Source organism: Stenotrophomonas sp. STEN013 (genome assembly GCF_056760355.1).
This window is the reverse complement of sequence record NZ_JBRREO010000002.1, coordinates 1-56,755: the sequence shown is the minus strand read 5'-3', so window position 1 is coordinate 56,755 and position 56,755 is coordinate 1. Positions and strand designations below refer to the sequence as shown.

Here is a 56,755-nt window from a genome sequence, read left to right as displayed (position 1 = left end):
CGCACTGGTGCAGCTTCAGGTACGGACCGACGGTGATCACCGAACGGCCCGAGTAGTCCACGCGCTTGCCGAGCAGGTTCTGGCGGAACCGACCCTGCTTGCCCTTGATCATGTCGGCCAGCGACTTGAGCGGGCGCTTGTTGGTGCCGGTGATGGCGCGGCCGCGGCGGCCGTTGTCCAGCAGGGCGTCAACCGATTCCTGCAGCATGCGCTTTTCGTTGCGCACGATGATGTCCGGCGCATTGAGCTCCAGCAGGCGACGCAGACGGTTGTTGCGGTTGATGACGCGGCGGTACAGATCGTTCAGATCCGAGGTCGCGAAGCGGCCACCGTCCAGCGGCACCAGCGGACGCAGATCCGGCGGCAGCACCGGCAGCACGGTCATCACCATCCACTCCGGACGGTTGCCCGACTCCAGGAAGGCTTCGACCAGCTTGATGCGCTTGGTCAGACGCTTGAGCTTGGTTTCCGAACCAGTGCTGGCGATTTCCTCGCGCAGGCGGACCATTTCGGCCTGCAGGTCGATGGTGCGCAGCAGTTCGAACACAGCCTCGGCGCCCATGGCGGCGTCGAAATCGTCACCGTGCTCCTGGCGGGCCTGCAGGTACTGCTCTTCGGTCAGCAGCTGACGGCGCTCCAGCGTGGTCAGACCCGGCTCGGTCACCACGTAGGCTTCGAAGTACAGCACGCGCTCGATGTCGCGCAGGGTCATGTCCAGCATCAGGCCGATGCGGCTGGGCAGCGACTTCAGGAACCAGATGTGGGCGACCGGCGAGGCCAGGTCGATGTGGCCCATGCGCTCGCGGCGCACCTTGGCCAGGGTCACCTCGGTGCCGCACTTCTCGCAGACCACGCCGCGGTGCTTCATGCGCTTGTACTTTCCGCACAGGCACTCGTAGTCCTTGACCGGGCCAAAGATGGCGGCACAGAACAGGCCGTCGCGTTCCGGCTTGAAGGTACGGTAGTTGATGGTTTCCGGCTTCTTCACTTCGCCGAAGGACCACGAACGGATCAGGTCCGGCGAGGCCAGCGCGATCTTGATCGCGTCGAAGTCCAGCGTCTGGCGCTGCTGGTTGAAGAGGTTGAGCAGGTCTTTCATGGTGTTCTCCGAAAGGAGGAAATCTTTGTCGATGGGCTGTCAGTTCACTGCGGGCGGCGCTGATGCATCAGATGCAGCAGCGCCTGCGCGATCAGTTGCCTTCCAGTTCCATGTTGATGGCCAGCGAACGGATTTCCTTCACCAAAACGTTGAAGGATTCCGGCATGCCCGCGACCATCTCGTGCTCACCGTCGACGATGTTCTTGTACATCTGGTTGCGGCCCTGCACGTCATCGGACTTCACCGTCAGCATCTCCTGCAGGGTGTAGGCCGCGCCGTAGGCTTCCAGCGCCCAGACTTCCATTTCACCGAAGCGCTGGCCACCGAACTGCGCCTTGCCGCCCAGCGGCTGCTGGGTGACGAGCGAGTACGGGCCGGTCGAACGGGCGTGCATCTTGTCGTCGACCAGGTGGTTCAGCTTCAAATAGTGCATGTAGCCCACCGTGGTCAGACGGTCGAACGCCTCACCGGTACGGCCGTCATGCAGCTGCATCTGCGTCTTGGTGGCGTTGAAGCCCAGACGTTCGGTTTCCGGAGCGCCATCCGGGTATGCCAGGTTCAGCATCTCGCGGATTTCGTCTTCGTGGGCGCCGTCGAACACCGGGGTAGCCATCGGCACACCGTCGGTCAGGTTCTTGGCCAAGCCGAGCAGCTCCTCGTCGCTGAACTGGCTCAGGTCCACGCGCTCGCCGGCAGTGCCGTTGTCGTGGTTGTAGATCTTGCCCAGGAACTCGCGCAGCTCGCTGACCGCACGCTGCTCTTCGAGCATCTTCTGGATGCGCTTGCCCAGACCCTTTGCGGCCCAGCCCAGGTGCACTTCCAGAATCTGGCCGATGTTCATACGCGACGGCACGCCCAGCGGGTTCAAGCAGATATCCACCGAGGTACCGTCAGCCATGTACGGCATGTCCTCGACCGGCACCACGTTGGAAACCACACCCTTGTTGCCGTGACGGCCTGCCATCTTGTCACCCGGCTGGATGCGACGCTTCACGGCCAGGAACACCTTGACCATCTTCAACACGCCCGGTGCCAGATCGTCACCCTGGGTGATCTTGCCGCGCTTGTCGGCGAAGCGACGCTCGAATTCCTTCTCGTGCGCCTGGATCTGCATCTGCGCGCGTTCGATGGCTTCGGCCGCGTCGTCATCCTTCATGCGCAGGGTGAACCAGTCGGACTTCTTCAGCCCGTCCAGCAGCGCGTCGGAGACGATGTCGCCCTTCTTCAGGCCGGCGCCGCCGTTGGCGACCTTGCCCACGATCTGCGAACGCAGACGGGCATAGATGGCCGCTTCCAGGATGCGGAACTGGTCGTCGAAGTCCTTCTTGACGCGCTTGATCTCGGATTCCTCGATCTGGCGCGCACGCTTGTCCTTCTCGATGCCGTCGCGGGTGAAGACCTGCACGTCGATGACGGTGCCGTCCATGCCCGGCGGCACGCGCAGCGAGCTGTCCTTAACGTCGGACGCCTTCTCACCGAAGATCGCACGCAGCAGCTTCTCTTCCGGGGTCAGCTGGCTCTCGCCCTTCGGCGTGACCTTGCCGACCAGGATGTCACCGGAGCGCACTTCGGCACCGATATACACCACGCCGGATTCGTCCAGACGGTTCAACGCCTGCTCGGACACGTTCGGGATGTCGGCGGAAATTTCCTCCGGCCCCAGCTTAGTGTCACGCGCAACGCAGGTCAGCTCTTCGATGTGGATCGTCGTGTAACGATCCTCTTCCACCACACGCTCGGACAGCAGGATGGAGTCTTCGAAGTTGTAGCCGTTCCACGGCATGAACGCGATCAGCATGTTCTGACCCAGCGCCAGCTCACCGATATCGGTGGACGGACCATCGGCCAGCACGTCGCCACGCGCGATCACATCACCCACGTTCACCAGCGGACGCTGGTTGATGCAGGTGTTCTGGTTCGAACGGGTGTACTTGATCAGGTTGTAGATGTCCACGCCGGCATCAGCGGCATCGGTGATCTCGTTCTCGTTGACCTTGACCACGATGCGGCCGGCGTCGATCTGCACGATCTCGCCACCACGACGGGCGTTCACGGTCACGCCGGAGTCACGCGCCACGGCACGCTCGATACCGGTACCGACCAGCGGCTTCTGCGCACGCAACGTCGGCACGGCCTGACGCTGCATGTTGGCGCCCATCAGTGCACGGTTGGCGTCATCGTGCTCCAGGAACGGCACCAGCGCCGCGGCGACCGACACGGTCTGCATCGGCGAGACGTCCATGAAGTGCACTTCGGCCGGCGGCTTGAGCAGCGATTCGCCCTGGTAACGGCACGGCACGAAGGTCTCGGTGAGCATGTTGTCGCCATCGGTCAGGGCATTGGCCTGGGCGATGACGTACTCGTTCTCTTCGATCGCCGACAGATACTCGATATCGTCGCTGACCTTGCCGTCGTGCACCTTGCGGTACGGGGTTTCCAGGAAACCGTACTCGTTGGTGCGCGCGTACACGGCCAGCGAGTTGATCAGGCCGATGTTCGGGCCTTCCGGGGTTTCGATGGTGCAGACGCGGCCGTAATGGGTCGGGTGCACGTCGCGCACTTCGAAGCCGGCACGTTCGCGGGTCAGACCGCCCGGGCCCAGCGCCGAGACACGCCGCTTGTGGGTCACTTCCGACAGCGGGTTGTTCTGGTCCATGAACTGCGACAGCTGCGACGAGCCGAAGAATTCCTTGATCGCGGCAGCCACCGGCTTGGCGTTGATCAGCTCCTGCGGCGTGAGGCCTTCGGACTCGGCCATCGACAGGCGTTCCTTGACCGCGCGCTCGACGCGGACCAGGCCCACGCGGAACACGTTCTCGGCCATTTCACCGACCGAACGCACGCGACGGTTGCCCAGGTGATCGATGTCATCGACCACGCCACGACCGTTGCGGATCTCGGTCAGCACCTTGATCACGTCCAGGATGTCCGAACCTTCGCCATGGGCGGCAACCAGACGCTTGGATTCCTCGTCGTTGCGCTCGCCGAAGTACTTGCGGTCGTACAGCACGGCTTCGCCGGTGACTTCCTTGCGGCCGACACGGCGGTTGAACTTCATGCGACCGACCGTGGACAGGTCGTAACGCTCGAAAGTGAAGAACAGGTTGTGGAACAGGTTCTGCGCGGCATCCTTGGTCGGCGGCTCCCCCGGACGCATCATGCGGTAGATCTCGACCAGCGCTTCCAGCTGCGTCTTGGTCGGATCGATACGCAGGGTGTTGGACAGGTACGGACCACGATCCAGATCGTTCACCCACAGGGTGCCGACCGCATCCACCCCCGCCTTGCGGAAGTTCTGCAGCTGCTCGTCGGTGATCTCGTCGTTGGCCTGGGCCAGCAGCTCACCGGTGTTCGCATCGACCACGTCGTGCGACAGGATGTGGCCGACCAGGTAGTCGTCCGGCACCGCCAGCGCGGCGATGCCCGAGGCCTGCAGCTGCTTGATGTGGCGGGCGGTGATGCGCTTGCCGGCTTCCACGATGACCTTGTCACCGTCAGCCAGGTCGAAGTTCAGCGTTTCACCACGCAGACGCTCCGGCACCAGCTCCAGCTGCACGCCTTCGTCCGGGTTGATGTGGAACGTGTTGATCTCGAAGAACTCGGCCAGCATCTCTTCGTTGCTGTAGCCGAGCGCGCGCAGCAGGATCGATACCGGCAGCTTGCGGCGACGGTCGATACGGGTGAACAGCGCATCCTTCGGGTCGAACTCGAAGTCCAGCCAGGAACCGCGGTAAGGAATGATGCGGGCGCTGTACAGCAGCTTGCCCGAGCTGTGGGTCTTGCCACGGTCGTGGTCGAAGAACACGCCCGGCGAACGGTGCAGCTGCGACACGATGACGCGCTCGGTACCGTTGACGATGAAGGTGCCGTTGTCGGTCATCAGCGGGATTTCGCCCAGATAGACCTCCTGCTCCTTCACGTACTTGATCGCCTTGGTGGACGATTCGCGGTCATAGATGACCAGGCGTACGGTCACGCGCAGCGGCGCGCCGTAGCTCATGCCACGCTGGCGACATTCGCGCTCGTCAAACACCGGGTCGCCCAGCTTGTAACCGACATATTCCAGCGCAGCGTTGCCGCTGTAGCTGGAGATCGGGAACACCGACTTCAGTGCGGCATGCAGGCCGTGCTCCGAGCGCTTGGCCGGATCAACGTTTTCCTGCAGGAATTCGCGGTACGAATCGACCTGGATGGCGAGCAGGAACGGCACTTCGAGGATCGAGCGCTGCTTGCCGAAGTCTTTGCGGATTCGCTTTTTTTCGGTGTACGAATAGGACGTCATGAGGTCTTCCACCTTGTTGTGCGAGCCGTGCGTCCACGACCCGTAAGGAAACTTGAATTGCCAGTTGGAAGTCGCTGGTATTGCCGGCACCAGCACGCCTTCTCCTGCTACTTCCAACTGCCAACTCGCTTGGAACACGGAGTTGGGCTTTACCAGCGCGTCAGATCGTCACCAACCGCGCGCCAGGTACCGCACCCGCAATCCACTTGCGGTTTGAAACGACCAAAGGCCGGGGACTTACGTCCCCAGCCTTGGCTGCATCGCCGTGAATCGATGACGATGCAAGAACTGATTACTTCAGCTCGACGGTAGCACCGGCGGCTTCCAGATCCTTCTTGAACTTCTCGGCGTCTTCCTTCGAAGCGCCTTCCTTCACGACGCCACCGGCTTCGGCCAGATCCTTCGCTTCCTTCAGGCCCAGGCCGGTGATGGCACGAACGGCCTTAATCACTTCGACCTTCTTGGCGCCGGCATCCTTCAGGATGACGTTGAATTCGGTCTGCTCTTCAACCACAGCAGCCGGGCCGGCAGCGGCAACGGCAACCGGAGCAGCGGCGGAAACGCCGAACTTCTCTTCGATGGCCTTGACCAGCTCCATCACTTCCATCAGGGACTTTTCGGCGATTGCGTCGACGATCTGATCGTTGGTAAGGGACATTTTGATTACCTTTTGAAAATATTCTGGATTGAGGTTCCGTACGGAACCACGGGGACGTCGAACTTAGGCGGTTTCAGCAGCCGGCTCGGCAGCTTCTGCAGCTGCGCCACCTTCCTGCTTTTCACCGACAGCCTTGACGGCGCGCGCGAACATGGTGACCGGCTCGGTCAGGACGCGGGCCAGCATGGCCAGGGCCTGATCACGGGTCGGCAGCGATGCCAGCACGTCAACGTGGCCAGCCGGGAACAGTTCCCCGCCGATTGCCACGACTTTCGCCTTCAGCTTGTCATTGCCCTTGGCGGCATCCTTGATCAGGCGACCGGCTGCGCCGGGCTCCTCGAGCGAAAACGCATACAGCAGCGGACCAACCAGCTGGTCCTGGGCGCATGCGAAATCGGTGCCTTCAACGGCACGTGCGGCCAGCGTGTTCTTGACAACTTTCAAGAAAACACCGGTTTCACGCGCCTGCTTGCGCATCGCGGTCATCTGGGCGACCGTGGTGCCAGCGTATTCGGCTGCGATCAAGGAGTGGGCCTTGGCGGCGACGTCTGCCAGCTCGGCGACTACTTCTTGCTTCTGGGACAGATTGAGAGCCATTGCACTCCTCCTATTGAACTCCGCTTACGGCTCCTGCCGTGTGCGGTCCTGGGCGGCTTCCATCCTGGACGCCGGGAGCATCGGGGTGACGCTCCGGTGGTGGCCGTTCTAGAGCTGGAGTGGGCGAACCTGGGTTACCCCAGACGTGCGTGAACCAGAAAAATTCCAGAAAGGCGGCACCATCTACGCAGGGTGATTCAGAACGAATCGATTAAGCGCTCCCGCTATGCCGGCGGCGACTCCTTGCCAGATCGAGCTTCCGTGCCCGTCGCCGGTATGCGCTGACCGCGCCTGCGGTCTTTGACGGCTATCACCCGGGCGGACCCGGGCAACGCCTTCAAAATGACGGATGCGGCACCCATAGGCACCGCACCCGCTTGAAACGATTACTTCAGGGTCAGCGAGGACTGATCAACCGTCACGCCCGGGCCCATCGTCGAGCTCACCGAAACCTTCTGCAGGTAGGTGCCCTTCGAGGTGGCCGGCTTGGCCTTGATCAGATCGACCAGCAGCGCCTGCAGGTTCGACTGCAGTGCGGCGTTGTCGAAGCTGGCCTTGCCGATGGTGCAGTGGATGATGCCGGCCTTGTCGGTGCGGTAACGCACCTGACCCGACTTGGCATTCTTCACCGCTTCGCCCGGGTTGGCCGACACAGTGCCGACCTTCGGGTTCGGCATCAGGCCGCGCGGGCCCAGCACGGTGCCCAGCTTACCCACGACGCGCATCGCGTCCGGGGTGGCGATGACCACGTCATAGTTCAGATCGCCGGCCTGCATCTTCTCGGCCAGATCGTCCATACCGACGGCTTCGGCGCCAGCGGCCAGGGCTTCATCCGCCTTGGCACCGGCCGGAGCGAACACGGCCACACGGACCGACTTGCCGGTACCGGCCGGCAGCACGGTCGAACCGCGCACCTGCTGGTCGGACTTCTTCGCATCCACGCCCAGGCGCACAGCAACGTCGATGGACTCGACGAACTTGGCCTTGGTGGCGGTCTTCAGGATGTTGATCGCTTCTTCGAAGGCGTATGCCTTGCCCGGAACGACGGCGGCCTTGATGGCCTTCTCACGCTTGGTCTGTGCCATCAGATTAACCCTCTACCACCAGGCCCATGGAACGGGCGGAGCCCGCGATCGTACGCACGGCGGCGTCCAGGTCAGCAGCCGTCAGATCCGGCTCCTTCGCCTTGCAGATTTCTTCCAGCTGCGCGCGCGTGACCTTGCCCACCTTGTCGGTGTTGGGCTTTTTCGAGCCCGAGGTGATGCCGGCAGCCTTCTTGAGCAGCACGGTGGCCGGGGTGCTCTTGGTGATGAAGGTGAAGGTACGGTCCGAATAGGCCGTGATGATCACCGGCACCGGCAGACCCGGCTCCAGCTTCTGCGTGGCGGCATTGAACGCCTTGCAGAATTCCATGATGTTCAGACCGCGCTGACCCAGCGCCGGGCCGACCGGCGGCGAGGGGTTGGCCTGACCGGCCTTCACCTGCAGCTTGATGTAGCCAATTACTTTCTTAGCCATGAGTTTTTCTCCGGGTGCTAGCGCCTTTCGACAACAGGCTCCCCATCGGACCGGGAATCACGCGTCCCGGCTTTCGCGTTTTGAAATCACACCAAAGGCCACCTCTCGGCAGCCCTTGATCGCACCTTTCCGAGGAAAGAGCCGAAAATTATAGCAACTTTTACGCCAATCGCCTGAATGGGCGAATGCCTATCGATCAAGAGGCCTTTTCGACCTGACCGAACTCCAGCTCCACCGGCGTGGAACGACCGAAAATGAGCACCGCAACACGCAGGCGACTCTTTTCGTAATTGACTTCCTCGACGACGCCATTGAAATCATTGAACGGCCCCTCGATGACACGGACCATCTGACCCGGCTCGAACAGCACCTTCGGACGCGGCTTCTCCACACCTTCCTGGACACGATCCAAGATGGCGGCCGCCTCCTCGTCGCGAATCGGCAACGGGCGATCGGCAGTACCACCGATAAAACCCATGACCTTCGGGGTTTCCTTCACCAGGTGCCAGCTTTCGTTGTCGATACGCGGAATACCGGCTTCTTCGTGGGTTTCGATCTGAACCAGCACGTACCCGGGGAAGAACTTGCGCTCGGAACGGCGCTTCTGACCGGAGCGCATCTCGACCACCTCTTCGGTGGGAACCAGCACATCACCGAAACGCTCCTGCATCTCGTCACGCACAATGCGATCACGCAACGCCTGCGCAACCGACTTCTCAAAACCTGAATAGGCGTGGACGACGTACCAACGTTTCACTGTTTTCTCCTCAACGCCCAAAGAACCACTGGGTCAGTTTCTGGATCACGAAATCAAAACCACCCAGCAGCAGGCTCAGCACGATCACCACCACAATTACCACCCACGTCATGCGGATGGCTTCCTGGCGGGTCGGCCACACAACCTTGCGCAGCTCGAAACGGGATTCGGAAAGAAATTCGCGAACCTGATGCCCCTTACCGGTCATCATGAACACGGCAACACCTGCCACCAGCCCGACGACGACTGCCAGAACACGCAACTGACCCGACCAGGCACCCAAGCGTGCCGCCTGCTCAGGTGAGGAAAACCAGAACCAGAAGAACAGACCCGCCAGAGCCAACAACGCAGCCCCGACGTACTTGGCGATATCAACACCCGATGCGGTGCTCTTGGAGTGCTCGATCTTGCTATTCATCCGACTCTTGCTGCTGGTGCGACCAAGGTCACTGGATAGAGTGTGGCAAGTGGCACGCCAGGAGGGACTCGAACCCCCAACCTGCGGTTTTGGAGACCGCTGCTCTGCCAATTGAGCTACTGGCGTATGACTTGGCTTGTTTACACGTCCCTTAGACGGCGAAGGCGGACCGGGGTTCCCGGCCCGCCATTCGCGTAACCAGCAGTTGTGCCGCTGGATACTGCAGAGGTATTACTTGGTGATCTTGGAGACCACGCCGGCGCCGACGGTACGGCCGCCTTCGCGAATCGCGAAGCGCAGACCTTCGTCCATGGCCACCGGGTTGATCAGGGTGACGGACATCTTCACGTTGTCACCCGGCATCACCATCTCGACGCCTTCCGGCAGCTCGCAAGCGCCGGTGATGTCGGTGGTACGGAAGTAAAACTGCGGACGGTAGCCCTTGAAGAACGGGGTATGACGGCCACCCTCGTCCTTCGACAGCACGTACACTTCGGCTTCGAACTGGGTGTGCGGGGTGATCGAGCCCGGCTTGGCCAGCACCTGGCCACGCTCGACGTCATCACGCTTGGTGCCACGCAGCAGCAGACCGGCGTTGTCACCTGCCTGACCCTGGTCCAGCAGCTTGCGGAACATTTCCACGCCGGTGACGGTGGTCTTGACGGTCGGACGGATACCGACGATCTCGATTTCCTCACCGACCTTGATCACGCCACGCTCGATACGACCGGTCACCACGGTGCCGCGGCCCGAGATCGAGAACACGTCTTCCACCGGCATCAGGAACGGCTTGTCGACGTCACGCTCCGGGGTCGGGATCCAGCTGTCCAGTGCATCGACCAGCTTCAGGATGGCCGGCACGCCGATCTCGGACTGGTCGCCTTCCAGCGCCAGACGAGCCGAACCGGACACGATCGGGGTGTCATCGCCCGGGAAGTCGTACTTGGACAGCAGCTCGCGCACTTCCATTTCGACCAGTTCCAGCAGCTCGGCGTCGTCCACCATGTCGGCCTTGTTCAGGAACACGACGATGTACGGCACGCCGACCTGACGCGACAGCAGGATGTGCTCGCGGGTCTGCGGCATCGGGCCGTCAGCGGCCGAGCACACCAGGATCGCGCCGTCCATCTGGGCGGCACCGGTGATCATGTTCTTGACGTAGTCGGCGTGACCCGGGCAATCCACGTGGGCGTAGTGACGGGTGGCGGATTCGTATTCGACGTGCGAGGTCGAAATCGTGATACCGCGGGCCTTCTCTTCCGGCGCCTTGTCGATCGCGTCGTACGCGTGGAATTCGCCACCGAAGCGCTCAGCGCCAATCTTGGTCAGCGCAGCGGTCAGCGTGGTCTTACCATGGTCGACGTGGCCGATGGTGCCGACGTTGACGTGCGGTTTGGTGCGCTCAAACTTACCCTTGGCCATGGCTGCTTCTTCTCGGTAATCAGATGAAAGTGTTACGTCAGTAAGATGGTGCTCACGAAAGGAATCGAACCTTCGACCTCCTCCTTACCAAGGAGGTGCTCTACCGACTGAGCTACGTGAGCGAGTTGTCTATTATGACATGTTTTCAATTTCGTTCAATGGAGCGGGAGACGGGAATCGAACCCGCACCATCAGCTTGGAAGGCTGAGGTTCTACCGTTGAACTACTCCCGCACCGGGAACACATGCATAACGTAAAACTGGTGGAGGGAGGTGGATTCGAACCACCGAAGGCGTAAGCCAGCAGATTTACAGTCTGCCCCCGTTGGCCGCTTGGGTATCCCTCCGCACCACTCCCTTGTCTAGGACCTTGGCCTTACCGGTCAGGGGTGGGTGAGCCCGCTATTCTGGTGATGGGCGCAGATCCTGTCAACAGAAATCTTCACATTTGATGAAAATATTTCTGACTGCAGCGGCGTACCGATCATTCGCCGGGCATCTTAAGCTTTTCGTCCGCAAAGATGGCGACATGCGGCACGCCATCCATTCCGATCCAGCCGCGATACATGCCTTCGGTATTGAACGGAGTCGACGCCTTCCCATCTGCGGACAACACGATGGCGCCACCATCTCCACCGAGCTCCGGCACGCGCTTGACGATGACTTCCTGCCCGGCCTGCGCCGGGGTCTCCTGCAAGTACTGCAGGCGCGCGCAGATCTCATGCGCTACCGCCAGGCGGATGTAGTACTCGCCCCAGCCGGTGCCGGACACGGCACACTGCGCATTGGCGTAGGTGCCTGCACCGATGATTGGCGAATCCCCTACCCGGCCGTAGCGCTTGTTGGTCATGCCTCCGGTCGAGGTCCCGGCTGCCAGTCGGCCCTCGCGATCCAGCGCCACCGCGCCCACGGTGCCGAAATGTTTGGCGGTTTCCAGATCCGCGTGCGGCTGCCCGGCAACCTCTTCCTTCAGTGCCCGCTGTAGCTGCTGCCAGCGCTTCTCGGTGCGGAAGTAGGACGGATCGACCTGTTCGATCTTTTGCTCGGCGGCAAACATCTCCGCACCCTCGCCCACCATCATCACGTGTGGGGAATGCTCCATCACCGCACGCGCCAACAGGATCGGGTTCTTGACCGTGTGCACCCCGGCCACCGCACCGGCGCGCAGCGTGGCGCCATCCATCAGCGAGCTGTCCAGCTCGTTCTTGCCATCGTGAGTGAATACCGCGCCGCGGCCCGCGTTGAAGGTCGGATCGTCCTCCAGCACGGTGATGGCGGCCGTCACCGCATCCAGTGCCGGCTTGCCCGCCATCAACGCCTCATGCCCCTTGCGCAACGCTTCGGTGAGCGCTGCGCGCGCCGCGCGCTCTTCTTCGGCACTGAAGTCCTTGCGTTCGACACCCGCGCCACCATGGATCACCAGCAACGGTGATGGCGCAGCGGCCACGGCCGCCCCACAGGACAGCGTTGCCAGGCCCAGCAGTACTGCAGAAGTCAGCTTCATGTGTGATCACTCCGAGGTAGAGCCCGATTCTAGGCACGCCGCGCCGGGTCTGAACAGACACCGCCAGGATGCCGCGCCCCCTTGGCATTCGAATGGAGCCGGATCCAGACAGGCGGTACCGGCATGGCACCGCCCACGAAACGCAGCAACCCCGGCCGGGCCCGGAAAGGAAAAAGGGGCCGAAGCCCCTTTTTTGACGCAGACACCCCGAAGCTCAGTCGGGCTGCAATTCAAGCTCACCATCCACAACACTGGCCATCGCGGTGAATGCGGCATCGTCAACGGTGAATCCATCCAGATACAGGCGACTACCGGTACCCACACCGGTCACCGGAATCGAACTGAACTCAAGCGGTTCGCCATCGCTGAGGCGATCTGCGGTGTGGCGCGGCATGACCAGCCACGCATAGCCGTCATCCAGCGAATAGACGCGCCCACGCCCATCCGCCTCGACACACAGCGCCGTGTCCTCATCCACCCCGATACCGACGATGTCGCCCTGACCCCGATCCTGGGCGGCGCGTGCGACAAATGCGATCAAGCGGCCCAGACGATCACGTTTGGCAAAATGCGTGTCGGTCACCACGTTGGACAGATACGGCATGGCTAGGAAGTCTTTGTCCATGGTGACTTCGCTCCCCATCGGATCGCTCAGCGCGGCCGGTGAATTGACGCTCCCCCCATCCAGGGCGCCATAGGCATACCCGCCCAGGATTGCCAGCCCGGCACTGGTTCCGCCAATCGGCTTGCCGGCGCGCACATGGGCATTTAGCACCTCATTGAGCCCGGTACCCTTCCAGAAACGGATGTAGCGCGACTGGTCTCCGCCGGCGATGAAAATCGCATCGGCGCCACGGACCACCCGCAGTACCGCCGGATCATCCGCGGCCTTGCGGCTGTCGAAAACCAGCGTCTGTACTGCGGTGACACCACCGATGTCGTAATAGAGCTCCTTCTGCAGCTCATCGCCACCGGATGCGCGCAGGATCACCACGCGCCCATTGCCGGCGCGCTCAACCCACCACTGGAACGCCTCCGGCACCCAATCGCCGCCCCCCATCAGCATCATCGCCGCCTGCGTTTCACCCGGGCGCGGTGTATCCAGATCACCGACTTCGTAGTACCGGTATCCGGGCTGCGAGAGACCTCGGTTTTCCTCGGCGGCAGCCATCCCCGCCCCTACGAATGCCAGGGCCATCAGCGCCAACCTTCCCAGCCACAAAACCTTGCGCCCCATACCGCCCTCCGCGCCGCACATGTAATCGCTTACACCCCTAATGCCAGACTTTCAGGCAGTGGTCAACAATGTAAAAAAGGTGTTAGATGGGTCACCCCATTCACATTTTCCTGACCGGGGCGCCCGGCATTACCGAGCGTGGCAAGGACATTTTCCAGAACACTTTTCATCAGAGAGCTGAGTCATGCGTAAGCACGCAATGGTGTGTTCAATCCAACTGGCCTTGCTGTCCATGGCCGCCCCCGCTCTGGCGCAATCCACCTCGCAAGGCCAGCCCCAGCAACTGGATACCATCCAGGTCACCGGCTCACGCATTCCCCGCGCCCAGGTGGAGGGGCCGGCCCCGGTAACCGTGGTGACCGCCGAACAGATCAAATCGGCCGGCTTCACTTCCGTCCCGGATGTACTGCGCTCACTCAGCCAGAACAGCGGCAGTGTCCAGGGCCAGCAGAACACCACCGGCGCGCAGTCCACGCCCGGCGCCCAGGCGGTGGACCTGCGTGGGCTCGGACCCAACCACACCCTGGTATTGGTCAACGGCCGACGCATCGCTGATTTCCCGCTGCCACTGAATGGCCGCAGCAACTTCACTGATGTCGGCAACATCCCGCTGGGCATGATTGACCGGATTGAAGTGCTTACCGGCAGTGCCTCGGCCGTCTATGGCTCCGATGCCATGGCCGGCGTCATCAACTTCATCCTGAAGAAGTCCACGGATGGAACCACCTTCGACTACCGCTTCGGCGATACCAGCCGCGGCGGTGGCTCTTCGCGTAATTTGACGATCACCACCGGCTTTGAGCAGGACAAGTTCAGCGGCATCGTCGGCGTTGAACTGATCAACAAGCACCCACTGTGGGGCACCGACCGCAACGTGCAGGACTCAACGCTGGATTCGCCGGCTGAAGAGCGTCGTCTCCCACGCCTGATCGCCCAGCTGCAGAACTGGGACGACGATGAAAACATCGCGCCGGATGACGGCTGCGCCGCGATGGCCGGCCTCAATGGCGGCACCACCGTGCTCGCCGAGAACGACTACGGCCCGTATTGCGGCAGCGAACGCGCCATTGCCTATCGCACCATCCAGAACGAGCGCAAAGGTTTCAACGCCTACGGCTCGTTCGAGTACCGCTTCAATGACGCCCTGTCATGGTTTGCCGATGTCCAGCTGGGCCGGCAGAAGGTCAAGCTGCTGACCGGCACCAACGGCAACGATGTCGCCAGCGACCATATGGGCTGGGAGTTCCACGACCCGAACTCGACCAACAACTACCGCAACAAGATCTTCTACAACGCCACCACCGAGCGGTACGAAAACTGGGCGCGCCAGTTCACCCCGGAGGAGGTTGGCGGCCTGCGAAACCGCATGAATACCACCACCCAGAAGACGTTCGCGGTGACTACCGGCCTCAAGGGCGTGTTCGCCGAGGAATGGAACTGGGAGGCCGCCTACAACCACTCCCAGTACAAGGCTGACGTCAAGATGCCGCGCATCAAGGCGGCGGCAGCCAACCGACTGTTCCTGGGCGAGCTGCAGGGCTATGACGATGACGGCATCGCGATCTACACCCCGGACCCGGCACGGCTGTTCACGCCGTTGACCCAGGCCGAGTTCGCCTCGATCGCGGCGATGTCCACGTTCCGTCCTGAAGCCAAGAACGACAACCTCAGCTTCACCGTCGACACCGCATCGCTGTTCTCGTTGCCCGCGGGTGACGTCGGTTTCGCTGGCGCAGTGGAGTACGGCGAGCAGTCCTACAAGATCAACCCCGATCCGCTGGCGCTCACCGAAGACGCGTACTACGGCCCACGCTACGGCGATGGCAGCGGCGACCGTGATCATTGGAGTGCCGCCGGCGAATTGCGCCTGCCACTGGCCTCTTCCCTGCAGGCCAGCGCTGCCGGCCGCTATGACCGCTACAGCTACGGCAACAAGAACCCGGGCAAGTTCACCTACAGCGCCGGCCTGGAATGGCGCCCGCTGGATACACTGCTGTTGCGCAGCTCCTATGGCACCGGCTTCCGCGCGCCGGACATGCACTACCTGTTTGCCGGAAACGACTATTACCGCACCCGCTTCGCCACCGACTACTTCCAGTGCCGCACCGCCGAGCCGGGGGTCACCGATGGCTACTGTTATGACGACGGCAGCTATGACGGCAGCACGTTCGATGTCTACAGCGGCAACATGAACCTGGACGAGGAGACCAGCAAGTCGTTCTCGGCCGGTTTTGTCTGGTCGCCGGTGGCCAATTTCGATCTGGCGGTGGATTACTACAAGATCCGGATCGAGAACCAGGTGCAGACGCAGGACCGCGAGCTGCTGCGCATCACCGAAGCCAACTGCCGCCTGGGCAGCACCGACAGCGGCGCCGCCGTGGACATCAACTCGCCGACCTGCGTGGACGCGTTGGCACGGGTGATCCGCGACGGTGATGGCAACATCACCAGCGTGCGCTTCGGCCCGATCAACATCGCCAACGAGGAAACCTCGGGCATCGACGTGGCTGCCAATTACCGTCTGCAGACCGCGAATGCAGGTGATTTCAGCATCACCGGCCAATACAACTGGACCCATCGCCACACCCGCCAGCAGTTCCCGGGCGATCCGAAGGAAGACATGCTCGATGTGAGCTTCAGCGCCACCACGTTGCCGCGGGTGAAGTCGAATGTCGGCGTCAGCTGGGACAAGGGCGCCTGGGGTGCCAGCCTGTTCGGCAACTACCTGGGCAAGGTCGCCAACTACGACAACGATGCCTGGACCGAAGCCACCTGGCGCTTCAATGCCGGTGCACGCTACGACGTCACCGACCACCTGCGTGTCTCGGTGTCGGTCAACAACCTGTTTGACAAGATGCCGCCGAAGGATCCGACCTGGTCGAACTATCCCTACTACGACACCTCATGGTTCGACAGCATGGGCCGCAGCTACTACCTGCAGCTCACCTGGAAGCTGGGCGGCAAGGCGCTGTAGGGCCTGTCTGCATGTAGTACCAACAAGGCCCGTCAATAGCGGGCCTTGTTGTTTTACGCACGCTGCAACGTGCCTGCACTCCACCAGCAGCATGGGTAGCCCGGGTAAACGCAGCGCACACGGGCCACGGGATGATCTGGACCTGACGGCGCCGGCATTTCTCCACAGCCGCTGTGTGCAATGGATGGAGAAGGCTGTGGACAACCGTGCGCAGGCCTTGCACCGCAAGGGTTTCAAAAACGTGGCGAAATATTGACCATGCAACAAACCACAGATACAACAAGGCCCCGCAGTGCGGGGCCTTGTTGGTGCGGCAACGCCGGACAGGATCAGACGTTGAAGCGGAAGTGCAGCACGTCGCCTTCCTTGACGATGTAGTCCTTGCCTTCCAGCCGCAGGCGGCCGGCTTCCTTGGCGCCCTGCTCACCCTTGAGGTTGATGAAGTCGTCGTAGGCGATGGTTTCGGCGCGGATGAAGCCACGCTCGAAGTCGGTATGGATCACGCCGGCGGCCTGCGGCGCGGTGGAACCGGCACGCAGCTGCCACGCCCGCACTTCCTTCACACCCGCGGTGAAATAGGTCTGCAGACCCAGCAGCTTGTAGCCGGCGCGGATCACCCGGTTCAGGCCTGGCTCGTCCAGGCCGAGATCCTTGAGGAACTCGTCGCGATCGGCATCGTCCAGCTGCGCCATTTCCTCTTCGATGGCCGCGCACACCGGTACCACTTCGGCACCTTCGGCTGCGGCACGCGCACGCACCGCATCCAGGTGCGGATTGTTCTCGAAGCCATCCTCGGCGACGTTGGCGATGTACATCAGCGGCTTGAGGGTGATCAGGAACATGTCACGGATCAGCGCCTTCTCCTCGGCATCCAGACCGGCCGAACGCGCCGAACGGCCCTGGTCGAGCACGGCGGACAGCTTTTCCAGCACCGGCTTGCGTGCCAGCGCCTCCTTGTCATTGGCCTTGGCCGCACGGGTGGCACGGTCCAGCGCCTTCAGCACCGATTCCAGGTCAGCCAGCGCCAGCTCGGTATCGATGGTTTCGATATCGGCGATCGGGTCGACCTTGTTGGCGACGTGGATGACATTGCCATCCTCGAAGCAGCGAACCACATGGGCGATCGCATCGGTCTCGCGGATGTGCGCCAGGAACTTGTTGCCCAGGCCCTCACCCTTGGAGGCGCCGGCGACCAGGCCGGCGATATCGACGAACTCCATGGTCGTCGGAATCACCCGCTCTGGCTTGACGATCGCCGCCAGCGCTTCCAGACGCGGATCGGGCACCGGAACGATGCCGGTGTTCGGCTCGATCGTGCAGAACGGGAAGTTGGCCGCGGCGATGCCCGCCTTGGTCAACGCATTGAACAGGGTCGACTTGCCGACGTTGGGCAGACCGACGATGCCACATTTGATACCCATGCTTACTCCACGATTCGAGATTCCGGTTTGCACTCTCGCCAGCATCAAGCCGCGAAAGCACAAGCCGCAATCATGGCCGCGCGGTGTGCAACCGCTTCATGGCCTCATTGAAATCACCTGCCACCGCCAGCGGCAGCACGTCGATGGCCGCATCGATGGCCTGTTCCATCAGCACCGCATCCTGCGGCGACGGACGGTTCAGCACCCAGCCCACCACGCGGTCCTTGTGACCGGGATGGCCGATACCCAGACGCAAGCGATGGAACTTGCCATGCCCGAGCAAGCGGATGGTGTCACGCAGGCCGTTCTGGCCGCCGTGGCCACCGTCGAACTTGAGCCGCGCCACGCCGGGCGGCATGTCCAGTTCGTCGTGTGCGACCAGGGTCTGTTCCGGCTCGATCTTCCAGAACCGCTGCGCGGCGGTGATCGACTTGCCGGAGAGATTCATGAAGGTCGCCGGCTTGAGCAGCCACACAGGCTGACCGCCAATATCGACCTTGGCCACTTCGCCGAACAGCTTGCTCTCCAGCGTCCAGCGCACACCCTGCCGCTCCGCCAGGGCCTCAACGAAATGAAACCCGGCATTGTGCCGGGTCCGGGCGTGTTCGGGTCCGGGGTTTCCCAGACCGACGATCAGTCGCAATCCTGTCATGTCAGACGCACCGCAGTGCCCGCCCCGGAAGGCGGGCACTGTCTGGCCGATTACTCGGCGGCCGGAGCCTCTTCGGCACCCGCGGTCTTGGCGATGACAACCGCATCGTCGTGACCCTTGCCCAGCTTCAGGGCCGGAATTTCCACACCGGCCGGCAGCTTCAGGTTCGACAGGTAGATCACGTCGCCGGCCTTCAGCTCGCCCAGGTCGACCACGATCGACTGCGGCAGATCCTTCGGCAGGCAGGCCACGCTCACTTCCTTCAGCTCGTGGGTCACCAGCACGTCGGAGGACTTGCCAGCCGGCGAGGTGTCTTCGTTGATGAAGGTCAGCGGCACCGAGGCGTGCAGCACTTCGTTGTCGCTCACGCGCTGGAAATCCAGGTGCATGATCAGCTGCTTGTACGGGTGACGCTGCATGTCACGCAGCAGCACCTTGTGGATGGTGCCGTCCAGGTTCAGGTCGATGATCGACGAGTAGAACCAGTCGTTGAACTGGGCCAGCCAGATTTCGTTGTGGTTGAACTGAACCATTGCCGGTTCGCGATCACCACCGTAGATGATGCCCGGCACCACGCCGGCATGACGCAGGCGGCGGCTCGCACCCTGACCTTGCACGTCACGACGGACGACTTTGATTTCGTGAGACTTTGCCATTGTTGACTACTCTTGGTTGATGCACCGCCTCGCGGCGCTGCGTAAAGACTCTTCCGCGACCAGAAGAGTCTGTTGTGGTCCCCGGCAGGCCGGGAACCGGATTCATCAATCCACGTACATCGAGCTGACCGACTCACCGAAGGCGATGCGGCGCATCGTCTCGGCCAGCATTTCAGCCACGCTGATCTGGCGGATCTTGGGACAGACGCGCGCCGCTTCGGAAAGCGGAATCGTATCGGTCACCACCAGCTCGTCGAGCTGCGAGTTGTTCAGGTTGTCCACGGCCGGGCCCGAGAGCACGGCGTGGGTGCAGTACGCGGCCACCTTCAGCGCGCCACGCGCCTTGAGGGCAGCAGCGGCGGCACAGAGGGTGCCCGCAGTGTCGACGATATCGTCGACCATCACGCAGGTCTTGCCCTCGACGTCACCGATGATATTCATCACCGTGGCGACGTTGGCACGCGGACGACGCTTGTCGATGATGGCCAGGTCGGCATCATCCAGGCGCTTGGCCACGGCACGGGCGCGCACCACGCCGCCCACGTCCGGACTGACCACGATCAGGTTGTCGGTGCCGTAGGCGCGCCAGATGTCGGCCAGCAGCAGCGGCGAGGCGTAGACATTGTCCACCGGCATGTCGAAAAAACCCTGGATCTGGTCGGCATGCAGGTCGACGGTGAGGATCTGGTCGGTATTGACCGCCGAGAACATCTTGGCCGCGACCTTGGCGGTGATCGGCACGCGCGAGGAACGCATGCGGCGATCCTGGCGTGCGTAGCCGAAGTACGGCACCACCGCGGTGACGGACGAGGCGCTCGCGCGCTTGAGCGCGTCGATGATCACCAGCAGTTCCATCAGGTTTTCCGCGCTGGGCGCACCCGTGGACTGCACCACGAACACGTCCTGCTTGCGCACGTTTTCCTGGATCTCGACCTGCACTTCGCCGTCGGAGAACTTGGACACGAGCGCCTTGCCGGGCCTCACCCCCAGTTCCTTGCAGATGCTCTGCGCAAGATGGCGGTTGGCATTGCCGGAAAAGACCAGCAGGTTCGGGGACTCTTGCATGACAGCTCTCTCGGGCGGGGGCGAGTAGCGAAAAGACATCAGGGGTGCAGAAGTGGCGCGTGTTGCGTGTCGCGCACTCCATTGCGCTTACAGCCGTAGGAAAGAGTGGCAGGGGCGGTAGGATTCGAACCTACGAATGCCAGGATCAAAACCTGGTGCCTTGGGCCTCTTGGCGACGCCCCTGCATCAAACAATTCCTGTCGTCTCCAGCGCATCGAGCAGTGGCGAGTGATCAACACCCGCAGCCACCCATGCCCGCAGTTCCTTCGGCAATTCCGCCAGGGCCTGCTCTGCGGCAGCGCATGTGGCGAATTCGACGAAACAACCGCTTCCCGACCCCGTGAGCCGTGCCCGACCCATGCCTGCCAATGCCTGGAATACCGCCTCGATGGCAGGTTCCCGACGCCGCAGCACCGGCTCGAACGCATTTCCGAGGACGGTCCCGGAAGCGAAGTCGGCTATTTTCACGGGTGTGGCATCCCGCGTCAAATCCGGTGAACGGAAAAGTTCAGCCGTGGGCACATGGACACCCGGATCCACCAGCACATACCACGCCTGCGGCAGGGTCAGCGGCGTGAGCTTTTCGCCCACCCCTTCGGCCCAGGCGTTGCGCCCGCGCACGAACACCGGCACATCCGCGCCCAGTCCCAGCGCCAGCGCGGCCAGCGCGTCTTCATCCAAGCCGGTATCCCAGAGCAGGTTCAACGCCACCAGGACGGTGGCCGCATCGGAGGAACCGCCACCGAACCCGCCGCCGGCCGGAATGTGCTTTTCGACCCGGATATCGGCCCCCAGCGTGCTGGCGGACGCCTTCTGCAACGCCAGCGCCGCGCGCACCACCAGGTCGTCGGCCTCGGCCACGCCGGGAACAGACGGTCCCTCGCGATGGATCTGACCGTCTTCACGCACACGCAGGCCGATCCGGTCACCCCAGTCCAGCAGACGGAACACGCTCTGCAGTTCGTGGTAGCCATCGGCCCGGCGGCCGGTGATATGCAGAAACAGATTCAGCTTGGCCGGCGCCGGCCAGTACGACCAGCCCGGGCCATCGACAACCGTGTTCATGGAGTGCCCATTCCCCATTCATCGATGATCAGCCGCACCTTGGCATCGCCATTGACCGCCTCGATCCGCCGCGGCAGCGACGGGCGCCCGGCTTCGGCCGGGTACCAGTCCAGATAGTCGACCTGCCAGCCCTGCTGGCGCAGCACCCGCGGCCGGCCTTCGGCATCGAACCCCAGGTGATCGGGGGCCACCGCATCCTGCGCCGACAGACCCCGCACCCAGTCGGGCAGCTGGGCGACCGGGATTTCCCAGCCGGTGGCCTGCAGCAGCACCAGACCGGCATCGTCACCGGCGCGCGGGCCACCCTCCAGGCCATCCAGCCGCGCCGGCTGACCGGGACCGCCGCTGAGCTGCCAGCTCTGGCGGGTGACCGGCGCCGCCAGGCTGATGCAGTAGTCCTGTGCCTGCTGCTGCCAGTCGATGCGGCCGTTGCCGCCATTCTTGCCTTTGCTGATCGCCACGCGTCCCTGGAAGGACCATTGCGACTGCGCGCGCACGGCGGCCTGCCGCGCCTGCTCGGCGGCCTGTGCCGCGGCCGATACCTGCGCCACCTCGGCGGCCACCGGCGCTTTCTGTTTCGTTCCGACCGAACCACAGGCGCCCAGCGCCGCAGCCGTCACCAAAACCAGCGGTTTCCGCCACATCAACGTATTCATGCACCCAACTTCTCAGTCGCACGCTGCAGCGCGCGGTTGTCCGGATCCAGCTTGCGGGCCTCCTCGAAGAAGCGCCGGGCTTCCTCCTTCTGGCCCAGCACCCACAGTACTTCGCCCACGTGGGCGGCAATTTCCGGGTCCTTGTTCAAGGTCCAGGCGCGGCGCAGCTGCACCAGCGCCTCCTCGTTGCGCCCGAGCCGGTAGAGCACCCAGCCGTAGCTGTCGACGATGGCGGCATTGTCCGGCTCGGCGACGCGGGCGCGGTCGATCAGCTCCAGCGCTTCCTGGTAACGGCTGGTGCGATCGGCCAGGGTGTAGCCCAGCGCATTGAGCGCGGCCACGTTTTCCGGCTCGGTGACCAGGATCTTGCGCAGATCGGCCTCGGCACGCGGCACGTCGTCATTGCGTTCCCATGCCAGCGCCCGGGCATACAGCAGGGCGTTGTCATCCGGGTAGGCCGCCAGCCCGCGCGCCAGCACATCCAGCTCGCCACGCGCATCGTCATCGCGCAGCCGCAGCTCGGCCTCCAACAGGTAGGCGTCGCGGCGCACCTCGTCATCGACCGCGGCATCGCCCTGGATTGCACGCACCTCCTGGGTGGCCTGTTTCTTTTCGCCCAGCTCGTGCAGCGCATTCACCGCCCGCAGGCGGGCCTCGCCCCGCTGCGGCCCGCCGGGAACACCGTGATACCAGTCCACGGCTTCCGGGTAGCGCTTGAGGTACTCGGCGATCTTGCCCAGCAGCAGGCGCTGCTCGGGATCGGGCTTGCTGGCCTTGGCCGAGATGTCCCGATACAGCGCCAGCAGCGCCGCATCGTCCTTCTGCTTGGCCAGCAGCGAGGCGCGCATGCCCCAGGTCTGCAGGTTCTGTTCACCGATGGACAGCACACGCTCTGCCGCCGCCGGCGCGCCGAACGCGTCGTAGGCGAAGGCCAGCGCGTTGCGCAGCTCCTCGTCTCCCACGGCCTTGGGCTCGACGCCTTTGAGCAGCGCCAGCGCCTCATCCTTCTTGCCGGCCTGGTTGAGCTGGGAGGCATGCAGCAAGGTCACCCGCGGCTCGTCCGGGAAACGTCTGACCACTTCCCCGACCATGCGCCGGGCCAGCTCGGGCCGTTCCATCCGCAGCGCCAGACGGCCGAATTCCTGCCAGGCCTCCAGGTCATCGGGAATCGCGCCGGCATCGACCAGCGCTCCCAGCACCTGCGCCGGCACCGCCGGATCACGTCCGCCAGTGGCCAGCGCCAGCAGCGCATAGCGCCAGCTCCGTGGCTCTGGCGCGCGCAGGACTGTCAGCAGCTCTTTGCGCGCCAGTCGTGTATCGCCCTTGCGCATGGCCAGCGAGGCACGGGTGCCATGCACCGCCAGCGAACCCGGATCCCGCCGCGCCCACAGCGCCAGCGCTTCGGCGGCGCGGGTGTCATCGTCGGCCAGCATCGCGATGCGCGTGGCCCGTTCGGCCAGCCCCGCATCATCCTTGCCTTCTTGCGCGGCCTGCAGGTACCAGCGCGCGGCATCGGCCAGTTTGCCGGCCTGGAGCGAAAACTCGCCGGCCAATACCGGCGTCAGCGAGGCGCTGTGATCGGCTGATTCCTTGACCCAGACGGCCTGCGGCGGGGCCGCCGACAGCGGAAATACCGGCAAACAGAGCAACAGAACGGTGCATATGCGATTGAGTACGGGCATCTGGCGCGACCGGGCCGTAAAATGGCGGCCTTGAATGGCCAGCAGCTTATCGCAAGCAACTGAACGAATGACCCTGTGGGTGCTCGGACTGAATCACCAGACCGCGCCGGTGGAGCTGCGCGAACGCGCGGCCTTCGGCGGCGACGCCCTGCCCCGTGCGCTGGAATCGCTGCGGCAATCGGCGGAGCTGTCCGAGGCCGTGCTGCTGTCCACCTGCAACCGCACCGAGCTGTACGCGGTGGCCGAGGACAGCCAGGCGCTGGCCCACTGGCTGCAATCCCACGCCGGTGATCTGCAGGGCTACCTGTACCAGCACTGCGACGGCGAGGCGGTGCGTCACCTGTTCCGCGTGGCCACCGGACTGGATTCGATGGTGCTGGGCGAGCCGCAGATCCTGGGACAGGTGAAAGATGCCTGGGCACTGGCCCGCGACAGCGGTGCGATCGGCCAGCAGCTCGATCGCCTGTTCCAGCAGACGTTCTCGGTCGCCAAGCGTGCCCGCACCGACACCCGGATCGGCGCCAACCCGGTCTCGGTGGCATCCACCGCGGTACGGCTGGCGCAGGACTCTTTCGCGCGGATGGACGAATCCAGCGTGCTGCTGGTGGGTGCCGGCGAAACCATCGAGCTGGCGGCCAAGCACCTGAGCGAGGCCAAGGTGAAGCGGCTGCTGATCGCCAACCGGACGCTGGCCCACGCCCAGGATCTGGCTACCCGTCACGGTGGCGTGGCCTTGCCGCTGGGCGAACTGGAGCGGCATCTGGGCGAGGCCGACGTGGTGTTCTCCGCCACTGCCGCGCGCGAACCGGTGATCCTGCACCGCCATGTCGCCACCGCGCTGCGCTCACGCCGGCACAAGCCGATGCTGCTGTTCGATCTGGCGGTGCCGCGCGATATCGAAGCCGAAGTAGGCAGCCTGTCCGATGCCTACCTGTACACGGTGGACGACATGGAGCGTGCGGTGGAGGAAAACCGCCGCGGACGCCGTGAAGCCGCGGCCGAAGCCGAAGCCATCATCGACCTGCAGGTCAGCCGCTACCAGGAAAGCCTGCGCGCGGCACACCTGCAGGCGCCGATCCGGCAGTTGCGCGCGTTCGGCGAGGCCACCCGCGCCGAACTGCTGGCCAAGGCCCGGCAGCAGCTGGCCCATGGCAAGCCGGCCGAGGACGTGCTCGACCAGCTCGCCCACAGCCTGACCAACCGCCTGCTGCATCCGCCCACCGCCGCGCTGCGCCATGCCGCGCTGGAAGGCGACACCGAACTCACCCGCGCCGCCGAGCGCCTGTTCCCGGCCACCCCCGGGTATCAACACCCTGTTGCGAGGACCGATGACGCCGACCCTGCGCCGTAAGCTGCTGGCACTGGCCGAGCGCCGTGAAGAACTCGAACGCCTGCTGTCCGAACCGGACGTGGTCGCCGACAACGAGCGCTTCCGCAACTTCTCCCGCGAATTCTCCCAGCTCGAACCGGTCGCCACCGCGCTGGCCGAGGAAGCGCGGGCCAAGGCCGACCTGGCCGCGGCCGAAGCGATGCGCGCCGACCCGGAACTGCGCGAGCTGGCCGAGGAGGAGATCGCCGGCGCGCAGGCGCGCCTGCAGCGGCTGGACGAGGAACTGGCGCTGTTGCTGGTGCCACGCGATCCGCGCGACGACGGCAACCTGTTCCTGGAAGTGCGCGCCGGCACCGGCGGCGACGAGGCGGCGATCTTCGCCGGCGACCTGTTCCGCATGTACGCCCGCTACGCCGAGCGCCAGGGCTGGAAGGTGGAGATCGAGTCGGACAATCCCGGCGAGCATGGCGGCTACAAGGAAGTGGTGGCGCGCGTGGTCGGCCGTGGCGCGTACTCGCGCCTGAAATTCGAATCCGGCACCCATCGCGTGCAGCGGGTGCCGGCCACCGAATCGCAGGGCCGCATCCACACCTCGGCTGCCACCGTGGCGATCATTCCCGAGACCGATGACGTCGAAGACGTCGTCATCAACCCGGCCGATCTGCGGGTGGACACGTTCCGCTCTTCCGGTGCCGGTGGCCAGCACGTCAACAAGACCGAATCGGCGATCCGCATCACCCACGTGCCCAGCGGCGTGGTGGTCGAATGCCAGACCGAGCGCAGCCAGCACGCCAACCGCGACAAGGCGATGAAGCGGCTCAAGGCGCAGCTGCTCGATGCCGAGCGCACCAAGCAGGCCGCGGCGCAGGCCGAATCCCGGCGCCTGCAGGTCGGCAGCGGCGACCGCAGCCAGCGCATCCGCACCTACAACTTCCCGCAGGGCCGCATCACCGACCACCGCGTCGAGGGCCTGACCCTGTACGACCTGCCCAACATCATCGAAGGCGACCTGGACGCGCTGGTCGGCCGCCTGCAGCACGAGCACCAGGTCGACGAACTGGCGCGACTGGCCGAGGGCAGCTGACGATGGACGCGCTGGGCGAACGCGACCAGTTGCGCGCGGCGGTCGCCCGCCAGCCGGCCGATTTCATCGCCTGGGTGATGCTGGCCGACGCCGAGCTGTCGCTGGGCGAGCTGGCGGCTGGCGAGAACGCGGCATTGCGTGCCCTGCAGCTGCGGGCCGCACATCCCGAGGCGCTGGCCCGTCTGGGCCGCGTCCGCTGGATGCAGGGACGCCATGACGAGGCGGCAACGGCGCTGCAACAGGCTGCCGCCGCTGCTCCGCAGCACCCGGGTATCGCGCTGTGGCTGGGGCATGTTCTGGAAGATGCCGGCCAGCCCGAAGCCGCCGCCGACGCCTACCGCCGTGCCCACATGCTGGTGCCCGACGAGGCCTATATAGCCGCACAACGGCTGAACTGGCAGCGCCGCCTGTGCGACTGGCGCGATCTGGAAGCGCTGTCCCAGCAGGTGCGCGCGGCCGTCGCCGTGGGCAATCCGGCGGTGGAACCGTTCGCCTTCCTCAGCGAGGACGCCAGTGCCGCCGAACAACTGGCCTGCGCCCGCCAGCGCGCGCAGGTGATCGCCCAATCCGCCCCGCGCCTGCCTGCCACCTCGCTGCGCACGCACGGGCCGCTGCGCATCGGCTTTCTGTCCAACGGCTTCGGCGCCCATCCCACCGGCCTGCTGACCGTGGCGCTGTTCGAGCAGCTGCGCGCGCACCCGTCGCTGCAGATCCACCTGTTCGCGATCAACCGCGACGATGGCAGCACGATCCGCCAGCGCCTGCGTACGGCCAGTCACACCCTGCACGACGTGGAGGGACAACCGCACACCGGCATCGCCCGGCGCATCCGCGAAGCCGGTATCGACATCCTGTTCGACCTGCGCGGGTGGGGCGGCGGCGGCACGCCGGAGGTGCTGGCAATGCGCCCGGCGCCGCTGCAGATCAACTGGTTGGCCTACCCCGGCACCTCGGGTGCGCCGTGGATCGATTACGTGCTGGCCGACAGTTTCGTGCTGCCATCCGCGCTTGAACACGGTTTCAGCGAGAAGGTGCTGCGCCTGCCGCGGGCGTTCCAGCCCTCGGACAACACCCGTGTGCCCGAACCGCCGCCGGCGCGGGAGGACTGCGGCCTGCCCGCAGACGCGGTGGTGCTGTGCTGCTTCAACAACAGCTACAAGCTCAACCCGCGCAGCGTCGGGCGATTGCTGGAGATCCTGCGGCAGGTGCCCGACAGCGTGCTGTGGCTGCTGTCCGGACCGGGTCAGGCCGATGCGCGGTTGCGCGCGATCGCCCGCCAGCAGGGTCTGGATCCGGCGCGTCTGGTGTTCATGGCCAAGCTGCCGCACCCGCAGTATCTGGCGCGCTACCGGCATGCCGACCTGTTCTTGGACACGCATCCGTACAACGCCCACACCACTGCCTCGGACGCGCTGTGGGCCGGTTGCCCGGTGCTCACCGCGCCCGGCCATACCTTTGCCGCACGCGTGGCCGGCAGCCTCAACCATCACCTGGGCCTGGACGACATGAACGTGGCCGACGACGCTCGCTTCGTCCAGACAGCCGTGGCGCTGGGCAACGACCGCAGCGCGCTGCAGGCGCTACGCGAGCGGCTGCGCGCCGCCCGCGCACACTCGGGCCTGTTCGACATGCACGGTTTTGCCAGCGACTTTGCGGCCCTGCTGCAGCAGCTTGCCCTTCACCACGGCTGGCACGGCACTGACGCCGGCTGACCGCGGCCTGCGCTAGGCTCGGCGCTTCCCGACCTGGAGGGCCTATGGGTAAGCTCAAGCGCAAGCAGTACGAACAGCTGCTCGAACCGATGCAGCTGGAACTGGCCAATATGGCGCGCTGGGCCGCGCACCGCGGACAACGCATCCTGGCGCTGTTTGAAGGCCGCGACACCGCCGGCAAGGGCGGCGCGATCCAGGACATCGCCAAACACCTGAATCCGCGTCAGTGCCGCGTCGTCGCCCTGCCCCGGCCGACCGAGCGCGAAAGCACCCAGTGGTATTTCCAGCGCCACATCGCCCACCTGCCCGCCGCCGGCGAGATCGTGCTGATGGACCGCAGCTGGTACAACCGCGCCGGCGTGGAAAAGGTGATGGGTTATTGCACCGATGCGCAGTACCAGGCATTCCTCGCGCAGGCTCCTGCCTTCGAGAAACTGCTGGTGGACGATGGCATCCTGCTGTTCAAGTACTGGCTGGGGGTGGACCAGCAACAGCAGGAAGAGCGTTTCGCGCAGCGTCGCGACGATCCGCTCAAAGGCTGGAAGCTGTCACCGGTGGATCTGAAGGCACGCCCTGCCTACGCCGAGTACGGCAAAGCCCGCGACGCCATGCTCGCCGCCACCCACACCGCACACGCACCGTGGACGCTGGTGGATTTCAATGACCAGAAGCGCGGGCGCCTCACCCTGATCCGCAATCTGCTCGACCGGCTGCCGGACACCCGTGTCGACGAGCCGCCGATCGAACTGCCTCCACTCGCCGGCACCCCCCAAAAAGAGAAATACAGCGTGCTGCAACCCGTGCCGGATTTCCCCGTCGGCGATTGAACACCCCGGCGGCTGCGACGGACGACATACCCAAGAGAGGCGGCGTCCACGCCGCGCCCAGGCAGGCCCGGCCACCGCCGCTCCGGGGCTGGACCCGTACAGATCGAACAGGCGGACACCGCGCGCCCGCCAATGTCCGCTGCCGGAACGATCGGATCCTGGCCTGACCTGTCCCGGCCCGCGTGCAGGATTACAGCACCTTGCCACCCGCGGCGGTGATGGCCTGCTCGATCTCCTGCGCGTTCACCGGTCCCAGGAACTGCTTGGCCACCTTGCCGTCCGGGCCGATCAGATAGGTCATCGGCAGACCGCGCGGGGTGGCAAAGTCGCTGGGCGGGTTGTAGGTGTCGATGATGGCGATCGGATAGGCCACCGGATGTGCCTGGAGGAAGGCCTGCATCTCCTCCAGCTCGATGTCCTCGTAGGCCAGCCCGATCACTTCGACATTGCTGCGCATGGCGTGCAGCGCCGACAGCTCGGGCATTTCCTGCAGGCACGGCCCGCACCAGGTCGCCCAGAAATTGATCACCACCCACTGCCCGCGCTGGCCAGCCAGATCGTAGGCCTTGCCATCGACGGTCTGCACCTGCAGCTGCGGCATCTCCGCGGTCTGCTGCACCACCTCCGCCTGCGCGGCCGCAGCACTGTCCGATTCGATCGCGGGCGGCGCCGGGGGCGGTGGCGCGGCGGGCTCCTGCGGCGGCTTGCAACCGCTCAATATCAACACCAGCAGCGCGAATGGAAGGAGCTTGGCGGTCATCGGTGGTCTCCGGTAATAACGTAGATATCGTCCACGCGACGTTTGAGCAGCTCGCGCAGCGGCACGCGCAGTTCATCCAGCGCGCGGCAGGCGGCCTGGCCCAGGCTGTCGTCGCGGAACGGCAGGTATTCCTCGGCAGCGGGAATGCGCAGCTGCAGGCTCTCGTACAGGTCTTGCAGGCTGATGCTGTCCAGATCGCGCGACAGCAGCCATTCGCCGCGTTCGTCGCAACGCAGCAGGTTGATCTGCTCCAGCTGCTCCAGCAACTGTTGCAGCAGCGAATCGGTGAGCATCGGCTCCAGACTCAGGATCTGCCCCTCGTCCAGACCCTGCCCGTTCTGGCGGGCTTCACGGAAACGCCCCAGCAGGCGCAGCAGCGCATACAGCTCGCAGCCCTGCGGCAGGCGCAAGGCCGCCGGCTGGTAGCGGAACGCGGCGATGGAAGAAGCCAGCGACGCTCCCAGCAATACCGATACCCAGCCCAGGTAGATCCACAGCAGCAGGATCGGCACGAACGCCACCGTGCCGTACAGCTTCTGGTAGGACTGGAAGCTGCCCAGATACAGGCCCATCCCCCACTTCACCAGCTCCAGCATCAGCACCGCCAGCAAGGCGCCGGGGATGGCGTGCCGCCACTTCACCGTGTGATGCGGTACCACCCGGTAGATCAGCACCACACTGACGAATTCGATCAGCACCGGCGCCAGCCGCAGGCCCAGATCGGCCAGCCAGCGGCCTTCGGTGGTGCCAAACAGCGGCAGCGACAGCACCTTGGCCGACACCGCCAGTGAGGCGGCGGCCAGCAGCGCACCCAGCGTAAGCACCGTCCAGTAGACGAGGAAGCGGGTGAGTTTGGGCCGCGCCGACGCCACCCGCCAGATCCGGTTGAAGGTCTGCTCCACGCTGTTGAGGGTGATCAGCAGCGATACCACCAGCGCGATGAAACCGGCCGCGGTCAGCTGCCCGGCGCTGGCCGAGAACTGGCGCAGATAGCCCTCGGCCGCGCGCGCCGCCGAAGGCACGAAGTTGGAGAACACATAGTCGCTGAGCGCCTCGCTCCAGCGGTCGAACATCGGAAACGCCGACAGCACCCCGAACACCACGATCGCCAGCGGCACCAGCGCGAACACGGTGGTGTAGGCCAGCGAGCCGGCCGCCTGGAACAGGCGGTCATCCAGGAAGCGGCACCACAGGAACCGCGCGAAACTGGTGGTCCGCGCCCGGTCGCGCAGCCGCTCCATCCATAGATTGAGTGAATCCAGAGGTTCCATCGGGCAAGGGTACCCGATGCAAAGCGCGGCCCGCATCGCCGATACTGCCGGCTCCTGCGTGATGAGTGGATGGTGTGATGGCGGAAATTCTGGTGCTCTACTACAGCCGTGGGGGTTCGGTGGCACGGCTGGCGCGGCAGATCGCCCGCGGTATCGGCGAAGTCCCCGGCATGAGCGCCCGCCTGCGCACGGTGCCGCCGGTGGCGGCCGTCACCCAGACCAGTGCGCCGCCGGTACCCGAGGACGGCGCGCCGTATGTGGAGATCGCCGATCTGGCCGAATGCGCCGGCCTCGTGCTCGGCAGCCCGACCCGCTTCGGCAACATGGCCGCACCGGTCAAGCACTTCCTTGATGGCCTCGGCGCCGAATGGGTCAACGGCACCCTGGCCGGCAAACCGGCGGCGGTGTTCACCTCCACCGCCTCGATGCATGGCGGGCAGGAATCCACGCTGCTGTCGATGCACCTGCCGCTGCTGCACCACGGCTGCCTGATCGTCGGCATTCCCTTCACCGAGCCGGCGCTGAGCCACACCAGCAGCGGCGGCACGCCCTATGGCGCCAGCCATGTGGCCGGTGCGCAGGATGATCCGCAGCCGACCGACGACGAGGCCCAGCTGGCCCGTGCCCTGGGCCAGCGCGTGGCCGATATCGCGCGGCGACTGGCGCCATGACCGCGCGCGCGCGCGACGGTGCACTGGCAGCCGCCTTGCTGCTGCTGGCCGCCCTGTACGCGGGCTGGTTCCGTGCCGACCGCCATCTGGTCGCGGTCCTGCTGGTGTTCGTGGCGCCGCCACTGCTGTTGCTGGTCGGGGTGCTCGCGCAGCGCGGCTACGCGCGCTTCTGGGCCGGCGTGCTGGCCCTGTTCTGGTTCAGCCACGGCGTGATGCATGCCTGGGCGCATCGCGATATGGCGCTGTATGCGTGGGCCGGGATCGTGCTGTCGCTGCTGATCGTGGCGCTGGTCAGCGTGCCGGGCATGCGCGCGCGTTTTGCCGCCAAGCGTGGCGCGGGCGGCGCTGGGTCAGGCCACTGAGCAGGCGCGGTGACGCCAACGCACCCCTGCCGCGGGCGGCGGACGCGCCTTATCATGCCCGCCATCGCGGCGCGTTCGCCGCAGGCAGTCACCGCAAGGATTTACCGCAATGATGGAAGAACTCCTGATCGTCACCACCGGCGGCACGATCGACAAGATCTACTTCGACGACAAATCCGACTACCAGATCGGTGATCCGCAGATCGGCATGATCCTGCGCGAGCTGGGCGTCACCTTCCGTTTCAACGTGATCCCGATCCTGCGCAAGGATTCGCTGCACATCACCGACGCCGACCGCGAACTGATCCGCGCCACCATCGCCGCGCAGCCGACCCGCCATGTGCTGGTCACCCACGGCACCGACTCGATGGTCGCCACCGGCAAGGTGCTCAGCACCCTCCCGGGCAAAACCATCGTGATGACCGGCGCGCTGAGCCCGGCCCGGTTCCGCGGTTCGGACGCCGAGTTCAACATCGGCTGCGCGATCGGCGCGGTGCAATCCTTGCCGGAAGGTGTCTACATCGCCATGAACGGCCGCATCTGGAACCCGGAAAAGGTCCGCAAGAACGTCGACGCCAACCGTTTCGAAGCGCTGTAAGTGGCCAAGGGCACCCGCGCCACCGCCGCGTTGGCCAAGGCCGGCGTCGCCTATGACGTGCATACCTACGACTATTCGGCCGAGGTCGACAGCAAGGGGCTGGCCGCCGCGCAGGCGCTGGGCATCGTGCCGGCACGGATGTTCAAGACGCTGATGGCCTGGGTGGACAAGCAGCCGGTGGTGGCGGTGATTCCCTCCGACCAGCGGCTGTCGCTGAAGAAGCTTGCCGCCCACTGCGGTGGCAAGCAGGCGCAGATGATGGAAGTCCCCGAGGCCGAGAAGCGCAGCGGCTACAAGGTCGGCGGTATCAGCCCGTTCGCCCAGCAGCGGCCGGCCGCAATCGTGTTCGCCAGCTGTGCGCGGCAACACGCCACGCTGTACATCAACGCCGGCCAGCGCGGCCTGCTGCTGGAGATCGCCCCCGCCGATGCCGCGTGCTTCCTGCAGGCGACGCTGGCCGATATCTGCGAGGACTGACAGCCCACCGTCCCGCGCAATAAAAAGCCCCGCAACAGGCGGGGCTTTTTGTTGGATCAGCCGGGGCGGACTCAGGCGTCCAGACGCACCAGCCAGCCGTGGCGATCGGCCTGACGACCGTACTGGATATCGGTCAGCTCCTTGCGCAGCGACATGGTCACTTCGCCGGCCGGCGCATCCAGGTTGCCCACCGAGAAGCCCTCGCCCTTGAGCTGGCCGATCGGGGTGATGACCGCGGCGGTACCACAGGCGAACACCTCGGTGATCTGGCCCGATGCCACCCCGTCCTTCCACTCATCGATGGAGACCTGGCGCTCTTCCACGTGCATGCCGCGGTCGCGCGCCAGCTGCAGGATCGATTCACGGGTGATGCCTTCCAGAATCGAGCCCGACAGCGCCGGGGTGACCAGGGTATTGGTCTTGCCGTAGACCAGAAACACGTTCATGCCCCCCAGCTCTTCCAGGTACTTGCCCTCGACCGGATCCAGGAACAGCACCTGTGAGCAACCCTGCGCCTGCGCCTGCTGCTGCGGCAGCAACGAGGCGGCGTAGTTGCCGCCGCACTTGGCCGCACCGGTACCGCCCTTGGCCGCACGCGCGTAGTCGGTGGACAGCCAGATCGCCACCGGGGCCACGCCCTTGGCGAAGTACGGGCCCGCCGGGCTGGCGATCACGTAATAGCTGGCCTTGTGCGCGCCACGCACGCCGAGGAAGGCCTCATCGCCGATCATGAACGGGCGGAAGTACAGACTGGCCTCGTCGGCATCGGACACCCAGTCCTTGTCCACGGCGACCATCTGCTTGAGCGACTCGACGAAGATCTCCACCGGCAGCTCCGGCAGGGCCAGGCGCGCGGCCGAACGCTGCAGGCGGCGGCCATTGGCCTCCGGGCGGAACGTCCAGATCGAGCCGTCGGCATGACGGTAGGCCTTGATGCCCTCGAAGATCTCCTGCCCGTAATGCAGCACGGCCGCGGCCGGATCCAGCGCGATCGGCCCGTACGGCATCACCGCCGCGTCATGCCAGCCGGTGTCCTTGTCCCAGCGTACGGCCACCATGTGGTCGGTGAAGTGCAGGCCGAAGCCCGGCTTCTCCAGGATCTTGGCGCGCTCGGCGGCGCTGCGGGGATGGTCCGAACGGGTGACGGCAAAACTCAGCGAAGACTGGGACACCGGATAATTCCTTCCAGATTGCGGGTTGGGACGCCGCCCGATGCCAGGCCGGCACCGGGTCGGGAACTACAGCATGCCGGTTTCGAGCCGGGCGGCCTCGGACATCATGTGCCGGCCCCACGGTGGATCGAACACCAGATCGACGTCAGCTTGGGCCACCGTCGGAATCATTTCCAGCTTGCTGCGCACGTCGTCGACCAGGATCTCGCCCATGCCGCAGCCAGGCGCGGTCAGCGTCATCTTCACATCGACTTCGCGCTTGCCATCGTCCAGATGCTTGATGTCAACCTCATAGATGAGGCCAAGATCAACGATGTTGAATGGAATTTCCGGGTCGAAGCAGGTACGAAGCTGCTCCCACACCAGTTTTTCCACATCTTCGTCACCGGCGTTCTCAGGCAGCTCTAGCCCCGGTGGCGGCTCCTTGCCGATGGCATCGCCGTCCTTGCCGGCAATGCGGAATAGATTGCCCTCGACAAACACGGTGTAGCTGCCACCCAGTGCCTGGGTGATGTAGCCGTAACTGCCGGCGGGTAGGGTCACGCTGTCGCCCTGCGGCACCATCACGGCCGGGCAATCGCGTTCGAAATGGACGGGTTCGCTGCTGCGGGAATACATGTAGAGGGATACGGGGACGCGGAAACTTCCCGCAAGGCGGCCATTTTATCCGACTGGGCACCCTCGCCGCTGAAACGCTATGCTGCCGAATCTGTTCGGGAATGCCCCATGTCCTTAGTTTCCTCGCCGGCCGGTCGCCCCCACCACTGGCTCTGGCCGCTGTTGCTGCTGCTGGGGAGTATCACCATCGCCGTCGCGTGGCTGCTGGCCGCGCTGGCCACCGGTACCCAGGCCGGCTGGATGGCGGTCCTGGCCGCCCTGGAAGCAGCCTGGATGCTGCGCCTGGGCACCTTCCGCGCGGGCCGCGCGCGGGTCGTCATCGCCATCGCCGCCACCGTGCTGATTGCCGCTGCCGCCAACTGGGGCATCGCCGCCGCGTATATGGGCGGACCGATGGGCCTGAACCCGTGGGAATCGGCATTGCGTATGGGCCCGCACCTGGCCTGGACGCTGCTGGCCCTGGCCAACGGCCTGCCCGAAATGCTCTGGCTATCCATCGCGCTGCTGGTGGCGTGGCGCGCAGCGCGCTGACGCGGGCTGTTGTTCCGGGTGCAACCCCGGTCAAATAAATCCCAATCCTGTCGGGGCGAAATGTCAGTTCCGGCACATAGACCTGTGCCTGATGCGCACACTCATCGGCGTTAAATATTCGTAATTTCTTCGCACCGAGTACCCACCCTGCGGAGTCAAACGTGAGTATCCAGCCCCTGAGCCACGCCATTCGTTGCGCCCTGCTGCCGATGTCCACCGCCGCGCTGGCGCTGGGCGCGGTCGGCGACGTCCTCGCCCAGGACACGCCTCCCAAGGAAGAAGCCACCAACCTGGATCGCATCCAGGTCACCGGTTCGCGCATCAAGCGCGCCGATCTGGAAACCTCCAGTCCGGTGTTCGTGATCGATCGCCAGAACATCGACAACTCCGGCGCAGCCACGGTCGGCGAGTTCCTGCAGCGCACACCGGCCATTGCCGGTGCCGCCACCAATCCCCAGGTCAACAACGGCGGTGGCGCCGGCGCGGCCACCATCGACCTGCGCGGCCTGGGCGTGAACCGCTCGCTGGTGCTGGTCGACGGGCGTCGCTGGATCGGCACCGTCAGCAACGCCAACGGCGCGGTAGACGTCAACTCGATTCCGATGGCGGCCATCGAACGCGTGGAGGTGCTCAAGGATGGCGCCTCTGCGATCTATGGCTCCGATGCCATCGGCGGCGTGGTCAATTTCATTCTGCGCAAGGATTTCGATGGCCTGGAGGCCTCCGCCTACTACGGCATCTCCTCGCGCGGCGATGCCGGTACGCAACGCTTTGACGCGACCTTCGGCATGACCGGCGAGAAGGGCAACCTGATCCTGGGCGCGAGCTATGACAAGGAGGATTCGGTCAGCGCAGCCGACCGTGCCTATTCCAGCCAGCCCTACCAGCTGTATGCCGGCGAAAAAGGCATCGGCGGCACCAGCCGCATCCTCACCGGCCGCTATGTGTTGCCGCGCGATGTCGCGCTGGCCCGTGGCGCCACGCTCGATGCGAACTGCGCCCAGCCCAGTGCCGCCAATCCCAATCCGAACGTGGTGCTGACCCGCATCGACGGCCGGCCGGGAACCTCGGGCTCCGACTTCCGCTGCTTCAACGGCCAGACCGACGTCTACAACTTCCAGGCCGACGGCAACCTCAACCTGACGCCGCAGGAACGCACCAGCATGTTCGTCAGCGGCAACTACCGCCTGAGCCAGCATGTCGAAGCCTTTCTGCTGGGCTCCTGGCTCAAGACCGAGTCCTCGTTCTTCATCGCGCCGCTGCCATTCGACGGCCGTGCCGCGGTCGACAACGTGCCGATCAGCAAGGACAGCATCTACAACCCGTTCGGCGTGGACATCACCGATGCGCGTCTGCGCCTGCGTGACTTCATCCCGACCCGTACCACCCGATTCGAGACCGATACCTACCAGATCACCGCGGGTTTGCGCGGCAATTTCGGCGACAGCAGCTGGAGCTGGGATGCGGCCTACTCCTATGGCCGGACGCCGCAAAGCTCGTCGGTACGCGGCTACCTGTACAGCCCCGGCCTGACCGATGCGCTTGGCCCGTCGATGATTGACCCGGCCACCGGCAACCCGATCTGCGTGCGGACACCGGGCGATGCCACCACGGCTATCGCCGGTTGCCTGCCGGTCAACTTCATGGGCCCGGCCCCGGATCCGAACACCCCTGCCGGCCAGGCGCAGCTGGCGGCCTTGAACCTGATCAACCCCACCATCACCAATTCCAACGAAAACGACCTGAAGGTCTTCAGCGCCAATATCACCGGTGACATGTTCGAGCTGCCCGCCGGTATGGCCTCGCTGGCGGTCGGCGTGGAACGCCGCGAAGAATCGGCCAGCTCCACCAGTGACTTCCTGACCATCATCCCGCCGGGCGAAACGGTGTGTCTGATCACCCAGGAAGCCTGTACGTTCGGTGATATCTCGGGTTCGTTCGATGTCAACGAGATCTACGCCGAAGCCCTGCTGCCCCTGCTTTCGGATATGCCGTTCGCCGACAAACTCACTGTCACTCTCGGCACCCGCTACTCGGACTACTCCAACTTCGGCGGCACCACCAATTCCAAGATCGGTGTGGAGTGGAAGCCGTTTGCCGACCTGCTGGTCCGCGCCACCTACGCCGACGTGTTCCGCGCTCCGACCATCGGCGATCTGTATGCGCCGACCGTCCCCAGCGCCAACACCTATACCGACCCCTGCAACGGCTACACCGGCGGCAACCCCGTCGCCTGTGCTGGCGTTCCCACGGATGGCTCGTTCCAGCAAAGCAACAACCAGGTCACCTCGTTCCAGGTTGCCGATCCCAACCTGCAACCCGAGGAAGGCAACGTCCTCACTTATGGCTTCGTCTACAGCCCGGGCTGGCTGGAAGGTTTCAGCGTCACCGCCGACTACTGGCGGGTGAAACTGGACCAGTTCATCACCAACCTGCCGGAAAACGTGATACTCAACCAGTGCTTCAACCAGGGCCGCTACTGCGACACCTTCGTCCGTGACGACGCCGGCGACGTTGCCCAGATGACCAACGTGATCGGCAACTTCGGCAGCCTGAAGACCTCCGGCGTGGACATCGGCATGCGCTACATGTTCCCCGAAAGCGCCTGGGGCAAGTTCTCCTGGAACCTGGATGCCACCTATCTGGCCGAGTACAACGTGCGGCTGCTGGCCGGCGATCCCACCAGCGACGTCGGCGCATTCCCGGAGATTCCGGAGAGCGTTGGCCTGGCCGGCACCTTTGTCGACAATGCCTCCTCCGGCTTTGGCAACCTGGCCCGCTGGCGCGCGCTCAACGAAATCAGCTGGTCGCTCGGCAATCTGAGCGCCAGCATCACCACCCGCTATGTGCACCACGTCTACGAGGCGCCGGATGTGGCCGATCCCAGCGAGCCGGGCTTCGTCGCCAAGCGCCGGGTGCCGTCCTACACGCAGACCGACTTCCAGATCGGCTACCAGTTCGAGGAACTCAAGAACAGTTCCATCCAGGTCGGCGTGCGCAACCTTACTGACCGCCAGCCGCCGTTGATCTATTCTGGCTTCAACGCCTCTACGGACATGCGGACCTACGATGCCATCGGCCGTTACTACTGGATGCGCTGGACTGCCCGGTTCTGAGTCCACCCTCGCAACAGCATCATCCGCCGCGGCCAACGCCGCGGCGGATGCTTCCGGAGCGGACCTGCGCCATTACATCCGTACCTACGATCACAGCCTGCCCGCTGAGCTGTGCAGCAAACTCATCGACTCTTTCAATTCGCTGGCCCGCTTCCAGCAGCGCAACGGACGCGGCGTGCGCGCGGGCCTGGATGACAGCGCCTGGACCGAGCTGGACGTGAGCCGCCTGTCCGATGCCCCGTTTCTGTCCTTCTTCCGGCAACTGGTCAGCCAGGCATTGCACCGCTACAACACCGACGTGGGCCTGCCGATCGCCGTACCCGACAGCCCGCTGCTCAGTCCGCTGATCCTCAAGCGCTACCGTGCGGGGAACGAGGAAAAATTCCAGACCCACTTCGACTCCATCAATGAGGTCTGCGACCGTTATCTGGTGTTTCTCTGGTATCTGAACGATGTCGACAACGGTGGCCGGACCTGGTTCCCGGGCCTGCACACCGGGATCGCGCCGCGCGCTGGACGGTTGCTGATGTTCCCGCCGTACTGGATGTACGCGCATCAGGGGCAAGCCTCGCCGGACCAGGACAAGTACATCCTGTCGACGTACCTGCGCTTTCCGCAGCGTCAGTCCCATCTGTAGCCGTAGCGCTCCACCCACGGCGCCAGCGTGGCCAACGTGGCGTCACTGAAATGCGCGCGATAGCGTTTCCAGCGGTCGATGGCATTGGCATTGACCGGCTGGATCACCTGCGCGTAGCTGGGCGTGTTGATGCGTCGGGTGCGCGTCGCCGACGCGCGGTGTGACGCCAGTTGCTCCGGCGCCGTCGACAGCGAAAGAAACCCCATCAATGCCTCCAGCCGTGCGGGCACCTCCTGCACAAGGTCCTCATAGCGCAGTACATGCACGCGCACAGGCACGCGCTGGCGCTGCTCCTCCCACCACGCCATCACCGCCGCATAGGTGCGCGCGGTGGATTCCAGCGACGCAAAAGCCAGCGCGCCGCCGTTCATGCCGAATGCCTGCATGTGGCAACTCAACACGCAGTCACAGGGATGGCGCAGCAGCAGCAGCCAATCCGATTGCGGAAAAAGACGTGCCACATACGGCAGGCGCGTCATCGTCAACGGGTATTTGTCGACCAGGCGATGCCGCGGCTGCACATGACGGCGCACTTCGCTCCAGTAGCACTGATGCGCCTGCACGATCTGCGCGGGCCTGAGCGCGGCCAGCGAATGATCCAGATCGCTGTCCCGCCAGTGGGCGTCATTGCGCAGCTGCTCGATGGCAACCTCCAGCGCCGGCCGCTCGTCCAGCACATCCAGCTGCGGATGGGCATCCAGCATCCGCTCCAGCAGGGTGGTACCCGAGCGGGGAAATCCGACAAGAAACACCGGATCCACCGGCGCCGCATCTTCAACCGGAGCCCGCCATGACACGGGTGCGGGATGGCGCATGCGTTGCTGCAGCCAGCCCAAGGGGGCCGGAGGCCGGGTATCCGGCAGACGCTCCAGGAACGCCGCGCCTGCCGCATCGTGGGCGTGCGCCAATGCCGCCATAACGTCATCGACGGCACCCTGCATGTCGTGGCACTTGGCCAGCTCAAACTGCAACTGGGCCCGCATGGCGGCCGGCAGCTCGCGCGACAAGACAGGCATCAATCGTGCGATCGCGGCACCGGCATCGCCAAGCCGCCGCGACACGCGCGCCGAGGCCAACGCGAACATGCCGGCATCGGACGCTGCCGCTTCCGTCTCGATCTGATCAATTACGGTGGCGGCTTCGGGGAGGCGGTTCAGCCGTTCCAGCAGCAAGGCGAGCCGGATGCGCGATTCATGATCGCCAGGCGCCTGCTGCAGCAGGCGCCGATAGAGCGCCAACGCCTGTTGCTCCCTGCCGGCCTGCGCCCACAGCCAAGCCAAAACCCGTTGCTGCTCTGCATTGAGTCCTGCTTCATTCACGCCATCAAGACACTGCGCCAGCGCGTCGAACCGCTCCAACTCTGAAAGTGATTGCGCATAGGCCAGACGCACATCGTCAGCATCGGGCTCTGTTGCGAATGCTCGTGCCAACCAGTCGTTGGCTTCAACGAAACGGTGCAATGCAAGACACGCCAACCCCTGTCCCAGCCAACACGCCACTGTCTGGCTTCCCAGCGCCCGCGCACGCTGGAACGCAAGATCGGCGCCGGCGTGATCACGACATTCCAGACAGGCATTGCCCAGATTGATCCACAGCTCGGATGACTGCGGCTGCAGGCGTGTCGCCCGGTCCAGCAGCTGGCGTGCCGTCCCGGCTTCGCCCTGCTGGGCCATCGCCAGCGCCAGCATCTGGAGGCCTTGAACCGAATCGGGGGCCAGCTCCAACAGCTGGCGCATCAATGCCGCTGCCTGCCGTGGTTGACCGCGATTGAGGTAGTCGAGCGCCTGAGCAAGCTGGATCTGCACCACCGCCACGTCTCCCGATCAGTTTCAGAAGGAACAATAAGCAGATGAATTCGCAACAATGGTCTATCCGAATGCAAAGCCAGGCACGGCCTTGATCGAGCCATGCAAGCAGCATAAAGCCGTCCGGAAACCTGGCAACTCTCTCCCAGGCGAGACCTTGGCTCAGCCCTCGATACCAACAGGGCAAGCAGGGGGCATTCCGGATCTGCCCGGCATGTCCGGGCTTTTTTCATTACATCTTCACTCCCCGTCACGAACATTACGGACCTGATAGTTCCTGGCCGAATTCCACAGCCTGAATCGCCGTACTTTTCAGCGTGTCGATGGGTCGTTCCGTGCCTACGTCCCCGCCATTTCCCTGTATCGCCGGCTGCACGCCCGCAACGGAAGCGAAGTGAGAATCCAGCACCATCACCTCCACGGCATCCACTCCTTGGAGCTGCCGGCTCAACAACCGGCGTGCGTGCATGCCATCGCCGGCAGCAGCCGCGGCGCCAGGCTGTCGATTCCCGCCGGCTGGATCAGCGTCGTCGGGGTACTGCGCGGGGTGGTGGAGCTGGGCAATGGCGACACCCCCTGGCAACTGACCTCACGGCATCTGCAACTCTGGCTGGATGGCAACCTGCGCATCGCCTGCCGCACTTCATGCTGGTGGCTGTGCATCACCGCACCTGCACACGTGTGGCACGAGCTTCCCTGCCGCAGCCCCGGCGGCACCAATCTGATCCCGGGCGAAACCCGCTGCCCGCAGGAACTCGGCCGTCCCGTGGTGCACCTGGCGCGTGCGTGCTGGTTCGGCGGTGGCACCGACGAGGCCGCGGTAGTGGACAGCATGACCTGGCTCCGTGATGCACTGATCGAGCACCAGCAGGAACGGTACGACCAGCTGAACCGGTGCAGCGGACGTACCGCGGTGCGTCGCCATCAGACCCTGCTGCGCCTGCTGCGGGTGCAGCACCTGATCCGCTGCAACATCGATGACCGTCTCGACCTGGCCCGGCTTGCGGCTGTGGCCAACTACTCTCCGACCCACCTGATCCGCATCTACCGCAGCGTGTTTGGCGAGACGCCGTGCGAGTACGCCACGCGCCTGCGCCACCAGCGCGCGTGGGAGTTGGTCTACACCACCGACCTTTCGGTCTGCGAGATCGCCGATGCCCTGGGCTTTGAAAGCGAGAGTGCGTTCTGCCGTGCGTTCAAGCACGCCTTCGGCTGCACCACCAGCGAAGCACGGAAAGGCCTGCGCGCTCCCCCAGCATCATTTGCCTGTACCGGCCTCGTCGCCGACGACCTGCAACCACCTGCGGCGACCACCGCCCCCGTAGTTTTCCATTGAGCCCCCTCAGTGCCCGCCGTCCAGCGCCTTCAACTCGCTGACCAGTGAGCTGGCCGCTTCGGCACCATCGCCGTAAAGCATCCGCGTGTTGTCAGCATAGAACAGCGCGTTCTCGATGCCCGCAAAGCCGGTGCCCTTACCGCGCTTGATGACGATGGTGTTCTTGGAATGGACCACGTCCAGGATCGGCATGCCGTAGATCGGGCTGGTAGGGTCGGTCTTGGCCACCGGATTGACCACGTCGTTGGCGCCGATCACCAGCGAGACGTCGGTGGTGGCGAACTCGGGGTTGATGTCGTCCATGTCGGCGATCAGGTCATACGGCACGCCGGCCTCGGCCAGCAGCACGTTCATGTGCCCGGGCATGCGCCCGGCCACCGGGTGGATGGCGAACTTGACCTTGACCCCGCGCTCGATCAGCCGCTGCGCCAGTTCCCAGATCTTGTGCTGGGCCTGCGCCACCGCCATGCCGTAACCCGGCACGATCACCACGCGCTCGGCAAACGCCATCATCGCCGCCACATCGGCGGCCTCGATCGGCTTCTGCGAACCACTGATCTCCGCCCCCTGGCCGCCGCCGAAGTGGGAGAACAGCACGCCGCTGATCGGCCGGTTCATCGCCCTGGCCATCAGCCGGGTCAGCAGGATACCGGCCGCGCCGACCATCATGCCGGCAATGATCAAGGCCTCGTTGCCCAGCACATAGCCCTCGAAAGCCACCGCCAGGCCGGTGAAGGCGTTGTACAGCGAAATCACCACCGGCATGTCGGCGCCACCGATCGGCAGCGTCATCAGCACGCCCAGCGCCAACGCCACGGCGAAGAAGCCGATGATCGCCAGCGGCTGCAGGCTGATCGCCGCCCACACCCCCAGCACCAGCATCGCCACCGCCACCAGCAGGTTGAACACCTGCTGCCCGGGGAAGGTGACGCGCTTGTCCAGGCGCCCGTCGAGCTTGGCCCAGGCGATGATCGAACCGGACAGCGATACCGCGCCAATCACCGAGCCGATCACCGCCAAGGTCAGCACCGTCGCGGACGGCTGCCGCGCCGCCAGATCGGCGATGGCCTGCGCGCTCCAGTGGCGGGTGTCCCGGCCGGCGACGTCGGCGAAGCGCAGCAGCTCCACCGCACCGATCGCCGCCGCCGACCCGCCACCCATGCCGTTGTACAGCGCCACCATCTGCGGCATGTCGGTGATGGCCACCTTCTTGGCCGATACCCAGGCCAGTCCGGTGCCCAGCCCCAGCGCCAGCGCGATCAACGCGAGGTTGTGCAGCCCGGGCAGGAAGAACGTGGCCGCCGTGGCGATCAGCATGCCCAGTCCGGCCCAGTGGATGCCGCTGCGCGCGGTCTTCGGCGAGGCCATCCGCTGCAGACCGAGCAGGAACAGGGTGGCCGCGACCAGATAGCTGGCGCTCACCAGCCAGGAAAGCAGTTGCGTGGTTGTCAGGTTCAAGCCTTGTCCTCCGTGCTGCCGGCCTTCTTGCTGGACTTGAACATCTCCAGCATCCGCTCGGTGACCACATAGCCACCGGCCGCGTTGCCTGCGCCCAGGACCACGGCGACAAAGCCGATGGCCTTCTCCAGCGTGGTGTCGGCGTGGCCCAGCACCACTATCGCGCCGATCAGCACGATGCCATGGATGAAGTTGGAACCGGACATCAGCGGGGTGTGCAGGATCACCGGCACCCGCGAGATGATCACGTGGCCGGCGATCGCGGCCAGCATGAAGATGTACAACGCTACGAACCCGTCGCTCATTGCTGTGTTCTCCAAGGCTGGATGCGCCCGTCCGGCATCATAACCATGCAACGAAAGCCGAGGCGACCGCTGCCGTGTCAACCGATCCGGCGCCCAGGCGTTATTCCATCCAGAACCCCACGGAACGCTACCCTGTGCTGGTGACCAGTCCACCCCTGATGCCATCTGCCGCGGCACCGGCCTCGCTGGACGTATTTCTGGCCGGGGTCGGCCCGCGCGCCTTCCGTTTCGCCGAGGCCGGTCTGCGCCAGCGCGAGGACGCGCTGGACGCGGTGCAGGACGCGATGGAGCGGATGCTCGGCTACCGCGACCAGCCGCCCGAGGAATGGACCCCGCTGTTCTGGAGCATCCTGCGCCGGCGCATCATCGACCTGCAGCGGCGCCGCAGCTTCCGCTTGAAGTTCTGGGCACCGCAGGACGAACAGGACCAGGACAGTGCCATCGACTGGGCCGACCACGCCGCCGGTCCTGCACAGGCGCACGAGCAGCGCGAGGACTACGCGCGGCTGGTGCAGGCGTTGCGGCGGCTGCCTGCCCGCCAGCGCGAAGCTTTCAGCCTTCGCGTGCTGCAGGAGCTGGATGTCGCCACCACCGCCAGAGCGATGGGCTGTTCGGAAGGCTCGGTCAAAACCCACCTGTCGCGCGCGCGCGACGCATTGCAGAAACAACTGGAGGCCACGCGGTGAACCGCCTGCCCACACCCCCCGATCAGTTCGACCACCGGCTGCAGCTGCTGCAGCAGCACGCCGATGGCGCGCTGTCGCACGACACCCTGGCCCGCCTGCGGGGTGCCCGACAGGCCACTGCGGCTGAGGCGACATCCCCCTGGCGACGCCGCGGCTGGTGGCTGGCCACCGCCTGCTCGGCGGTGCTTGCCGTTACCGCGGCGCTGCAGTTCGACCGCGCCCCGCCGCCCGCCGCGCCGGTGCTGGCGGACGATGCCGGCGATATCCCCGATGACACCCTGCTGTTCGAGCAGAGCCCGGAGCTGTACCTGTGGCTGGGCTCGGACGCCCTGGCGATGGAATGAAGACGATGACAACCTCCCTGCCCCGCGTGCTGATCCCGCTGCTGCTGTGCCTGAGCGCCCCGCTGGCCGCCCAGACGCTGCCCGAATGGGAGCAACTCACTCCCGCCCAGCGCGAAACCCTGATCGCCCCGGTCCGCGACCGCTGGAACGCATCGCCCGAGCGCCGCCAGCGCATGTACGAACACGCCCGCGGCTGGCAGCAGATGACACCCGAGCAGCGCGAACAGGCCCGCCGTGGCATGCACCGGTTCGAACACATGACGGCCGAGCAGCGGCGCGACGCGCAGGCGCTGTTCGCCAGGATGCGCGGCATGGACAAGCAGCAGCGCCAGCAGCTGCGCGAGCAGTGGCACAAGATGACGCCCGAACAGCGCCGGCAGTGGGTGCAGGCCAATCCGCCACCGGCGCGTTCCGAGCCCTGAGCCCGGCTGCGCCGGCCCGGCCGGCACAGGTGCCCTCCCCGGGAGGGGAGGCTCAGACCGGCGGAATCTCGCCGCCGGCCGGGCGCGCAGGCCACACCGTCTTGGCCAGCAGCTCGTCGTTCCAGTCGAAAGCCAGCGCGCCATTTTTAAGGAACAGCGCCACGAAGTTGTAGACGTTGCGCGCGTACATCTCGCTGGCATGCACCGCGCCCATGCTGGCCAGATTGAGCGGGCCGGCCACGGTCACGCCGCCCACCTCCACCGTCTGCCCCGGCTGTGTCGCTTCGCAGTTGCCGCCGGTTTCCGCGGCCAGATCGACGATCACGCTACCGGGCTTCATGCCGGCCACCATCGCGGCGCTGATGATGCGCGGCGCCGGCCGGCCCGGTACCGCGGCGGTGCAGATCAGTACATCCACACTCTTGAGATGCTCGGCCAGACGGCGCTGCTGTTCGGCCCGCTCGTCCTCGGTGAGTTGCCGCGCATAGCCGCCCTCACCGGCCGCACTGACGCCCAGATCCAGGAATTTTGCGCCCAGCGATTGGATCTGTTCACGGGTTTCCGGACGCACATCGAAACCCTCCACCTGTGCGCCCAGACGCCTGGCGGTGGCAATGGCCTGCAGACCCGCCACCCCTGCCCCCACCACCAGCACCCTGGACGGACGGATGGTGCCGGCGGCCGTGGTCAGCATCGGAAAGAACCGCGGCGCCAGCTGCGCGGCGATCAAGGTCGCCTTGTAGCCGGCCATGCCGGCCTGGGAGCTGAGCACATCCATGGCCTGCGCACGCGTGGTGCGCGGCAATTTTTCCAGCGGAAAAGCCTGCAACTGGCGGGCCTGCAGTGCGTCGGCGCGCGCGGGATCGGCCTGCGGCTGCAGCATGCCCACCAGCACCGCGCCGGGCTTGAGCTGGGCGATGGTCGGCGGTGGCGGTGCCTGTACACACAGCACCACATCGGCCGATTCCAGCGCATCGCTGATCTGCGCACCGACCTCGCGATAGGCCTGGTCGGTGAAACCGGCAGCACTGCCAGCTCCGGGATGGACATGCACCCGGGCACCGGCGGCCAGCAGTTTCCTGACGGTTTCCGGCGTGGCGGCCACCCGCCGCTCGCCCTGTGCAGCTTCTTTCAACACGCTTACATCAACGGCCATACCCGTCCCCGATGCGCAGTCATCTGCCGCCCCGGATCGTAGCAAAGCCGCCGCCGGTGAAGGGAATCAGTGCAGCGTGGCGGTCTGCGGATCGAGCCGGTCGATCACGCCCTGCATCGCGCTGTCGAAGGCGCCATCGTCCATGTGCGGGCGCAGCCGCTCCAGCCGCACCATCACCGCCAGTTCCTCCGGCGAAGCCACACAGAAACGCACCCCGCGGCGGTTGACGAACAGCAGTCGCGAGGAGATCGGACTCACCCACGACAGCTTGCCGGCCTGGACCTTGCCATCCTTGTCGACGAAATCCAGCCAGGTGCCGATTTCCATATGACGGAAGCGGTCGGCATCGGTGTGGTCGAAATCCTGCGCGTGCGCGGCTCCGCCCAGTTCGATGGCCGGATTCTCCGGGGCCGGCGGAGTGGGCAACGCCACCTGCGGCAGTTCCGGCAACGGCCGCTCCAGTTCCGGACGGGCCTCGGCGATGGACTGCAAGGTGTCATGCAGCGCGTCGATGGCCACCACACTGGCCTCGCCGTGCAGGCCGACGCTGGCAAACACCTTGCGCAACACCGGCTGACTGGTCTGCAGCCACAGCTTGCCGACGATATGCCGGCGCGCCTCGGCCACTTCTTCGAGCATCGTGTCGGCCAGCGCCAGCGCCTCGTCGATACCCTCGCCGCTCTCGCCTTCGCGCAGCAGGCTCAGGGTAAGGTGATGACTCCACGGCTGGCGCAGGAAATCGGCGATGGCACCGGGCAACGGCGCGCCGGCCAGACGTTTTTCCAGCTCGGCGGCAGCACGGGTGCGAGCCAGTTCCAGCTTTTCCTGGCCGCGCTGGGTCTCGGCCGCACGACGCTCGGCGATTTCGATACGCCGGCGGTGCTGGCCCAGGAAGTCGCGGAATTCTTCTTCCAGGGTCAGGAAAATCGCCAGGTTCTCGTTGAACTCGGCAATCAGGCGTTCGATGATCTCCTCGACCTTGCCCATCAGCACCCGCTCGGCCGGGCTTTCGCCGGTATTGCCCTCACAGGCTTCGGCCAGTGAATTGAGCAGCTTGCGCGCCGGGTGGGTCTTCTGCACGAACATCCGCCGGTCCAGCAGCGCCACCTTGACGAACGGCACCACCAGACGGCCAATGAGTTCGCGCGAGCGGCCTTCCAGCTCACGCTCGTCCAGCATCACGTCGAACAGCATGCCGACCAGATCGATCGCGTCCTCGTCCTGCGGGTCCAGACGGGCCTGGCTCGGGTCCACGCCCAGCTGGGTGGCACCGGACAGCACCTCGCTCTTCAGGCGCTGCGCCAGCGACTCGCCGTCCTCGCCCACGGCCGCACGCAGCGTGGCACTGGGGGTGGCCTGCAGCAGCGACAGCACCGACATCATTTCGCGCTGGCTCAGCGGCCGTTGCTGGCCGACCGCCACCTGCGCGGCCGCGGTGGCGTCCTCGCGTACGTGGCGGGTCTGCGCCAACAGTTCCTGCAGCGCCTCCAGCAATACGGCAGGGCTGGCGGGACCGGCGCCTGGCTCGCCATGACCAGCGCCATATCCGCCGGACTCGGCGGCCGACATCGCACCGCGCCGCTGGCTCCAGCGATCGACAAACCGGCGCGCCCACGCCGGGGCCTGCTGCGGATCGTAGAGGTCCTCTCCGGTCTCCGCGGCAGACGACGGTACCTGCGCGGCCGGCCGCGGCGCGGCGCGGCGCGGCTGTGAAATCTCCGGCATCACGCCGGCCTGCGCCAGCTGCTCGTCCAGGCTCTGGTAGACCTTGCCGATCATGTGCGCGAACTCGCGCTCGCACAGCTTGATCAGCACCAGACGCACTTCCGGCGCCAGATCACAGGTGGAAAACGCCTCGTGCACGGCCACACCGATGTGCTCGGCACCAATGGGGTTGGTATCGGCATCGAGTTCGGCAACGCCCCCGATCCAGGCCAGGCGGCGGTCGATCCGCGCCAGCACCGGCTTCCAGTCGCGCAGCAGCACGGTGGCGAAATTGCGCACCGCCAGCCGCGATTCGAGCACATGTTCGGGTACCAGACTCAGCCCACCCTCGGTCTGACCGGCCAGTACGCTCTCAGCCGATTGAACGGTACCCGCCTCCAACGCATCCCACGCCTTGCGCAGATGGGTGTTGAACAGGGTGCCGATTTCCTCCCGGCGACGACGCAGTTCACGCATGCCATCCAGGAACAACAGCTGGGATGCGCCGGCACCTTCCGCGCGATCGAACAGGGCATCGTCAAAACCGGCCAGCACTTTGCCGAAAGAGGCCCCCAGCGCAGGCAGCACGGCGTTGCGCACCTGCACCAGCAGCGCCCGGTTTTGCCCGGAGTGCCCGGACGGATGCGGATTGGACATCATGCGCAACAGCTCCACACCCGGACAAACGCTCGGTTGTTGGGTATCAGATAAGAGTGGACGGACGCTATCCCTGTTTCCGCCCGCACATGGTAGGCGGGAAAGCTGAACAGGGTCAGTGATGGAGTGCGCACTTCGTACCTCGTGACCGGCGTCCCGGTATGGAGTGCCATGCTAAGCGGCACGCCGGTTGTTGGCGAATCTGCGCACATTCAGCCATGCGGACGCAGTGCACAGAATTGGCGGGCAGCCCGTCACAACCGGCCCCGAGAGCCCCGACGTCTATAATCGATGGCCGTTTTCCCTGTCTGAGCCCCCATGCCCGACAACTGCTTCCTGCAAGCGCTGGACCAGCGCCGCTCGGTTCCCTCACGGCTGCTGGAGGCCCCCGCTCCGGACGACGCCACCGTGCTGCGCATGCTGCAATCGGCGGTCCGCGTACCCGACCACGGCAAGCTGGTGCCGTTCCGTTTTCTGCGCCTGCGCGGCGATGCCCGTCACAATCTGGGCGAATTCCTCGCCCGCCGCAGCCGCGAGCGCAACCCGCAGGTGGCCGAGGCCGCGGTGGAGAAAGACCGCCTGCGCTTCTCGCACGCCCCGCTGATCATCACCGTGATCGCGCGGCTGCAGGAGGACAAGGTGCCACCGCAGGAGCAGCTGCTTACCGCCGGCTGCGTCTGCTTTGCGCTGCTGCAGGCCGCCCAGGGCTTCGGCTTCGGTGCGCAGTGGCTGACCGCCTGGATGGCCTATGACGCGGAAGTGGCGCGATATCTGGGTCTGACCGAAGACGAGCGCATTGTCGGCTTCATCCATATCGGTACACCGAAGCTGCAGGCACCCGAACGCGACCGCCCCGATCCGGCGGTGCTGCTGCAGGACTGGCAGGCGTGAACGCAGCCGCCGTGCCGCAACCGCTGTACCTGATCGATGCCAGCATCTACATCTTCCGCGCCTGGCATTCGATGCCGGACGACTTCCAGGACAGCCAGGGCTGGCCGGTCAATGCGGTACATGGCTTTTCCCGTTTTCTGCTGGACCTGCTCGAACGCGAGCGTCCACGGCACATCGCCGTGGCGTTCGACGAGGCGCTGGACAGCGGCTTCCGCCATCAGCTATACCCGGCTTACAAGGCCAACCGCGATCCGGCCCCGGAAGAACTGCGCCGCCAGTTCGCCCACTGCAAGGCACTGTGCGCCGCGCTGGGCCTGAACGTGTTGGGCGACCGCGCCTACGAGGCCGATGACCTGATCGGCAGCGCGCTGCATGCGGCGCGCGCGCACCCGCTGCGCGGAGTGATCATCTCAGCCGACAAGGACCTCTCGCAGCTGCTGGGCGACCACGACCAGCAGTGGGACTACGCGCGCAACCAGCGCTGGGACGCGGCCGGGGTGAAAGCCCGGCACGGCGTGCACGCCCATCAGATTGCCGACTACCTGGCGCTGTGCGGCGATGCGGTGGACAACATTCCCGGCGTGTCCGGTATCGGCGCCAAATCGGCAGCGGTGCTGCTGGCGCATTTCGGCAGCCTGGACACGCTGCTCGAACGCATCGACGAGGTGCCGTTCCTGCGCCTGCGCGGTGCGGCCACGATGGCCACGCGCCTGCGTGAGCAGCGCGAGCAGGCCTTGCTTTTCCGCCAGCTGACCACCATTGCCGTGGACGCGCCGCTGGCCACCGCGCAGCCCGGCTTCCTCCGTACCCAGGCCGATGCCGACATGCTCGGCGGGCTGTGCGAGGCGCTGCGTTTCGGCCCGATGACCCGGCGCCGGCTGCTGGCCGCGGCCGGACTGGAATCCCCTCCCGCTTCCGTCAACGAGTTCGCATGAATCACAACACCGCAGAACCCCGCGTCGTCTATGAAGGCAAATACCAGCGCATGCTGGTGCGGGGCAGCTGGGAATATTCCGAGCGCACCCATGCCGGTGGACTGGCGGCGATCATCATCGCCGTCACCCCGACCGACAATGTGCTGTTCGTCGAACAGTTCCGCGTGCCGCTGCAGGCGCGCACCATCGAGATGCCGGCCGGGCTGGTGGGTGACATCGACGCCGGCGAGTCGATCGAGGCCTCGGCGGTGCGCGAGCTGGAAGAGGAAACCGGCTGGACCGCCGCGCACGCCGAGGTGCTGATGATCGGCCCCACCTCCTCCGGCGCCAGCAGCGAGAAGATCGCCTTCGTCCGCGCCACCGGCCTGCGCAAGGTCGGTGCCGGCGGTGGCGATGGCAGCGAGGACATCACCGTGCACGAGATCCCGCGTGCCCGCGCCGCCGCCTGGCTGGTGGAGAAGATGGGCGAAGGCTACGAGCTGGACGCCAAGCTCTGGGCCGGGCTGTGGATGATCGAACACCATCTGGATGGCACCCCACGTGGCTGATTCGGGCAATACCCGCCCCGTCCCGCTGCTGGGCAGCAGCGATCCGGCCGTGTTCACCGTGCACAACCCGCACGGCCGCTCGCCTTTCCTGCTGCTGGCCGACCATGCCGGCCAATGCGTGCCGGCGACGCTGGAAATTCTCGGGCTGCCGCCGCACGAGCTGGACCGCCACATCGGCTGGGATATCGGCATCGCCGGCACCACCCGTGAACTGGCGCGGCGGCTGGATGCGTGGGCGATCGAGCAGACCTATTCGCGGCTGGTGATCGACTGCAACCGGCCGCTGGCGTCACCGACGCTGATTCCGGAAACCAGCGACGGCACCGCCATTCCCGGCAATCTCGGCTTGAGCGAGGCGCAGCGCCGGCAGCGCATCGACACCATCCACACGCCCTACCACGCCCGCATCGAAGCCGAACTGGCGCGCCGACGCGACGCCGGCCTGCCGACGCTGCTGGTGATGATGCACAGCTTCACCCCGGCGATGGACGGCGTACAGCGCCCCTGGCACGCCGGCGTGCTGTACCACCGCGACACCCGCTTCGCCAAGGCCCTGCTGCGGGCGCTGCGCGACGAGGGTGACCTGGTGGTCGGCGACAACCAGCCGTATTCGGTCAACAGCAGCAGCGACTACGCGGTGCCGGTGCACGGCGAAGGCCGCGGACTGGTGCATGTGGAACTGGAGATTCGCCAGGACCTGATCGCCGGGGCCGCCGGCCAGCACGCCTGGGCGGCGCGCCTGGAGCGGATCTTCCGCGCCCTGCAGCCAGCCCTGCTGGCCCTGGCCTGAGCGAACCCGGCCGGAAACGCGAACGGGCGGCCCAGGCCGCCCGTTTTCACTTCAGTGGCGCATCCGCTCAGGCGGCGAACGCATCGGTGGCGCGCACCAGCGCGTCCACGTTCTCGGCCTCGAACGCCGAATGGCCCGAGCCCGGGGTGATGTGCAGCTGCGCCTTGGGCCAGAGCTTGTGCAGGTCCCAGGCATTGGCCAGCGGGCACACCACGTCGTAGCGGCCGTGCACGATCACGCCCGGGATATGGGCGATCTTGTGCGCGTCGCGCAGCAGCTGGTCTTCCACTTCGAAGAAACCGCCGTTGACGAAGTAGTGGTTCTCGATGCGGGCGAAGGCCAGTGCGAACTGCGGATCCTCGTGACTGTTGATGAAGTCGTCATCCACATGCAGGAAGCTCGTCGCGCCCTCCCATACGCTCCAGGCGCGTGCGGCAGCCAGACGGGTGGCTTCGTCCTCGCTGGTCAGGCGGCGGTGGAAGGCGGAGATCAGGTCGTGCCGCTCCACCGCCGGAATCGGCTTGAGGTAGTGCTCCCACGCATCCGGGAACAGGCGGCTGGCACCTTCCTGGTAGAACCATTCCAGTTCCCAGCGGCGCAGCATGAAGATGCCGCGCAGCACCAGTTCGGTGACCCGCTGCGGGTGGGCCTGCGCATAGGCCAGCGCCAGGGTCGAGCCCCAGCTGCCGCCGAACACCTGCCACTTCTCGACGCCGAGCTGCTCGCGCAGCTTCTCGATGTCGGCGACCAGGTCCCAGGTGGTGTTGTCCACCAGATCGGCGTGCGGCGTGGAACGGCCCGAGCCGCGCTGGTCGAACAGGATGATGCGGTACCTGGACGGGTCGTGGAACTGGCGCATCTTGGTGGTGCAGCCGCCGCCGGGGCCGCCGTGCAGCATCACTACCGGCTTGCCGTTCGGATTGCCGCACTGCTCGAAATACAGGGTGTGGCGGTCGTCAACGGCAAGCGTGCCGGTGTCGTAGGGCTCGATGGCCGGATAGAGCGTGCGCATGGCAACCTCGCTGGAAACAGGCCCCACAGTCTAGCGCAGCGCCCGGGGACGACTGCCCGCTCAGCGCCCCTCCGGCGGGACACCAACCGCGACCGATCGCGGGCCGCGGTGATCCGATCCCGCAGCAGCCATCCGTCGAACCGCGGGCGCGCCTGGCGCAACCGCCACGTGTCGCTGTAGTCCATGCGCCACAGCCGCGCCGCCGGCTATCAGCCGGGCCAACGCCCCAGGGTGACCCGGTCGCGCCGCTCCAGGTCCTGCACGGTCCCGAGGCTGGTGAAACCGGCCTGCGCCAGCAGGTCACGGATCGCGGCGCCCTGGTCCCGGCCGTGTTCGAGCAGCAGCCAGCCGCCGGGCACCAGGTGTTCGTGCGCGCCAGCGATGATCTCGCGGATCGCATCCAGCCCGTCGGCGCCCGAGGCCAGCGCCGGCGGCGGCTCGAAACGCAGGTCGCCCTGCTGCAGATGCGGATCGTTGGCGGCGATATACGGCGGATTGCTGACGATCATGTCGAAGCGGTCCGCGCCCAGCGCCGCGTACCAGTGGCCGCGACGGAACCAGACATTGTCCAGCCCATGCGCCTGCGCATTCTTCACCGCCACCGCCAGCGCCGGGCCGAGCACGTCGGTGGCCATCACCGTCGCCAACGGGCGCTCGCTGGCGATGGACAGGGCCACCGCACCGCTGCCGGTGCCCAGGTCGGCCACCCGCACCATGTCATCGGCCGGCAACCGTGCCAGCGCCTGTTCCACCAGCAGCTCGGTTTCCGGGCGCGGGATCAGCGTGGCGGTATTGACCTGCAGGTCCAGCGTCCAGAAACCGCGCCGGCCGGTCAGATAAGCCAGCGGATGGCCCTCGGCCCGGCGCTGCAGCAGCAGTTCGAACCGCTGCCGGGCCTCGTCGGCCACCGCGTCGGTGGCATGGGCGAACAGCCAGGCCCGCTCCACCCCCAGCACATGCAGCAGCAACTGTTCGGCCTCATGGCGGGCGTCTTCACCGGACAGACGCGTAGCGGCTTCCCGCAACAGCTCGGCAACCTTCACCGTGGACACTTCTCTACCTCTTCGCGGGAATTTTCCAAGGGGGCGAGGATAGTCACCGCGCCCGGCGCTGCCTACCGCCATCGCGGGGCGATGGATAAAGCCTGCCTATGCCAGATCATTCAGGTTCAGCCGGAACCGCCTTGGAAACCCGGTAACGCCCCCGATATCAGGCCGCGTGGGCAGTGGATGAAACGGGATCGATAGCATCAACCTATTGATCCGATGCATTCAATTCATTTGTTTTATAAGATCCCGCCTATTAGTCTTTGCTCCAACGCTTCACCCCACCCCTTCAACCCAGAGGAATCTTCAATGTCCCTTATCAACACCCAGGTTCAGCCGTTCAAAGCCAACGCGTTCCACAACGGCAAGTTCATCGAAGTCACCGACGCCTCGCTGAAGGGCAAGTGGTCGGTCCTGATCTTCATGCCGGCAGCGTTCACCTTCAACTGCCCGACCGAGATCGAAGACGCCGCCGAGCATTACGCCGAGTTCCAGAAGGCCGGTGCCGAGGTCTACATCGTCACCACCGACACCCACTTCTCGCACAAGGTGTGGCATGAAACCTCGCCGGCCGTGGGCAAGGCGCAGTTCCCGCTGGTCGGCGACCCGACCCACCAGCTGACCAACGCCTTCGGCGTGCACATTCCGGAAGAAGGCTTGGCCCTGCGCGGCACCTTCGTGATCAATCCGGAAGGCGTGATCAAGACCATGGAAATCCATTCCAACGAGATCGCCCGTGACGTCTCCGAGACCCTGCGCAAGCTGAAGGCTGCCCAGTTCACCGCCGCCAACCCGAACCAGGTCTGCCCGGCCAAGTGGAAGGAAGGCGAGAAGACCCTGACCCCGTCGCTGGACCTGGTCGGCAAGATCTAAGCGCCGCAGCTCCGTGGCGAGGGGCCGGAAATCCGGCTCCTCTCACGGGCACTCCCACCCCGCCTGTGCGGCGGGCGTGGGGGTGAACCGCACCGGGTTTGACGCCAGCCAGCGGCGTGCAGGCCAGCCGGAAAAGTCCGGTGCGGTTCACCCCTACTTCAACCGGTACGTTGCCCCGCAACCGTGCCCTCCCCCCCGTTTTGCCCCGATCCAAGGAGTTGCGCCGTGCTTGATGAATCCCTCAAGACCCAGTTGCAGCAGTACATGGGCCTGCTGCGCCAACCGCTGCGCCTGATCGCCTCGCTCGATGACAGCGCCGCCAGCCAGGACATGCGCGGCCTGCTGGACGACATCGTCACCGCCGGCAACGGCAAGATCACGCTCGATGCCACCGGCACCGATGCCCGCACCCCCTCGTTCGTGATCGCCCGCGAAGGCGAGAACCATGGCGTGCGTTTTGCCGGCCTGCCGCTGGGCCACGAGTTCGAATCGCTGGTGCTGGCCCTGCTGTGGACCGGCGGCCATCCGCCGAAGGTGGCGCAGGACGTGATCGACAGCATCAAGGCCATCGATCAGTCGTTCGATTTCGAGGTCTACATGTCGCTGACCTGCCACAACTGCCCGGACGTGGTGCAGGCGCTGGCGCTGATGGCGATCGTCAACCCGAAGATCCGCACCACGGTGATCGAGGGCGGGGCGTTCCAGCAGGAAGTGGAACAGCGCCAGGTGATGGCCGTGCCGATGGTGTTCCAGGGTGGCCAGATGTTCGACTCCGGCCGCATGAGCCTGGAGCAGATCGTCGCCAAACTCGACACCGGCGCGGCAACCCGCGAGGCCGAGAAGATCAAGGCCAAGGACGCATTCGACGTGCTGGTGGTGGGCGGCGGTCCGGCCGGCGCGGCCGCGGCGATCTACGCCGCGCGCAAGGGCATCCGCACCGGTGTCGCTGCCGAGCGTTTCGGCGGACAAGTGTTGGACACCCTGGCGATCGAGAACTTCATCTCGGTGCAGCACACCGAGGGCCCCAAGCTGGCTGCCGCACTGGAAGCCCACGTGCGCGAGTACGAGGTGGACATCATGAACCTGCAGCGCGCCACCACGCTGGTGCCGGCCGGTGCCGATGGTCTGGTCGAAGTACAGCTGGAGAACGGTGCCTCGCTGAAATCCAAGACGGTGATCCTGTCCACCGGCGCCCGCTGGCGGCAGATGAACGTGCCGGGCGAGGACCAGTACCGCAACAAGGGCGTGGCGTACTGCCCGCACTGTGACGGTCCGCTGTTCAAGGGCAAGCGCGTGGCGGTGATCGGCGGCGGCAATTCCGGCGTCGAGGCGGCCATCGACCTGGCCGGCATCGTCAGCCACGTCACCGTGTTCGAGTTCGACAGCAAGCTGCGTGCCGACCAGGTGCTGCAGGACAAGCTGTACAGCCTGCCCAATGTGAAGGTGATCCTCAACGCGCAGACCACCGAAGTGCTCGGCGACGGCCAGAAGGTCAACGGCCTGGTCTATACCGACCGCGTCGGCGGCGATTCGCACCGGGTCGAACTGGAAGGCATCTTCGTGCAGATCGGCCTGCTGCCCAACACCGAGTGGCTGCGCGGCACGGTGGAACTCAGCAACCGGGGCGAGATCGTCATCGACGAGCGCGGCCAGACCAGTGTGCCGGGCGTGTTCGCCGCCGGCGACTGCACCACGGTGCCGTACAAGCAGATCATCATCGCCATGGGCGCCGGCTCGACCGCCGCACTGGGGGCGTTCGATCACCTGATCCGCAGCTCCGCACCGCAGCCGGCGGCGGCCACCGCGGTGGTGGAAACCGCCTGAACCTTCCGACGCCCCCCCCCCCGGGGCGGCGCGCTGGCGGGGCCGGCGCCCCGCGCCCCCGGGGACGGAGGCCCCGGTGAAACAGCGAGCCCGAAAAGAAAATGTGGGGCGGGGCCGCCCCCACCACAAAGCGCC

51 protein-coding genes and 5 tRNA genes (1 of these 56 cut by a window edge) are annotated in these 56,755 nt (G+C 65.5%); 22 read left to right on the top strand and 34 right to left on the bottom strand.

Translation table 11 applies throughout. The annotated features are described in order from the left end of the window. The 15 genes from rpoC to ACVOMH_RS04275 all read right to left on the bottom strand — a co-directional run. Positions 1-1,099: the beginning of a DNA-directed RNA polymerase subunit beta' gene (gene rpoC / locus ACVOMH_RS04345; protein ID WP_481551183.1), read on the bottom strand. Its footprint begins 3,128 nt before the window's first position; 1,099 of the gene's 4,227 nt are visible here — the first part of the coding sequence; it begins with the start codon at positions 1,097-1,099; its stop codon lies beyond the left edge, outside the window. Positions 1,100-1,190: 91 nt separating this feature from the next. After that, positions 1,191-5,381, bottom strand: a complete 4,191-nt coding sequence (gene rpoB / locus ACVOMH_RS04340; RefSeq protein ID WP_481551182.1) for a DNA-directed RNA polymerase subunit beta — start codon at positions 5,379-5,381, stop codon at positions 1,191-1,193. Between the two features lie 292 nt (positions 5,382-5,673). Beyond that, positions 5,674-6,039, bottom strand: coding sequence for a 50S ribosomal protein L7/L12 (gene rplL, locus ACVOMH_RS04335; RefSeq protein WP_054657537.1), 366 nt, complete (start codon positions 6,037-6,039; stop codon positions 5,674-5,676). Between the two features lie 63 nt (positions 6,040-6,102). Then, positions 6,103-6,636: a 50S ribosomal protein L10 gene (gene rplJ, locus ACVOMH_RS04330; RefSeq protein ID WP_057506325.1), complete on the bottom strand. Its 534-nt coding sequence runs from the start codon at positions 6,634-6,636 to the stop codon at positions 6,103-6,105. Positions 6,637-7,022: 386 nt separating this feature from the next. Continuing rightward, complete coding sequence (rplA, locus tag ACVOMH_RS04325) at positions 7,023-7,721, bottom strand: 50S ribosomal protein L1 (RefSeq protein WP_054657540.1); 699 nt, start codon at positions 7,719-7,721, stop codon at positions 7,023-7,025. A 4-nt stretch (positions 7,722-7,725) separates the two neighbouring features. Beyond that, the gene (gene rplK, locus ACVOMH_RS04320; RefSeq protein WP_054657543.1) at positions 7,726-8,154 is read right to left on the bottom strand and encodes a 50S ribosomal protein L11; all 429 of its coding nucleotides are present in this window, start codon (positions 8,152-8,154) and stop codon (positions 7,726-7,728) included. A 196-nt stretch (positions 8,155-8,350) separates the two neighbouring features. Next, positions 8,351-8,911, bottom strand: coding sequence for a transcription termination/antitermination protein NusG (gene nusG / locus ACVOMH_RS04315; protein WP_054657545.1), 561 nt, complete (start codon positions 8,909-8,911; stop codon positions 8,351-8,353). Between the two features lie 10 nt (positions 8,912-8,921). Then, the gene (gene secE / locus ACVOMH_RS04310) at positions 8,922-9,329 is read right to left on the bottom strand and encodes a preprotein translocase subunit SecE (protein ID WP_054657547.1); all 408 of its coding nucleotides are present in this window, start codon (positions 9,327-9,329) and stop codon (positions 8,922-8,924) included. 50 nt (positions 9,330-9,379) lie between these two features. Further along, positions 9,380-9,455: transfer RNA gene (locus ACVOMH_RS04305), tRNA-Trp, on the bottom strand. 105 nt (positions 9,456-9,560) lie between these two features. Beyond that, on the bottom strand, positions 9,561-10,751 hold the full coding sequence (tuf, locus tag ACVOMH_RS04300; protein WP_481522827.1) for an elongation factor Tu: 1,191 nt from the start codon (positions 10,749-10,751) through the stop codon (positions 9,561-9,563). 46 nt (positions 10,752-10,797) lie between these two features. After that, positions 10,798-10,873 (bottom strand) — tRNA-Thr (locus tag ACVOMH_RS04295). A gap of 37 nt (positions 10,874-10,910) precedes the next feature. Continuing rightward, a tRNA-Gly gene (locus ACVOMH_RS04290) sits at positions 10,911-10,984 on the bottom strand. 27 nt (positions 10,985-11,011) lie between these two features. After that, positions 11,012-11,097: transfer RNA gene (locus ACVOMH_RS04285), tRNA-Tyr, on the bottom strand. 137 nt (positions 11,098-11,234) lie between these two features. Next, the gene (locus ACVOMH_RS04280) at positions 11,235-12,254 is read right to left on the bottom strand and encodes an isoaspartyl peptidase/L-asparaginase family protein (RefSeq protein ID WP_481551181.1); all 1,020 of its coding nucleotides are present in this window, start codon (positions 12,252-12,254) and stop codon (positions 11,235-11,237) included. Between the two features lie 214 nt (positions 12,255-12,468). Further along, positions 12,469-13,491, bottom strand: coding sequence for a cyanophycinase (locus tag ACVOMH_RS04275; protein WP_481522826.1), 1,023 nt, complete (start codon positions 13,489-13,491; stop codon positions 12,469-12,471). 184 nt (positions 13,492-13,675) lie between these two features. Between ACVOMH_RS04275 and ACVOMH_RS04270 the strand changes: the two genes are divergently transcribed. Then, the gene (locus ACVOMH_RS04270; RefSeq protein WP_481551180.1) at positions 13,676-16,465 is read left to right on the top strand and encodes a TonB-dependent receptor plug domain-containing protein; all 2,790 of its coding nucleotides are present in this window, start codon (positions 13,676-13,678) and stop codon (positions 16,463-16,465) included. A gap of 329 nt (positions 16,466-16,794) precedes the next feature. Here the strand turns inward: ACVOMH_RS04270 and ychF are convergent, their stop codons facing one another. From ychF to ACVOMH_RS04230, 8 genes are all read right to left on the bottom strand, one after another. Then, on the bottom strand, positions 16,795-17,886 hold the full coding sequence (gene ychF, locus ACVOMH_RS04265) for a redox-regulated ATPase YchF (protein ID WP_481551179.1): 1,092 nt from the start codon (positions 17,884-17,886) through the stop codon (positions 16,795-16,797). Positions 17,887-17,956: 70 nt separating this feature from the next. Next, a complete protein-coding gene (pth, locus tag ACVOMH_RS04260; protein WP_057506574.1) occupies positions 17,957-18,538 on the bottom strand; it encodes an aminoacyl-tRNA hydrolase in 582 nt (193 codons plus the stop codon). 50 nt (positions 18,539-18,588) lie between these two features. Then, on the bottom strand, positions 18,589-19,194 hold the full coding sequence (locus ACVOMH_RS04255) for a 50S ribosomal protein L25/general stress protein Ctc (RefSeq protein ID WP_054658192.1): 606 nt from the start codon (positions 19,192-19,194) through the stop codon (positions 18,589-18,591). A 105-nt stretch (positions 19,195-19,299) separates the two neighbouring features. Beyond that, positions 19,300-20,259 carry a ribose-phosphate diphosphokinase gene (locus ACVOMH_RS04250; protein WP_054658190.1) on the bottom strand — a complete coding sequence of 320 codons (960 nt, stop codon included), beginning with the start codon at positions 20,257-20,259 and terminating at the stop codon, positions 19,300-19,302. 106 nt (positions 20,260-20,365) lie between these two features. Further along, a tRNA-Gln gene (locus ACVOMH_RS04245) sits at positions 20,366-20,442 on the bottom strand. A 3-nt stretch (positions 20,443-20,445) separates the two neighbouring features. Then, positions 20,446-21,324: a 4-(cytidine 5'-diphospho)-2-C-methyl-D-erythritol kinase gene (gene ispE / locus ACVOMH_RS04240; RefSeq protein WP_481551178.1), complete on the bottom strand. Its 879-nt coding sequence runs from the start codon at positions 21,322-21,324 to the stop codon at positions 20,446-20,448. After that, entirely contained in the window at positions 21,321-21,980 is a 660-nt protein-coding gene (lolB, locus tag ACVOMH_RS04235) for a lipoprotein insertase outer membrane protein LolB (RefSeq protein WP_481551177.1), read from the bottom strand. Before lolB ends, ispE begins: the two co-directional genes overlap by 4 nt. Further along, entirely contained in the window at positions 21,977-23,662 is a 1,686-nt protein-coding gene (locus ACVOMH_RS04230; protein WP_481551176.1) for a tetratricopeptide repeat protein, read from the bottom strand. The genes lolB and ACVOMH_RS04230 overlap by 4 nt, the downstream gene beginning before the upstream one ends. 67 nt (positions 23,663-23,729) lie before the next feature. Here ACVOMH_RS04230 and hemA point away from each other — a divergent pair, with 67 nt between their 5' ends. The 4 genes from hemA to ppk2 are packed head-to-tail and all read left to right on the top strand — an operon-like array spanning position 23,730 to position 28,615. Further along, positions 23,730-25,013 carry a glutamyl-tRNA reductase gene (gene hemA / locus ACVOMH_RS04225; RefSeq protein WP_481551175.1) on the top strand — a complete coding sequence of 428 codons (1,284 nt, stop codon included), beginning with the start codon at positions 23,730-23,732 and terminating at the stop codon, positions 25,011-25,013. Then, the gene (gene prfA / locus ACVOMH_RS04220; protein WP_481551174.1) at positions 24,991-26,076 is read left to right on the top strand and encodes a peptide chain release factor 1; all 1,086 of its coding nucleotides are present in this window, start codon (positions 24,991-24,993) and stop codon (positions 26,074-26,076) included. Before hemA ends, prfA begins: the two co-directional genes overlap by 23 nt. A gap of 2 nt (positions 26,077-26,078) precedes the next feature. Further along, the gene (locus ACVOMH_RS04215) at positions 26,079-27,788 is read left to right on the top strand and encodes an O-linked N-acetylglucosamine transferase, SPINDLY family protein (RefSeq protein ID WP_481551173.1); all 1,710 of its coding nucleotides are present in this window, start codon (positions 26,079-26,081) and stop codon (positions 27,786-27,788) included. A gap of 44 nt (positions 27,789-27,832) precedes the next feature. Then, positions 27,833-28,615 carry a polyphosphate kinase 2 gene (gene ppk2 / locus ACVOMH_RS04210; protein WP_054660962.1) on the top strand — a complete coding sequence of 261 codons (783 nt, stop codon included), beginning with the start codon at positions 27,833-27,835 and terminating at the stop codon, positions 28,613-28,615. Between the two features lie 190 nt (positions 28,616-28,805). Here the strand turns inward: ppk2 and ACVOMH_RS04205 are convergent, their stop codons facing one another. After that, entirely contained in the window at positions 28,806-29,375 is a 570-nt protein-coding gene (locus ACVOMH_RS04205) for a TlpA family protein disulfide reductase (protein WP_481551172.1), read from the bottom strand. Continuing rightward, positions 29,372-30,646, bottom strand: a complete 1,275-nt coding sequence (locus ACVOMH_RS04200; RefSeq protein WP_057506569.1) for a YihY family inner membrane protein — start codon at positions 30,644-30,646, stop codon at positions 29,372-29,374. The genes ACVOMH_RS04205 and ACVOMH_RS04200 overlap by 4 nt, the downstream gene beginning before the upstream one ends. A gap of 77 nt (positions 30,647-30,723) precedes the next feature. Here ACVOMH_RS04200 and wrbA point away from each other — a divergent pair, with 77 nt between their 5' ends. From wrbA to ybaK, 4 genes are all read left to right on the top strand, one after another. Further along, the gene (gene wrbA, locus ACVOMH_RS04195) at positions 30,724-31,317 is read left to right on the top strand and encodes an NAD(P)H:quinone oxidoreductase (protein ID WP_481551171.1); all 594 of its coding nucleotides are present in this window, start codon (positions 30,724-30,726) and stop codon (positions 31,315-31,317) included. Continuing rightward, positions 31,314-31,679 carry a DUF2069 domain-containing protein gene (locus ACVOMH_RS04190; protein ID WP_481522813.1) on the top strand — a complete coding sequence of 122 codons (366 nt, stop codon included), beginning with the start codon at positions 31,314-31,316 and terminating at the stop codon, positions 31,677-31,679. Before wrbA ends, ACVOMH_RS04190 begins: the two co-directional genes overlap by 4 nt. Positions 31,680-31,791: 112 nt before the next feature. Further along, a complete protein-coding gene (locus tag ACVOMH_RS04185; RefSeq protein WP_054657976.1) occupies positions 31,792-32,277 on the top strand; it encodes an asparaginase domain-containing protein in 486 nt (161 codons plus the stop codon). Further along, entirely contained in the window at positions 32,278-32,754 is a 477-nt protein-coding gene (ybaK, locus tag ACVOMH_RS04180; RefSeq protein WP_481551170.1) for a Cys-tRNA(Pro) deacylase, read from the top strand. It abuts the gene before it with no gap. A gap of 71 nt (positions 32,755-32,825) precedes the next feature. Here ybaK and ACVOMH_RS04175 read toward each other — a convergent pair whose 3' ends face one another. Together ACVOMH_RS04175 and sufT are read right to left on the bottom strand one after the other, a co-directional pair. Continuing rightward, entirely contained in the window at positions 32,826-33,926 is a 1,101-nt protein-coding gene (locus ACVOMH_RS04175) for a branched-chain amino acid aminotransferase (RefSeq protein WP_481551169.1), read from the bottom strand. 66 nt (positions 33,927-33,992) lie between these two features. Beyond that, the gene (gene sufT / locus ACVOMH_RS04170) at positions 33,993-34,544 is read right to left on the bottom strand and encodes a putative Fe-S cluster assembly protein SufT (RefSeq protein ID WP_054657968.1); all 552 of its coding nucleotides are present in this window, start codon (positions 34,542-34,544) and stop codon (positions 33,993-33,995) included. A gap of 108 nt (positions 34,545-34,652) precedes the next feature. On the opposite strand from sufT, the gene ACVOMH_RS04165 reads away from it, so the two are divergent. The 3 genes from ACVOMH_RS04165 (at position 34,653) to ACVOMH_RS04155 (ending at position 38,828) form a co-directional block, all read left to right on the top strand. After that, positions 34,653-35,075, top strand: coding sequence for a hypothetical protein (locus ACVOMH_RS04165; RefSeq protein ID WP_054657966.1), 423 nt, complete (start codon positions 34,653-34,655; stop codon positions 35,073-35,075). A 161-nt stretch (positions 35,076-35,236) separates the two neighbouring features. Then, positions 35,237-38,191: a TonB-dependent receptor domain-containing protein gene (locus ACVOMH_RS04160; RefSeq protein WP_481551168.1), complete on the top strand. Its 2,955-nt coding sequence runs from the start codon at positions 35,237-35,239 to the stop codon at positions 38,189-38,191. Between the two features lie 175 nt (positions 38,192-38,366). Beyond that, the gene (locus ACVOMH_RS04155) at positions 38,367-38,828 is read left to right on the top strand and encodes a 2OG-Fe(II) oxygenase (protein ID WP_481551167.1); all 462 of its coding nucleotides are present in this window, start codon (positions 38,367-38,369) and stop codon (positions 38,826-38,828) included. Here the strand turns inward: ACVOMH_RS04155 and ACVOMH_RS04150 are convergent. After that, a complete protein-coding gene (locus tag ACVOMH_RS04150; protein ID WP_481551166.1) occupies positions 38,813-40,633 on the bottom strand; it encodes a tetratricopeptide repeat-containing sulfotransferase family protein in 1,821 nt (606 codons plus the stop codon). The two genes, ACVOMH_RS04155 and ACVOMH_RS04150, sit on opposite strands and share 16 nt — an antisense overlap. Before the next feature lie 394 nt (positions 40,634-41,027). On the opposite strand from ACVOMH_RS04150, the gene ACVOMH_RS04145 reads away from it, so the two are divergent. Continuing rightward, the gene (locus ACVOMH_RS04145) at positions 41,028-41,969 is read left to right on the top strand and encodes a helix-turn-helix domain-containing protein (RefSeq protein WP_481551165.1); all 942 of its coding nucleotides are present in this window, start codon (positions 41,028-41,030) and stop codon (positions 41,967-41,969) included. A gap of 6 nt (positions 41,970-41,975) precedes the next feature. On the opposite strand, the gene ACVOMH_RS04140 is transcribed toward ACVOMH_RS04145, so the two are convergent. Continuing rightward, positions 41,976-43,427, bottom strand: coding sequence for an NAD(P)(+) transhydrogenase (Re/Si-specific) subunit beta (locus tag ACVOMH_RS04140; protein WP_481551164.1), 1,452 nt, complete (start codon positions 43,425-43,427; stop codon positions 41,976-41,978). After that, on the bottom strand, positions 43,424-43,732 hold the full coding sequence (locus tag ACVOMH_RS04135; RefSeq protein WP_481551163.1) for an NAD(P) transhydrogenase subunit alpha part 2: 309 nt from the start codon (positions 43,730-43,732) through the stop codon (positions 43,424-43,426). Before ACVOMH_RS04135 ends, ACVOMH_RS04140 begins: the two co-directional genes overlap by 4 nt. A 158-nt stretch (positions 43,733-43,890) precedes the next feature. Between ACVOMH_RS04135 and ACVOMH_RS04130 the strand changes: the two genes are divergently transcribed. From ACVOMH_RS04130 to ACVOMH_RS04120, 3 genes are read left to right on the top strand one after another with little or no spacing between them, the layout of a single operon-like run. Beyond that, the gene (locus ACVOMH_RS04130; protein WP_054657974.1) at positions 43,891-44,418 is read left to right on the top strand and encodes an RNA polymerase sigma factor; all 528 of its coding nucleotides are present in this window, start codon (positions 43,891-43,893) and stop codon (positions 44,416-44,418) included. Then, positions 44,415-44,762 carry a hypothetical protein gene (locus ACVOMH_RS04125; RefSeq protein ID WP_481551162.1) on the top strand — a complete coding sequence of 116 codons (348 nt, stop codon included), beginning with the start codon at positions 44,415-44,417 and terminating at the stop codon, positions 44,760-44,762. The genes ACVOMH_RS04130 and ACVOMH_RS04125 overlap by 4 nt, the downstream gene beginning before the upstream one ends. Positions 44,763-44,767: 5 nt before the next feature. Beyond that, positions 44,768-45,184, top strand: a complete 417-nt coding sequence (locus ACVOMH_RS04120; RefSeq protein ID WP_425480570.1) for a DUF3106 domain-containing protein — start codon at positions 44,768-44,770, stop codon at positions 45,182-45,184. A 52-nt stretch (positions 45,185-45,236) separates the two neighbouring features. Here the strand turns inward: ACVOMH_RS04120 and ACVOMH_RS04115 are convergent, their stop codons facing one another. Both ACVOMH_RS04115 and ACVOMH_RS04110 read right to left on the bottom strand, forming a co-directional pair. Then, positions 45,237-46,340: an NAD(P) transhydrogenase subunit alpha gene (locus ACVOMH_RS04115; RefSeq protein ID WP_481551161.1), complete on the bottom strand. Its 1,104-nt coding sequence runs from the start codon at positions 46,338-46,340 to the stop codon at positions 45,237-45,239. Between the two features lie 66 nt (positions 46,341-46,406). Then, positions 46,407-48,704 carry a DUF1631 domain-containing protein gene (locus ACVOMH_RS04110; RefSeq protein ID WP_481551160.1) on the bottom strand — a complete coding sequence of 766 codons (2,298 nt, stop codon included), beginning with the start codon at positions 48,702-48,704 and terminating at the stop codon, positions 46,407-46,409. Positions 48,705-49,019: 315 nt separating this feature from the next. On the opposite strand from ACVOMH_RS04110, the gene ACVOMH_RS04105 reads away from it, so the two are divergent. From ACVOMH_RS04105 to ACVOMH_RS04090, 4 genes are read left to right on the top strand one after another with little or no spacing between them, the layout of a single operon-like run. Next, a complete protein-coding gene (locus ACVOMH_RS04105; protein ID WP_481522801.1) occupies positions 49,020-49,592 on the top strand; it encodes a nitroreductase family protein in 573 nt (190 codons plus the stop codon). Next, entirely contained in the window at positions 49,580-50,527 is a 948-nt protein-coding gene (locus ACVOMH_RS04100) for a 5'-3' exonuclease (protein ID WP_096144951.1), read from the top strand. Before ACVOMH_RS04105 ends, ACVOMH_RS04100 begins: the two co-directional genes overlap by 13 nt. Continuing rightward, on the top strand, positions 50,524-51,075 hold the full coding sequence (locus ACVOMH_RS04095; protein WP_054659947.1) for an NUDIX hydrolase: 552 nt from the start codon (positions 50,524-50,526) through the stop codon (positions 51,073-51,075). The genes ACVOMH_RS04100 and ACVOMH_RS04095 overlap by 4 nt, the downstream gene beginning before the upstream one ends. Beyond that, positions 51,056-51,865 (top strand): N-formylglutamate amidohydrolase, encoded by an 810-nt coding sequence (locus tag ACVOMH_RS04090; RefSeq protein WP_481551159.1) that lies wholly within the window; start codon positions 51,056-51,058, stop codon positions 51,863-51,865. The genes ACVOMH_RS04095 and ACVOMH_RS04090 overlap by 20 nt, the downstream gene beginning before the upstream one ends. Before the next feature lie 67 nt (positions 51,866-51,932). Here ACVOMH_RS04090 and pip read toward each other — a convergent pair whose 3' ends face one another. Both pip and prmC read right to left on the bottom strand, forming a co-directional pair. Continuing rightward, the gene (gene pip, locus ACVOMH_RS04085; protein ID WP_481522799.1) at positions 51,933-52,877 is read right to left on the bottom strand and encodes a prolyl aminopeptidase; all 945 of its coding nucleotides are present in this window, start codon (positions 52,875-52,877) and stop codon (positions 51,933-51,935) included. Positions 52,878-53,086: 209 nt separating this feature from the next. Then, positions 53,087-53,929: a peptide chain release factor N(5)-glutamine methyltransferase gene (gene prmC, locus ACVOMH_RS04080; protein WP_481551158.1), complete on the bottom strand. Its 843-nt coding sequence runs from the start codon at positions 53,927-53,929 to the stop codon at positions 53,087-53,089. Between the two features lie 303 nt (positions 53,930-54,232). Between prmC and ahpC the strand changes: the two genes are divergently transcribed. Next, positions 54,233-54,796: an alkyl hydroperoxide reductase subunit C gene (gene ahpC / locus ACVOMH_RS04075; RefSeq protein WP_054660843.1), complete on the top strand. Its 564-nt coding sequence runs from the start codon at positions 54,233-54,235 to the stop codon at positions 54,794-54,796. Positions 54,797-55,021: 225 nt separating this feature from the next. Further along, entirely contained in the window at positions 55,022-56,620 is a 1,599-nt protein-coding gene (gene ahpF / locus ACVOMH_RS04070; protein ID WP_481551157.1) for an alkyl hydroperoxide reductase subunit F, read from the top strand. The last annotated feature ends 135 nt before the right edge of the window (positions 56,621-56,755 follow it).

Bases quoted from the DNA above. Each gene is read 5' to 3' on its own strand.
- rpoB (WP_481551182.1), bottom strand. From the start codon at position 5,381: ATGACGTCCTATTCGTACACCGAAAAAAAGCGAATCCGCAAAGACTTC.
- rplL (WP_054657537.1), bottom strand. From the start codon at position 6,039: ATGTCCCTTACCAACGATCAGATCGTCGACGCAATCGCCGAAAAGTCC.
- rplJ (WP_057506325.1), bottom strand. From the start codon at position 6,636: ATGGCTCTCAATCTGTCCCAGAAGCAAGAAGTAGTCGCCGAGCTGGCA.
- rplA (WP_054657540.1), bottom strand. From the start codon at position 7,721: ATGGCACAGACCAAGCGTGAGAAGGCCATCAAGGCCGCCGTCGTTCCG.
- rplK (WP_054657543.1), bottom strand. From the start codon at position 8,154: ATGGCTAAGAAAGTAATTGGCTACATCAAGCTGCAGGTGAAGGCCGGT.
- secE (WP_054657547.1), bottom strand. From the start codon at position 9,329: ATGAATAGCAAGATCGAGCACTCCAAGAGCACCGCATCGGGTGTTGAT.
- tuf (WP_481522827.1), bottom strand. From the start codon at position 10,751: ATGGCCAAGGGTAAGTTTGAGCGCACCAAACCGCACGTCAACGTCGGC.
- ACVOMH_RS04280 (WP_481551181.1), bottom strand. From the start codon at position 12,254: ATGAAGCTGACTTCTGCAGTACTGCTGGGCCTGGCAACGCTGTCCTGT.
- ACVOMH_RS04275 (WP_481522826.1), bottom strand. From the start codon at position 13,491: ATGGGGCGCAAGGTTTTGTGGCTGGGAAGGTTGGCGCTGATGGCCCTG.
- ACVOMH_RS04270 (WP_481551180.1), top strand. From the start codon at position 13,676: ATGCGTAAGCACGCAATGGTGTGTTCAATCCAACTGGCCTTGCTGTCC.
- ychF (WP_481551179.1), bottom strand. From the start codon at position 17,886: ATGGGTATCAAATGTGGCATCGTCGGTCTGCCCAACGTCGGCAAGTCG.
- pth (WP_057506574.1), bottom strand. From the start codon at position 18,538: ATGACAGGATTGCGACTGATCGTCGGTCTGGGAAACCCCGGACCCGAA.
- ACVOMH_RS04255 (WP_054658192.1), bottom strand. From the start codon at position 19,194: ATGGCAAAGTCTCACGAAATCAAAGTCGTCCGTCGTGACGTGCAAGGT.
- ACVOMH_RS04250 (WP_054658190.1), bottom strand. From the start codon at position 20,259: ATGCAAGAGTCCCCGAACCTGCTGGTCTTTTCCGGCAATGCCAACCGC.
- ispE (WP_481551178.1), bottom strand. From the start codon at position 21,324: ATGAACACGGTTGTCGATGGCCCGGGCTGGTCGTACTGGCCGGCGCCG.
- lolB (WP_481551177.1), bottom strand. From the start codon at position 21,980: ATGAATACGTTGATGTGGCGGAAACCGCTGGTTTTGGTGACGGCTGCG.
- ACVOMH_RS04230 (WP_481551176.1), bottom strand. From the start codon at position 23,662: ATGCCCGTACTCAATCGCATATGCACCGTTCTGTTGCTCTGTTTGCCG.
- hemA (WP_481551175.1), top strand. From the start codon at position 23,730: ATGACCCTGTGGGTGCTCGGACTGAATCACCAGACCGCGCCGGTGGAG.
- prfA (WP_481551174.1), top strand. From the start codon at position 24,991: ATGACGCCGACCCTGCGCCGTAAGCTGCTGGCACTGGCCGAGCGCCGT.
- ACVOMH_RS04215 (WP_481551173.1), top strand. From the start codon at position 26,079: ATGGACGCGCTGGGCGAACGCGACCAGTTGCGCGCGGCGGTCGCCCGC.
- ppk2 (WP_054660962.1), top strand. From the start codon at position 27,833: ATGGGTAAGCTCAAGCGCAAGCAGTACGAACAGCTGCTCGAACCGATG.
- ACVOMH_RS04205 (WP_481551172.1), bottom strand. From the start codon at position 29,375: ATGACCGCCAAGCTCCTTCCATTCGCGCTGCTGGTGTTGATATTGAGC.
- ACVOMH_RS04200 (WP_057506569.1), bottom strand. From the start codon at position 30,646: ATGGAACCTCTGGATTCACTCAATCTATGGATGGAGCGGCTGCGCGAC.
- wrbA (WP_481551171.1), top strand. From the start codon at position 30,724: ATGGCGGAAATTCTGGTGCTCTACTACAGCCGTGGGGGTTCGGTGGCA.
- ACVOMH_RS04190 (WP_481522813.1), top strand. From the start codon at position 31,314: ATGACCGCGCGCGCGCGCGACGGTGCACTGGCAGCCGCCTTGCTGCTG.
- ACVOMH_RS04185 (WP_054657976.1), top strand. From the start codon at position 31,792: ATGGAAGAACTCCTGATCGTCACCACCGGCGGCACGATCGACAAGATC.
- sufT (WP_054657968.1), bottom strand. From the start codon at position 34,544: ATGTATTCCCGCAGCAGCGAACCCGTCCATTTCGAACGCGATTGCCCG.
- ACVOMH_RS04165 (WP_054657966.1), top strand. From the start codon at position 34,653: ATGTCCTTAGTTTCCTCGCCGGCCGGTCGCCCCCACCACTGGCTCTGG.
- ACVOMH_RS04135 (WP_481551163.1), bottom strand. From the start codon at position 43,732: ATGAGCGACGGGTTCGTAGCGTTGTACATCTTCATGCTGGCCGCGATC.
- ACVOMH_RS04130 (WP_054657974.1), top strand. From the start codon at position 43,891: ATGCCATCTGCCGCGGCACCGGCCTCGCTGGACGTATTTCTGGCCGGG.
- ACVOMH_RS04120 (WP_425480570.1), top strand. From the start codon at position 44,768: ATGACAACCTCCCTGCCCCGCGTGCTGATCCCGCTGCTGCTGTGCCTG.
- ACVOMH_RS04115 (WP_481551161.1), bottom strand. From the start codon at position 46,340: ATGGCCGTTGATGTAAGCGTGTTGAAAGAAGCTGCACAGGGCGAGCGG.
- ACVOMH_RS04110 (WP_481551160.1), bottom strand. From the start codon at position 48,704: ATGATGTCCAATCCGCATCCGTCCGGGCACTCCGGGCAAAACCGGGCG.
- ACVOMH_RS04105 (WP_481522801.1), top strand. From the start codon at position 49,020: ATGCCCGACAACTGCTTCCTGCAAGCGCTGGACCAGCGCCGCTCGGTT.
- ACVOMH_RS04095 (WP_054659947.1), top strand. From the start codon at position 50,524: ATGAATCACAACACCGCAGAACCCCGCGTCGTCTATGAAGGCAAATAC.
- ACVOMH_RS04090 (WP_481551159.1), top strand. From the start codon at position 51,056: ATGGCACCCCACGTGGCTGATTCGGGCAATACCCGCCCCGTCCCGCTG.
- pip (WP_481522799.1), bottom strand. From the start codon at position 52,877: ATGCGCACGCTCTATCCGGCCATCGAGCCCTACGACACCGGCACGCTT.
- ahpC (WP_054660843.1), top strand. From the start codon at position 54,233: ATGTCCCTTATCAACACCCAGGTTCAGCCGTTCAAAGCCAACGCGTTC.